The 55,636-nt window shown below is 51.4% G+C and carries 57 protein-coding genes and 5 pseudogenes (1 of these 62 cut by a window edge); 13 read left to right on the forward strand and 49 right to left on the reverse strand.

Going from position 1 to position 55,636, the window contains the following annotated elements; genetic code table 11:
• Window positions 1–114 precede the first annotated feature (114 nt).
• Together AAYN39_RS09095 and AAYN39_RS09100 are read right to left on the reverse strand one after the other, a co-directional pair.
• Window positions 115–315: pseudogene (locus AAYN39_RS09095) on the reverse strand (AraC family transcriptional regulator); the annotation flags it as partial.
• A 25-nt stretch (window positions 316–340) separates the two neighbouring features.
• Window positions 341–888, reverse strand: a pseudogene (locus tag AAYN39_RS09100) (YbhB/YbcL family Raf kinase inhibitor-like protein).
• A gap of 214 nt (window positions 889–1,102) precedes the next feature.
• Here AAYN39_RS09100 and rlmI point away from each other — a divergent pair.
• Both rlmI and hspQ read left to right on the forward strand, forming a co-directional pair.
• Window positions 1,103–2,314, forward strand: coding sequence for a 23S rRNA (cytosine(1962)-C(5))-methyltransferase RlmI (gene rlmI, locus AAYN39_RS09105; RefSeq protein ID WP_000140485.1), 1,212 nt, complete (start codon window positions 1,103–1,105; stop codon window positions 2,312–2,314).
• 57 nt (window positions 2,315–2,371) lie between these two features.
• Entirely contained in the window at window positions 2,372–2,689 is a 318-nt protein-coding gene (gene hspQ / locus AAYN39_RS09110) for a heat shock protein HspQ (RefSeq protein WP_000561983.1), read from the forward strand.
• A gap of 44 nt (window positions 2,690–2,733) precedes the next feature.
• Here the strand turns inward: hspQ and AAYN39_RS09115 are convergent, their stop codons facing one another.
• A complete protein-coding gene (locus tag AAYN39_RS09115; RefSeq protein ID WP_001537782.1) occupies window positions 2,734–3,147 on the reverse strand; it encodes a CoA-binding protein in 414 nt (137 codons plus the stop codon).
• Window positions 3,148–3,320: 173 nt separating this feature from the next.
• Here AAYN39_RS09115 and AAYN39_RS09120 point away from each other — a divergent pair, with 173 nt between their 5' ends.
• Window positions 3,321–3,983: a DUF2057 family protein gene (locus tag AAYN39_RS09120; protein ID WP_000847719.1), complete on the forward strand. Its 663-nt coding sequence runs from the start codon at window positions 3,321–3,323 to the stop codon at window positions 3,981–3,983.
• Window positions 3,984–4,077: 94 nt separating this feature from the next.
• On the forward strand, window positions 4,078–4,536 hold the full coding sequence (mgsA, locus tag AAYN39_RS09125) for a methylglyoxal synthase (RefSeq protein ID WP_000424187.1): 459 nt from the start codon (window positions 4,078–4,080) through the stop codon (window positions 4,534–4,536).
• Window positions 4,537–4,571: 35 nt separating this feature from the next.
• Here the strand turns inward: mgsA and helD are convergent, their stop codons facing one another.
• Window positions 4,572–6,626 carry a DNA helicase IV gene (helD, locus tag AAYN39_RS09130; RefSeq protein WP_000420526.1) on the reverse strand — a complete coding sequence of 685 codons (2,055 nt, stop codon included), beginning with the start codon at window positions 6,624–6,626 and terminating at the stop codon, window positions 4,572–4,574.
• Between the two features lie 123 nt (window positions 6,627–6,749).
• Here helD and AAYN39_RS09135 point away from each other — a divergent pair, with 123 nt between their 5' ends.
• Window positions 6,750–7,196 (forward strand): YccF domain-containing protein, encoded by a 447-nt coding sequence (locus tag AAYN39_RS09135; protein ID WP_001261222.1) that lies wholly within the window; start codon window positions 6,750–6,752, stop codon window positions 7,194–7,196.
• An 18-nt stretch (window positions 7,197–7,214) separates the two neighbouring features.
• Window positions 7,215–9,368, forward strand: coding sequence for a YccS family putative transporter (gene yccS, locus AAYN39_RS09140; RefSeq protein WP_000950867.1), 2,154 nt, complete (start codon window positions 7,215–7,217; stop codon window positions 9,366–9,368).
• On the opposite strand, the gene AAYN39_RS09145 is transcribed toward yccS, so the two are convergent.
• The gene (locus AAYN39_RS09145) at window positions 9,355–9,960 is read right to left on the reverse strand and encodes a TfoX/Sxy family DNA transformation protein (protein WP_001202371.1); all 606 of its coding nucleotides are present in this window, start codon (window positions 9,958–9,960) and stop codon (window positions 9,355–9,357) included. The genes yccS and AAYN39_RS09145 overlap by 14 nt on opposite strands.
• A gap of 216 nt (window positions 9,961–10,176) precedes the next feature.
• Between AAYN39_RS09145 and sulA the strand changes: the two genes are divergently transcribed.
• Together sulA and ompA are read left to right on the forward strand one after the other, a co-directional pair.
• Complete coding sequence (gene sulA / locus AAYN39_RS09150) at window positions 10,177–10,686, forward strand: SOS-induced cell division inhibitor SulA (RefSeq protein WP_000288732.1); 510 nt, start codon at window positions 10,177–10,179, stop codon at window positions 10,684–10,686.
• Between the two features lie 354 nt (window positions 10,687–11,040).
• Complete coding sequence (ompA, locus tag AAYN39_RS09155; RefSeq protein WP_010989142.1) at window positions 11,041–12,093, forward strand: porin OmpA; 1,053 nt, start codon at window positions 11,041–11,043, stop codon at window positions 12,091–12,093.
• Window positions 12,094–12,164: 71 nt separating this feature from the next.
• Here the strand turns inward: ompA and matP are convergent, their stop codons facing one another.
• Window positions 12,165–12,617: a macrodomain Ter protein MatP gene (matP, locus tag AAYN39_RS09160; protein WP_000877174.1), complete on the reverse strand. Its 453-nt coding sequence runs from the start codon at window positions 12,615–12,617 to the stop codon at window positions 12,165–12,167.
• A gap of 185 nt (window positions 12,618–12,802) precedes the next feature.
• Between matP and AAYN39_RS09165 the strand changes: the two genes are divergently transcribed.
• A complete protein-coding gene (locus AAYN39_RS09165) occupies window positions 12,803–14,563 on the forward strand; it encodes a Lon protease family protein (protein ID WP_000156455.1) in 1,761 nt (586 codons plus the stop codon).
• Between the two features lie 68 nt (window positions 14,564–14,631).
• Window positions 14,632–15,150 (forward strand): bifunctional 3-hydroxydecanoyl-ACP dehydratase/trans-2-decenoyl-ACP isomerase, encoded by a 519-nt coding sequence (fabA, locus tag AAYN39_RS09170; protein ID WP_000227928.1) that lies wholly within the window; start codon window positions 14,632–14,634, stop codon window positions 15,148–15,150.
• A 99-nt stretch (window positions 15,151–15,249) separates the two neighbouring features.
• On the opposite strand, the gene rmf is transcribed toward fabA, so the two are convergent.
• The 6 genes from rmf to rlmKL form a co-directional block, all read right to left on the reverse strand.
• Complete coding sequence (gene rmf / locus AAYN39_RS09175) at window positions 15,250–15,417, reverse strand: ribosome modulation factor (RefSeq protein ID WP_001764860.1); 168 nt, start codon at window positions 15,415–15,417, stop codon at window positions 15,250–15,252.
• Between the two features lie 253 nt (window positions 15,418–15,670).
• The gene (gene pqiC, locus AAYN39_RS09180; protein ID WP_000759136.1) at window positions 15,671–16,234 is read right to left on the reverse strand and encodes a membrane integrity-associated transporter subunit PqiC; all 564 of its coding nucleotides are present in this window, start codon (window positions 16,232–16,234) and stop codon (window positions 15,671–15,673) included.
• Window positions 16,231–17,871 carry an intermembrane transport protein PqiB gene (gene pqiB, locus AAYN39_RS09185; RefSeq protein WP_000433416.1) on the reverse strand — a complete coding sequence of 547 codons (1,641 nt, stop codon included), beginning with the start codon at window positions 17,869–17,871 and terminating at the stop codon, window positions 16,231–16,233. The genes pqiC and pqiB overlap by 4 nt, the downstream gene beginning before the upstream one ends.
• Before the next feature lie 4 nt (window positions 17,872–17,875).
• Window positions 17,876–19,129: a membrane integrity-associated transporter subunit PqiA gene (pqiA, locus tag AAYN39_RS09190; RefSeq protein WP_000333152.1), complete on the reverse strand. Its 1,254-nt coding sequence runs from the start codon at window positions 19,127–19,129 to the stop codon at window positions 17,876–17,878.
• A gap of 14 nt (window positions 19,130–19,143) precedes the next feature.
• Entirely contained in the window at window positions 19,144–21,051 is a 1,908-nt protein-coding gene (locus AAYN39_RS09195; protein ID WP_000053045.1) for an ABC transporter ATP-binding protein, read from the reverse strand.
• 12 nt (window positions 21,052–21,063) lie between these two features.
• Window positions 21,064–23,172, reverse strand: coding sequence for a bifunctional 23S rRNA (guanine(2069)-N(7))-methyltransferase RlmK/23S rRNA (guanine(2445)-N(2))-methyltransferase RlmL (rlmKL, locus tag AAYN39_RS09200; protein ID WP_001086472.1), 2,109 nt, complete (start codon window positions 23,170–23,172; stop codon window positions 21,064–21,066).
• A 98-nt stretch (window positions 23,173–23,270) separates the two neighbouring features.
• On the opposite strand from rlmKL, the gene AAYN39_RS09205 reads away from it, so the two are divergent.
• Window positions 23,271–24,380, forward strand: coding sequence for a YcbX family protein (locus AAYN39_RS09205; protein WP_000224084.1), 1,110 nt, complete (start codon window positions 23,271–23,273; stop codon window positions 24,378–24,380).
• Here AAYN39_RS09205 and zapC read toward each other — a convergent pair.
• From zapC to pepN, 3 genes are all read right to left on the reverse strand, one after another.
• On the reverse strand, window positions 24,377–24,919 hold the full coding sequence (gene zapC / locus AAYN39_RS09210) for a cell division protein ZapC (protein WP_001220671.1): 543 nt from the start codon (window positions 24,917–24,919) through the stop codon (window positions 24,377–24,379). The two genes, AAYN39_RS09205 and zapC, sit on opposite strands and share 4 nt — an antisense overlap.
• A 165-nt stretch (window positions 24,920–25,084) precedes the next feature.
• Window positions 25,085–26,095, reverse strand: a complete 1,011-nt coding sequence (gene pyrD, locus AAYN39_RS09215) for a quinone-dependent dihydroorotate dehydrogenase (protein WP_000291724.1) — start codon at window positions 26,093–26,095, stop codon at window positions 25,085–25,087.
• A 207-nt stretch (window positions 26,096–26,302) separates the two neighbouring features.
• Window positions 26,303–28,915: an aminopeptidase N gene (pepN, locus tag AAYN39_RS09220; protein ID WP_000193884.1), complete on the reverse strand. Its 2,613-nt coding sequence runs from the start codon at window positions 28,913–28,915 to the stop codon at window positions 26,303–26,305.
• Between the two features lie 425 nt (window positions 28,916–29,340).
• Here pepN and AAYN39_RS09225 point away from each other — a divergent pair.
• A pseudogene (locus AAYN39_RS09225) lies at window positions 29,341–29,529 on the forward strand (DinI-like family protein); the annotation flags it as partial.
• A gap of 402 nt (window positions 29,530–29,931) precedes the next feature.
• A complete protein-coding gene (locus AAYN39_RS09230; protein ID WP_000480169.1) occupies window positions 29,932–30,633 on the forward strand; it encodes a DUF1076 domain-containing protein in 702 nt (233 codons plus the stop codon).
• 131 nt (window positions 30,634–30,764) lie between these two features.
• Here AAYN39_RS09230 and AAYN39_RS09235 read toward each other — a convergent pair.
• The 34 genes and pseudogenes from AAYN39_RS09235 to AAYN39_RS09400 form a co-directional block, all read right to left on the reverse strand.
• Window positions 30,765–30,970, reverse strand: a pseudogene (locus tag AAYN39_RS09235) (helix-turn-helix domain-containing protein); the annotation flags it as partial.
• Window positions 30,971–31,554: 584 nt separating this feature from the next.
• Window positions 31,555–32,073 carry a tail fiber assembly protein gene (locus tag AAYN39_RS09240; protein ID WP_000421106.1) on the reverse strand — a complete coding sequence of 173 codons (519 nt, stop codon included), beginning with the start codon at window positions 32,071–32,073 and terminating at the stop codon, window positions 31,555–31,557.
• Between the two features lie 14 nt (window positions 32,074–32,087).
• Window positions 32,088–33,599 (reverse strand): hypothetical protein, encoded by a 1,512-nt coding sequence (locus AAYN39_RS09245; RefSeq protein WP_001681975.1) that lies wholly within the window; start codon window positions 33,597–33,599, stop codon window positions 32,088–32,090.
• Entirely contained in the window at window positions 33,599–34,279 is a 681-nt protein-coding gene (locus tag AAYN39_RS09250; protein ID WP_000049938.1) for a DUF2612 domain-containing protein, read from the reverse strand. Before AAYN39_RS09250 ends, AAYN39_RS09245 begins: the two co-directional genes overlap by 1 nt.
• Window positions 34,276–35,475: a baseplate J/gp47 family protein gene (locus AAYN39_RS09255; RefSeq protein WP_001197092.1), complete on the reverse strand. Its 1,200-nt coding sequence runs from the start codon at window positions 35,473–35,475 to the stop codon at window positions 34,276–34,278. The genes AAYN39_RS09250 and AAYN39_RS09255 overlap by 4 nt, the downstream gene beginning before the upstream one ends.
• Window positions 35,476–35,829, reverse strand: coding sequence for a hypothetical protein (locus tag AAYN39_RS09260; protein ID WP_001270647.1), 354 nt, complete (start codon window positions 35,827–35,829; stop codon window positions 35,476–35,478).
• A gap of 240 nt (window positions 35,830–36,069) precedes the next feature.
• Window positions 36,070–36,825 carry a Gp138 family membrane-puncturing spike protein gene (locus tag AAYN39_RS09265; RefSeq protein WP_001685627.1) on the reverse strand — a complete coding sequence of 252 codons (756 nt, stop codon included), beginning with the start codon at window positions 36,823–36,825 and terminating at the stop codon, window positions 36,070–36,072.
• A 58-nt stretch (window positions 36,826–36,883) separates the two neighbouring features.
• Window positions 36,884–37,312 carry a hypothetical protein gene (locus AAYN39_RS09270; protein ID WP_001144794.1) on the reverse strand — a complete coding sequence of 143 codons (429 nt, stop codon included), beginning with the start codon at window positions 37,310–37,312 and terminating at the stop codon, window positions 36,884–36,886.
• Complete coding sequence (locus tag AAYN39_RS09275) at window positions 37,312–38,043, reverse strand: hypothetical protein (protein WP_000050472.1); 732 nt, start codon at window positions 38,041–38,043, stop codon at window positions 37,312–37,314. The genes AAYN39_RS09270 and AAYN39_RS09275 overlap by 1 nt, the downstream gene beginning before the upstream one ends.
• A gap of 194 nt (window positions 38,044–38,237) precedes the next feature.
• On the reverse strand, window positions 38,238–38,573 hold the full coding sequence (locus tag AAYN39_RS09280) for a hypothetical protein (protein WP_000826019.1): 336 nt from the start codon (window positions 38,571–38,573) through the stop codon (window positions 38,238–38,240).
• Entirely contained in the window at window positions 38,570–39,601 is a 1,032-nt protein-coding gene (locus tag AAYN39_RS09285; protein WP_000042301.1) for a hypothetical protein, read from the reverse strand. Before AAYN39_RS09285 ends, AAYN39_RS09280 begins: the two co-directional genes overlap by 4 nt.
• A 2-nt stretch (window positions 39,602–39,603) precedes the next feature.
• Window positions 39,604–39,906, reverse strand: a complete 303-nt coding sequence (locus AAYN39_RS09290; RefSeq protein WP_000388505.1) for a hypothetical protein — start codon at window positions 39,904–39,906, stop codon at window positions 39,604–39,606.
• Between the two features lie 3 nt (window positions 39,907–39,909).
• Window positions 39,910–40,560 (reverse strand): phage baseplate protein, encoded by a 651-nt coding sequence (locus AAYN39_RS09295; RefSeq protein WP_000346974.1) that lies wholly within the window; start codon window positions 40,558–40,560, stop codon window positions 39,910–39,912.
• The gene (locus tag AAYN39_RS09300; RefSeq protein ID WP_000990867.1) at window positions 40,560–42,512 is read right to left on the reverse strand and encodes a hypothetical protein; all 1,953 of its coding nucleotides are present in this window, start codon (window positions 42,510–42,512) and stop codon (window positions 40,560–40,562) included. Before AAYN39_RS09300 ends, AAYN39_RS09295 begins: the two co-directional genes overlap by 1 nt.
• On the reverse strand, window positions 42,502–42,678 hold the full coding sequence (locus AAYN39_RS09305) for a hypothetical protein (RefSeq protein WP_024131185.1): 177 nt from the start codon (window positions 42,676–42,678) through the stop codon (window positions 42,502–42,504). The genes AAYN39_RS09300 and AAYN39_RS09305 overlap by 11 nt, the downstream gene beginning before the upstream one ends.
• Before the next feature lie 11 nt (window positions 42,679–42,689).
• The gene (locus tag AAYN39_RS09310) at window positions 42,690–43,142 is read right to left on the reverse strand and encodes a phage tail assembly chaperone (protein ID WP_000389047.1); all 453 of its coding nucleotides are present in this window, start codon (window positions 43,140–43,142) and stop codon (window positions 42,690–42,692) included.
• Window positions 43,143–43,145: 3 nt separating this feature from the next.
• Window positions 43,146–43,586, reverse strand: a complete 441-nt coding sequence (locus AAYN39_RS09315) for a DUF3277 family protein (protein ID WP_000257259.1) — start codon at window positions 43,584–43,586, stop codon at window positions 43,146–43,148.
• A gap of 11 nt (window positions 43,587–43,597) precedes the next feature.
• Window positions 43,598–44,743 (reverse strand): DUF3383 family protein, encoded by a 1,146-nt coding sequence (locus tag AAYN39_RS09320; RefSeq protein WP_001135544.1) that lies wholly within the window; start codon window positions 44,741–44,743, stop codon window positions 43,598–43,600.
• A 3-nt stretch (window positions 44,744–44,746) separates the two neighbouring features.
• A complete protein-coding gene (locus AAYN39_RS09325) occupies window positions 44,747–45,310 on the reverse strand; it encodes a hypothetical protein (RefSeq protein ID WP_000389379.1) in 564 nt (187 codons plus the stop codon).
• A complete protein-coding gene (locus tag AAYN39_RS09330; RefSeq protein WP_001142488.1) occupies window positions 45,285–45,674 on the reverse strand; it encodes a hypothetical protein in 390 nt (129 codons plus the stop codon). The genes AAYN39_RS09325 and AAYN39_RS09330 overlap by 26 nt, the downstream gene beginning before the upstream one ends.
• Window positions 45,661–46,215, reverse strand: coding sequence for a hypothetical protein (locus tag AAYN39_RS09335; RefSeq protein ID WP_000008737.1), 555 nt, complete (start codon window positions 46,213–46,215; stop codon window positions 45,661–45,663). The genes AAYN39_RS09330 and AAYN39_RS09335 overlap by 14 nt, the downstream gene beginning before the upstream one ends.
• Window positions 46,212–46,619: a DUF4054 domain-containing protein gene (locus tag AAYN39_RS09340; RefSeq protein ID WP_001125675.1), complete on the reverse strand. Its 408-nt coding sequence runs from the start codon at window positions 46,617–46,619 to the stop codon at window positions 46,212–46,214. The genes AAYN39_RS09335 and AAYN39_RS09340 overlap by 4 nt, the downstream gene beginning before the upstream one ends.
• Complete coding sequence (locus AAYN39_RS09345) at window positions 46,585–46,953, reverse strand: hypothetical protein (protein ID WP_001040702.1); 369 nt, start codon at window positions 46,951–46,953, stop codon at window positions 46,585–46,587. The genes AAYN39_RS09340 and AAYN39_RS09345 overlap by 35 nt, the downstream gene beginning before the upstream one ends.
• 41 nt (window positions 46,954–46,994) lie before the next feature.
• A complete protein-coding gene (locus AAYN39_RS09350) occupies window positions 46,995–47,936 on the reverse strand; it encodes a DUF2184 domain-containing protein (RefSeq protein WP_000627464.1) in 942 nt (313 codons plus the stop codon).
• An 11-nt stretch (window positions 47,937–47,947) separates the two neighbouring features.
• Window positions 47,948–48,445, reverse strand: a complete 498-nt coding sequence (locus AAYN39_RS09355) for a hypothetical protein (protein ID WP_000128060.1) — start codon at window positions 48,443–48,445, stop codon at window positions 47,948–47,950.
• 4 nt (window positions 48,446–48,449) lie between these two features.
• Window positions 48,450–49,682 carry a DUF2213 domain-containing protein gene (locus AAYN39_RS09360; RefSeq protein WP_000873182.1) on the reverse strand — a complete coding sequence of 411 codons (1,233 nt, stop codon included), beginning with the start codon at window positions 49,680–49,682 and terminating at the stop codon, window positions 48,450–48,452.
• A gap of 14 nt (window positions 49,683–49,696) precedes the next feature.
• Window positions 49,697–50,305, reverse strand: coding sequence for a phage head morphogenesis protein (locus AAYN39_RS09365; RefSeq protein ID WP_000387695.1), 609 nt, complete (start codon window positions 50,303–50,305; stop codon window positions 49,697–49,699).
• 13 nt (window positions 50,306–50,318) lie between these two features.
• Window positions 50,319–51,788, reverse strand: a complete 1,470-nt coding sequence (locus AAYN39_RS09370; protein ID WP_000113511.1) for a DUF1073 domain-containing protein — start codon at window positions 51,786–51,788, stop codon at window positions 50,319–50,321.
• A complete protein-coding gene (locus AAYN39_RS09375) occupies window positions 51,788–53,191 on the reverse strand; it encodes a PBSX family phage terminase large subunit (RefSeq protein WP_000204794.1) in 1,404 nt (467 codons plus the stop codon). The genes AAYN39_RS09370 and AAYN39_RS09375 overlap by 1 nt, the downstream gene beginning before the upstream one ends.
• Window positions 53,157–53,909 (reverse strand): hypothetical protein, encoded by a 753-nt coding sequence (locus tag AAYN39_RS09380; protein ID WP_001118118.1) that lies wholly within the window; start codon window positions 53,907–53,909, stop codon window positions 53,157–53,159. Before AAYN39_RS09380 ends, AAYN39_RS09375 begins: the two co-directional genes overlap by 35 nt.
• 89 nt (window positions 53,910–53,998) lie before the next feature.
• Complete coding sequence (locus AAYN39_RS09385) at window positions 53,999–54,226, reverse strand: hypothetical protein (protein WP_001070544.1); 228 nt, start codon at window positions 54,224–54,226, stop codon at window positions 53,999–54,001.
• Window positions 54,227–54,322: 96 nt separating this feature from the next.
• The gene (locus tag AAYN39_RS09390; RefSeq protein ID WP_000495544.1) at window positions 54,323–54,700 is read right to left on the reverse strand and encodes a hypothetical protein; all 378 of its coding nucleotides are present in this window, start codon (window positions 54,698–54,700) and stop codon (window positions 54,323–54,325) included.
• 42 nt (window positions 54,701–54,742) lie between these two features.
• A pseudogene (locus tag AAYN39_RS09395) lies at window positions 54,743–55,281 on the reverse strand (DUF2514 domain-containing protein).
• Window positions 55,278–55,636 carry the 3' portion of a glycoside hydrolase family 19 protein gene (locus AAYN39_RS09400; protein WP_001075998.1) on the reverse strand. 256 nt of this gene lie beyond the right edge of the window, so only the last 359 of its 615 coding nucleotides appear in the window; the start codon falls outside the window, past its right edge; the stop codon is at window positions 55,278–55,280. The pseudogene AAYN39_RS09395 and the gene AAYN39_RS09400 overlap by 4 nt, the downstream one beginning before the upstream one ends.

Below are 55,636 nucleotides of genomic sequence, written 5' to 3' on the forward strand. Positions count from 1 at the left end.
TTTTGCAGTTGCCAGACCGCAAGATGTTTTAACAAATCAAAAGGGGTTTTAATAACTGGCTTAAAGCTGAAAGCTTTCCGGAACCCCCAGCCTAGCTGGGGGTTTTCCATAGACAATAATCTCCAGCGGCGTGTTCGCCGGAATAATAATTAACTCGCCAGGCCCGGCGACAAGGCGGCTATCATCCTGAATGATGACTTTACTGCCCTGCGTAATATGGCAGATCGCGGCGGAAAAAAGCGTAACACGATGCAAACGGTGCAGATGACTGGAACGCACCTCTGCCGTCGTAAGATCCTGATGTCGAATATGCATCTCCTGCACCGTGCCGTCCTCTGTTTTACCTTCCGTATGTGGCCGTGAATTGTGCTTTCGCAATCACATGCGCGTTAAGCATAAACCCTACCAACGCGCCACTCGACTCACTGTCGAGCGGCAGTGTTGCCGTATTCAGCGCCCACACAGTAAACTGATAGCGATGAGGCTCATCGCCCGGCGGCGGACAGGCGCCGCCAAAGCCAGCATAACCGAAATCATTCCGTCCCTGCACCACTCCAGCGGGTAACGTTTTTTATCAGCCCCCGTCGGCAGGTCGTGAATCTGCGCAGGAATATTCACCATCGTCCAGTGCCACCAGCCGCTTCCGGTGGGAGCATCAGGATCGAAGACGGTAATAGCGTAGCTTTTGGTTCCGGCAGGCGGATTGCGCCAGCTCAGCTGCGGCGAAATATTTTCTCCGCTACAACCAAATCCTTTAAAGACGTGCTGTTGCGTTAAACGAAAATCTGCCGGAATATCCGCGCTACTGAGGCTAAACGCCGACGCGGCAGATACGCCGCCACTCAATGCCATCATTGCGGCTGCGGTCAAAGAGAAGACTGTTTTCATTGTATTTCCTTCTTCATGTAAAGAAATAACACTATAAAAAGCGTCCGCTGAAGAAACTGTGCCTTTACGATTCTATTTTGTGCAGAAACGCTCACCGCCATACGCTGGTGATTGCCCCTCTCATCTGTGCTACCCTACGCGCCATTTCGTTTTCACGGTCCCTGGCTGGAACTATCATCCGGCTCGCGTCACTGTTTGTGAGAGGTTACTCCGCATGACTGAATCTACATTTCCGCAATATCCCCGTTTAGTCCTCAGCAAAGGGCGAGAAAAATCTTTACTCCGCCGCCACCCATGGGTCTTTTCCGGCGCCGTATCCCGTCTGGAAGGCAAAGCCAACCTCGGTGAAACTATCGATATCGTCGACCATCAGGGAAAGTGGTTAGCACGCGGCGCCTGGTCGCCAGCCTCCCAGATCCGCGCGCGCGTCTGGACATTTGATAAAACAGAATCCATTGATATTGCGTTTTTCACCCGCCGCCTGCGCCAGGCGCAGCAGTGGCGCGACTGGCTGGCGAAAAAAGACGGTCTGGATAGCTATCGTCTGATCGCCGGTGAATCCGATGGCCTGCCTGGCGTCACTATCGATCGTTTTGGTCATTTTTTGGTGCTGCAACTGCTCAGCGCCGGGGCCGAATATCAACGCGCCGCATTAATTAGCGCTCTGCAAACATGCTATCCGGATTGCGCTATTTACGATCGCAGCGACGTCGCCGTGCGGAAAAAAGAAGGGATGGCGCTGACGCAAGGCCCGGTCACTGGCGAACTGCCGCCTGCGCTTTTGCCAATTGAAGAACACGGTATGAAATTGCTGGTCGATATACAGGGCGGCCACAAAACCGGTTATTATCTTGATCAGCGCGACAGTCGTCTGGTGACGCGCCGCTACGTAGAAAATCAGCGGGTACTGAACTGCTTCTCTTATACCGGCGGTTTTGCCGTGTCGGCGTTAATGGGTGGTTGTCGCCAGGTTGTCAGCGTGGATACCTCACAGGATGCGCTGGATATCGCCAGGCAAAACGTTGAACTGAACCAACTGGACTTGAGCAAAGCCGAATTCGTGCGCGACGACGTGTTTAAGTTGCTGCGCGCTTACCGTGAACACGGCGAAAAATTCGACGTCATCATCATGGACCCGCCCAAATTCGTCGAAAATAAAAGCCAGTTAATGGGCGCCTGCCGGGGCTATAAAGACATTAACATGTTAGCGATTCAACTGCTCAATCCGGGCGGCATACTGCTGACATTCTCTTGCTCCGGACTGATGACCAGCGATTTATTTCAGAAAATCATTGCCGATGCCGCAATAGATGCCGGTCGTGATGTACAATTTATAGAGCAGTTCCGTCAGGCCGCCGATCACCCGGTGATCGCCACCTACCCGGAAGGGCTGTATCTGAAAGGGTTTGCCTGTCGCGTCATGTAACTTGAAAAGTGGAATAGTATCCTCATATAAAGGGTATCTATTTCCCGGGAGGTGACTATGATAGCCAGCAAATTCGGTATCGGCCAACAGGTCCGCCATTCCCTGTTAGGTTACCTCGGAGTGGTCGTCGATATCGACCCGGAATATTCGCTTGATGAGCCGTCGCCTGATGAACTGGCGGTTAACGACGAACTTCGCGCCGCTCCGTGGTACCACGTGGTAATGGAAGATGATGATGGTCAGCCAGTGCATACTTATCTGGCCGAGGCCCAGTTGCGAAGCGAAATGCGGGACGAGCATCCAGAACAGCCATCGATGGATGAACTGGCGCGTACCATTCGCAAGCAGCTTCAGGCGCCGCGACTACGTAACTGATTGTATGTAAAAGGCCGGAGAGCGATATCCGGCCATTTAAACTTTTATTTCGCCAGCCCCAGGCGAGGGATCTCAATCGCCGGGCAGCGATCCATCACCACAGTCATGCCTGCATCCCGCGCCAGTACCGCCGCCTGTTCGTTGATCACGCCAAGCTGTAGCCACAGCGTTTTTGCGCCGATGGCGATAGCTTCCTGCGCGACGCCCCATGCAGCTTCAGAGTTGCGAAAAACATCCACCATATCGACTTTTTCGGGAATATCCGCCAGCGTGGCATACCCCTGTTGCCCCAGCAATGTCTTACCCGCGACTTTTGGCGCAACCGGAATCACATGGTAGCCCTGTTCAAGCAGGTATTTCATTACCCGATAGCTTGGACGATCGGGTTTATCGCTCGCACCTACCAGCGCGATAGTGCGAGTGGACGTCAAAACATCAGCAATATCGGTCTCTTTCATCATCTTTCTCCTGGCTGTTTTGCAAAGTGTACGACAAACCTGACATAGCAACCATTCATCCCATACCGATGTATGAGAGCAAAACGCCAAAATATGTCTATATGTTAGTAAACATGATCTAAGAAAAATTTCGATACATTATTAGCCAGACGGCCTTTGGACAGGAGAACCTTATGAAAACCGGCGCGCTAGCCACCTTCCTTGCTCTCTGTTTGCCGGTGACTGTTTTTGCCACAACGCTCCGTTTGTCTAATGAGGTTGATCTGCTGGTGCTGGACGGCAAAAAGGTGTCCAGCTCTTTATTACGCGGCGCAGAGAGCATCGAACTGGAAAACGGGCCGCATCAACTCGTTTTCCGGGTGGAAAAAACCATCCGCCTGCCCGGTAATGAAGAGCGGCTTTATATTTCTCCGCCGCTGGTGATAAGCTTCGATACCCAGCTGATAAGTCAGGTCAATTTTCAGCTCCCGCGGCTGGAAAACGAGCGCGAAGCCTCGCATTTTAACGCGGCGCCGCGTCTGGCGCTTTTGGACGGCGACGCCATGCCCATTCCGGTAAAACTCGATATTCTGGCCATTACTTCTACGGCTAAAGTGGTCGATTACGAAATAGAGACCGAGCGTTATAATAAATCGGCGAAACGCGCCTCGCTTCCTCAGTTCGCCACGATGATGGCAGACGACAGCACATTACTTTCCGACGTCTCAGAGCTTGATACCGTACCGCCGCAATCACAAACTCTGACAGAACAGCGGCTGAAATATTGGTTCCGACTGGCCGACCCGCAGACACGCCATCATTTTCTGCAATGGGCGGAAAAACAGCCGCCCTCTTGATATGAGTTGTCCCAGCGCGCAATTTTTTTGTCTTTCTCTTGCAGCATCAAGCGCTTCCAGTAATCTGTAGACAGGTTAACTACGGAATCGAATTATGGAACTGACGACTCGCACCTTGCCGACGCGCAAACATATCGCGTTGGTTGCTCACGACCACTGCAAACAGATGTTAATGAACTGGGTGGAACGCCATCAGCCGTTGCTGGAAAAACACGTTCTTTATGCAACCGGCACCACGGGGAATCTGATCCAGCGCGCAACCGGTATGGACGTTAATGCGATGCTGAGCGGCCCGATGGGCGGCGACCAGCAGGTTGGCGCGCTCATTTCAGAAGGGAAAATCGACGTGTTGATTTTCTTCTGGGACCCGCTTAACGCGGTACCGCACGACCCCGATGTCAAAGCGCTACTGCGTCTGGCCACTGTATGGAATATCCCTGTCGCCACTAATGTCTCAACGGCGGACTTTATCATCCAGTCCCCGCATTTTAATGACGCTGTAGATATTCTTATTCCGGATTATGCGCGTTATCTGGCCGAGCGCCTGAAATAACCGCTACGCGGGCGGGATGCTATACCGCCCGCGCTTTAGGGCTTCCTCGCCACCGGCACATCCAGCTGTTTAAGCGCCTCCACAAAGCGCGAGGGATTATCTTTATTGAAAAGCAGCCAGACCCGCGCACGCGCGCGCGTCAACGCCACATATAACAAACGCCGCTCTTCAGCGTCCGGAAAATCCTCAACCTGAGGAAAAAGCGCACTTTCCATAATGGATTCTCGCGCCGGGGCGGGGAAACCGTCGTTACCCTCCTGCAATCCGACAAGAATCACGTAATCGGCCTGTTGGCCTTTGCTGGCATGGATAGTCATGAAATCTATCTGTAACTTCGGCCAGCGAGTCGCCGCTTTTTGTAGACTCGCGGGTTTCAGATGGTGATAGCGCGCCAGCACCAGGATACGTTCATCCTCCTTCGCATAGCCGGATAATTTATCCAGTAACGCGTCCAACTGGCTTTCATCCAATAACGTAACCGCTTTTTTATCGCCTGGGGTCAGACTATTTAACGGTTTTTTAAGTTGGTGCGGATTCTGCTGTACAAAGCGATTGGCAATATCGCCAATCCGACTGTTAAAACGGTACGTGGTGTCCAGGTGACAATGCTCGCCCTCGCCGAACGTCTGATGAAACGCCGTCGTTAAGGAGAGCTGCGCCCCGCTAAAACGGTAAATCGCCTGCCAGTCATCGCCAACGGCAAACAGCGTAGTCTGGCTATTCTGCTTGCGTAGCGCCTCTAACAGCGCCGCCCGTTGCGGGGAAATATCCTGAAATTCATCGACCAGAATATGCTTCCACGGGCTAATAAAACGCCCTTTTTCGAGGATCACCATTGCCTGATGGATCAGCCCGGAGAAATCAACGGCATTTTCCGCTTTCAATGCGCTTTTCCAGGCCTTCAGCAGCGGCGCCATCAACTTAATGCGTTTGCCAAACAGCTCGCGGCACTCCTCTGGCGCGCCAGCGATCATTTCTGCCTGCGCGCCGCCGTGCATACGCATCAAACTGACCCAACGATCCAGGCGAGGGGCCAGACGCCGCTGCAATGTCTCATCGTCCCAGAAATTACCTTCCGGCACTACCCACTGCATCTCCTCTTCCAGCCACTGACGCCAGCCTTTGGCCTGCGCTTTTTTCTCGCTACACTGCTGACGCCAGGTGTGCAGAAATAGCTGATGCCGCGCGGTGGCGTCACTTTCCAGCTTACTGACAACCGGCGCTTTTTTACTGCCTTGCTGAATAATATACAGCGCCAGCGAATGGAACGTACGGGCAGTAATCTCTTCCGTATGTAAGCGCTCGCGGATACGCTCATCCATCTCTTCTGCCGCCTTGCGACCAAACGCCAGTAAAAGAATTTGCCCCGCATCGGCTTGCCCGCGCGCCAACAGCCAACCCGCGCGCGCCACCAGCACCGAGGTCTTACCGCTTCCCGCGCCCGCCAGTACCAGTAACGATGATTCGCCGTTAACCACCGCCCTGGCCTGGGAAGGATTAAGCGGAGAAGATTCTATCTGCGTAAAAAAGTCGGCATGCGCTTCCAGCATGGCATCAGCATACGCCTGATTATGCTGCTGCCGACTTCCCTCGCTATCCTGTAACCATGCCAGACACTTACGCCATATCTCGCGACAGTGAGCAAACTCCTCCAGACGTGAGACCGGCAGCGGTAAGGCGGCAAACGTCTGGCGAATTTCGTGTTCCAGCCCACGAACGTGTTCACGGGTAAGCCATTGGTTTCCGCCCGTTCGCTCACTAATACGCGCCCATTGCTCCTGTAATGCCTGCGCGGCGACATCACTCATCTCCTGGCTCCAGCGACGCCAGTGCGCGTCCAGATAGCGATGGAATTGCTGGGTTTCCGACCACTCGGTACCGTGCAAACGCACGACTTTATCCTCCGGGAGGACAAACTCCAGCTCGCCCCATACCAGCCCACGCTTACAGTGAATCGCCAATAACTGATTGAATGGAATAAGATATTCATGCCTGTCGCCAGACACTTTCACCCCAGCATTGAGGATCACGGCACGATCATACGGGTGTTGCGCCAGACGTTTTCCAAGAGAAGTTGCTTTCAGTTCCATGACTCAGCGAATCCAGACGTAAAGATGTGCTTATCAGTGTAACCGCCAGAGAAAACGTGCTCCAGTCTAAAAAAACGTTACAATTGCCCGCAGTAATAGAAAACCGGAATGAACTGAGGGTTTATGCGTACCGTTCTGAATATTTTAAACTTTGTACTGGGCGGCTTTGCCACTACGCTGGCCTGGCTGCTGGCGACGCTGGTCAGTATTGTGCTTATTTTTACCCTGCCGTTGACCCGCTCCTGCTGGGAGATAACCAAACTGTCCCTGTTCCCTTACGGTAATGAAGCCATTCACGTTGACGAACTTAATCCGGCGGCAAAAAGCGTATTAATGAATACTGGCGGTACCTTGCTGAATATTTTCTGGTTACTTTTTTTCGGCTGGTGGCTATGCCTGATGCACATTGCCTCCGGTATCGCGCAGTGTGTCACTATCATCGGGATACCTGTCGGTATTGCGAACTTTAAAATTGCCGCGATTGCGCTTTGGCCTGTCGGTCGCCGCGTCGTCTCTGTAGAAACCGCTCGCGCCGCGCGAGAAGCTAACGCGCGCCGCCGTTTTGAATGATCGGGACAAATAGCCTTTATGTTAAGTCCGTTGATTCGCCGTTATACCTGGAACAGTACCTGGCTGTATTACATCCGCATTTTTATCGCTCTGTGCGGCACCACCGCCCTGCCCTGGTGGCTGGGCGACGTCAAACTGACCATCCCGCTCACGCTCGGTATGGTTGCCGCGGCGCTAACCGATCTCGACGACCGCCTTGCCGGACGCTTGCGTAATTTAATCATTACCTTAATTTGCTTTTTTATCGCGTCGGCTTCTGTGGAGCTGCTCTTTCCCTGGCCGTGGCTATTTGCGTTGGGCTTAACGTTATCCACCAGCGGATTTATTCTGTTGGGAGGACTAGGGCAACGCTATGCCACCATCGCGTTCGGCGCGTTACTCATTGCGATTTATACGATGCTGGGCGCTTCTTTATACGATCACTGGTATCAGCAACCACTGCTCCTGCTGGCAGGCGCAGTATGGTATAACCTACTGACGCTAACCGGGCATCTGCTATTTCCGATCCGTCCGTTGCAGGATAATCTGGCACGCAGTTACGAACAGTTGGCGCACTATCTGGAACTGAAATCACGTCTGTTTGATCCTGATATTGAAGATGAAAGCCAGGCGCCGCTCTATGATTTAGCGTTAGCGAACGGGCAGTTAATGGCGACGCTGAACCAAACGAAAGTGTCGTTGTTGACTCGCCTGCGCGGCGATCGCGGTCAACGCGGTACGCGCCGCACTCTCCATTACTATTTTGTGGCGCAGGATATTCATGAACGCGCCAGTTCTTCGCATATTCAATACCAGACGCTGCGCGATTATTTTCGCCATAGCGACGTCATGTTCCGCTTTCAACGTCTGATGTCGATGCAGGCGCAGGCCTGTACGCAGCTGGCGCGCTGTATCTTACTGCGTACGCCGTACCAGCATGATCCGCGCTTTGAACGCGTCTTTACCCACATTGACGCCGCGCTTGAACGTATGCGCGCCAGCGGCGCTTCTTTAGAGCTGCTGAATACGCTTGGATTCTTATTAACCAACCTACGCGCTATTGATGCGCAACTGGCGACGATCGAGTCGGAGCAGGCCCAGGCAATGCCGCGCAATGAGTCAGAAAACCAGTTGGCTGACGATAGCCTGCACGGGTTTAGCGACATCTGGCTGCGTCTGAGCCGTAATTTTACCCCGGAGTCCGCTCTCTTTCGCCATGCGGTACGCATGTCGCTGGTATTGTGCATCGGTTATGCTCTCATCCAAATTACCGGGATGCGCCACGGGTACTGGATATTGCTCACCAGCCTGTTCGTTTGTCAGCCTAACTATAACGCGACCCGCCATCGCCTTGCGCTCAGGATTATCGGTACGTTGGTAGGCGTTGCGATCGGCCTGCCGATTTTATGGTTTGTCCCTTCGCTTGAAGGACAGTTAGTTCTGCTGGTGATTACCGGCGTGCTTTTCTTCGCATTCCGTAATGTGCAGTATGCCCATGCGACGATGTTCATCACCCTGCTGGTATTACTCTGCTTTAACCTCCTGGGCGAAGGCTTCGAGGTAGCGTTACCGCGCGTCATCGACACGTTAATTGGCTGCGCTATCGCCTGGGCTGCGGTCAGCTTTATTTGGCCGGACTGGCGCTTTCGCAACCTTCCCCGGGTACTCCAGCGCGCCACCGATGCTAATTGCCGCTACCTTGATGCGATCCTTGAGCAATATCATCAGGGACGGGATAACCGCCTGGCCTATCGCATTGCCAGACGCGACGCGCACAACCGCGATGCAGAACTGGCATCCGTGGTTTCTAATATGTCGAGCGAACCCGACGTCACGGCTGAAACCCGGGAGGCGGCGTTCAGGCTGCTTTGCCTCAATCACACTTTTACCAGCTATATCTCCGCCCTCGGCGCGCACCGCGAAAAGCTCAGCAATCCGGACGTGTTGGGGCTTCTGGATGACGCGGTCTGCTACGTTGATGATGCGCTTCATCATCAGCCAGAAGACGAACAGCGCGTACACCAGGCGCTGGAGGGTTTAAAGCAGCGAGTTCAGTCGCTGGAAACACGTCCGGACAGCAAAGAACCTCTGGTTGTTCAACAAATTGGTTTGCTCATTGCCTTACTGCCCGAGATTGGACGCTTGCAACGGCAAATTTCACCGCCGACTTCTACATTAATTACCCAGCCGTAAGCGAATGAGCCCAGTCGGCAAGCTCCTGGCGACGACTCGCCGGGAGCGCCGCTTCATGTACGCCGACAATTGCGCCTTCCAGGGCATACAAAACTTTCACCGTCAGCAAGGGATTGCTTTGTCGCAACCTTAACCAGCACATTTTCGCGCCCAGTATGCGTAACATATTTTCGTCCTTTATCCCTGACTCATTGAGCAATGTTTCCAGATGGAAGGTCATATTGGGGAGATCTTTGAGTCTGTGCTGTAAAATACGGCTGTGTTTTTCCTTCATTGCCGCGTCAAGAGAATACTTCGATAAACGTACCAGCTGCTGCTGATCGCGCCACAGGCTTTCATCCACCCGGTAATAGTTGAGCATAACGGGACGTCCACATTTCATAAACATGAGCCAGGCGGGGGGATGCTTCACACAGTAGGGTACGCTTTCTTCACAGGCGCGGAGATAAAGCTCGCCATTAGCCACCATCGCAAAGACGGTATCCTCCACAGTCAGACTATAGCTACCGAATAAAGATCGATACTGGATCGTCCCCAAAGAGGCCAAATATTCTTGCGATTCATAGATCCTGTCATAAGAGAGTGCTCTCATAAAATTCCTTTTAAATCATAAAGTAAAAGAATGATTTGCAGTAACGGATCCGTTAATGACGAAAATAGGCAACTTATACTCCGCGAGCAAGATGATTTTTATTTTTGACGCCACTAAGAATAAAAATTGCGAGACAGTTTCCGAAAATAGAGTTGATCTTTCATCGCCACAGGAGTACTGTATGAATATACAGTAACTCACAGGGCTGGATTGATTATGTACACTTCAGGTTATGCAAATCGTTCTTCGTCATTTCCTACCACTACCCACAACGCTGCGCGCACCGCTACGGAAAATGCCGCGGCAGGACTGGTCAGTGAAGTTGTCTACCACGAAGACCAGCCCATGATGGCGCAACTCCTGCTTTTGCCTTTACTCCGTCAGTTAGGCCAACAATCACGCTGGCAGCTCTGGCTCACGCCGCAGCAAAAGCTCAGCCGTGAATGGGTACAGTCTTCAGGTTTGCCATTAACGAAAGTGATGCAAATTAGCCAGCTTGCGCCTCGTCATACGCTGGAGTCGATGATCCGCGCTTTGCGTACAGGAAATTACAGCGTGGTAATTGGTTGGATGACTGAAGAACTGACAGAAGAAGAACATGCCAGCCTGGTTGAAGCAGCGAAGGTAGGTAATGCGGTAGGGTTTATCATGCGCCCTGTACGTGCGCACGCTTTACCCAGGAGACAGCATTCCGGGCTAAAAATTCACTCTAATTTGTATCATTAAGTAAAATTAGGATTTATCCTGGACTTTTTTTTACGCGAACGTATCTCCTTTGAGTGCTAACGTTTTTTTGCGAGAACGCTTGCCAGAAGCGGTTTCCGCAATCTTTGCTGTACGATTTATCATCCGAAACTGTTAAATGATGTGTATACCCGTCATGTTTTTTCACATGTCTGACGGAGTTCACACTTGTAAGTTTCCAACTACGTTGTAGACTTTACATCGCCAGGGGTGCTCAGCATAAGCCGTAGATATCGGTAGAGTAACTATTGAGCAGATCCCCCGGTGAAGGATTTAACCGTGTTATCTCGTTGGAGATATTCATGGCGTATTTTGGATGATAACGAGGCGCAAAAAATGAAAAAGACAGCTATCGCGATTGCAGTGGCACTGGCTGGTTTCGCTACCGTAGCGCAGGCCGCTCCGAAAGATAACACCTGGTACGCTGGTGCTAAACTGGGCTGGTCTCAGTACCATGACACCGGCTTCATTCACAATGATGGCCCGACTCATGAAAACCAACTGGGCGCAGGTGCTTTTGGTGGTTACCAGGTTAACCCGTACGTTGGCTTTGAAATGGGCTACGACTGGTTAGGCCGTATGCCGTACAAAGGCGACAACACCAATGGCGCTTATAAAGCTCAGGGCGTTCAGTTGACCGCTAAACTGGGTTATCCAATCACTGACGATCTGGACGTTTATACCCGTCTGGGTGGTATGGTATGGCGTGCAGACACCAAGTCTAACGTCCCTGGCGGCGCGTCTACTAAAGACCACGACACCGGCGTTTCCCCGGTATTCGCGGGCGGTATCGAGTATGCCATCACCCCTGAAATCGCAACCCGTCTGGAATACCAGTGGACTAACAACATCGGTGATGCCAACACCATCGGCACCCGTCCGGACAACGGCCTGCTGAGCGTAGGTGTTTCCTACCGTTTCGGCCAGCAAGAAGCTGCTCCGGTAGTAGCTCCGGCACCGGCTCCGGCTCCGGAAGTACAGACCAAGCACTTCACTCTGAAGTCTGACGTACTGTTCAACTTCAACAAATCGACCCTGAAGCCGGAAGGCCAGCAGGCTCTGGATCAGCTGTACAGCCAGCTGAGCAACCTGGATCCGAAAGACGGTTCCGTTGTCGTTCTGGGCTTCACTGACCGTATCGGTTCTGACGCTTACAACCAGGGTCTGTCCGAAAAACGTGCTCAGTCTGTTGTTGATTACCTGATCTCCAAAGGTATTCCGTCTGACAAAATCTCCGCACGTGGTATGGGCGAATCTAACCCGGTTACCGGCAACACCTGTGACAACGTGAAACCTCGCGCTGCCCTGATCGATTGCCTGGCTCCGGATCGTCGTGTAGAGATCGAAGTTAAAGGCGTTAAAGACGTGGTAACTCAGCCGCAGGCTTAAGTTTCCGTCTGATAAAAAACCCCGCTTCGCGGGGTTTTTTGCTCTGGTCTGGGTGGCAACGCCTTTCAGCGTTACTTCTTGCCTAATAACGCCTGTAAATCCTGCTTTAACGTGGTCATTTGCGTGGCATATTTCTCTTTATGCTCCGCGTCTTCTATCAGTTGCACAATCGTTTCGGATAATGTTTTACCGCGTCGCTGCGCAAGGCCCGCCAGACGCTGCCAGACCATAAACTCTAAATCGATAGATTTTTTGCGCGTATGCTGATGCTCCGCATTGAAGTGTCGTTTGCGTCTTGCCCGAATGGTTTGTCTCATCCGATTAAGCAAGGCAGGATTCATATGCCTGTCTATCCAGACATTTACCCGCACCGGTTCATTTTCGAGGGCCAACAACAAATTGACGGCTTCCTGGGCAGCACTGGCTTCCACGTAGCGGGTGATCAACTCCCCTTCGCGGTGCTTTTTCACCAGATATTTCCATTTCCAACCGCTTTCAAGATTTTCAAGTTGTTGATATTTCATTGTGATCCCAATGTTACCGTGTAACTGTTATCAGAATATCAGTTTTTTAGCCATCTGAAGAAAAGAATCTCGAACCTGTGAATGGTTACACGTCTTCATATTACTTTGCATTCGCTTTCCGCGTGTGCAGCGTGACGGGTTAGGCTATAATCCCCCCTTTTACAACAGACTAAAAAACCTCAACTTTGACCATTACGAAACTTGCATGGCGTGATCTGGTTCCGGATAGCGAAAGCTATCAGGAGATATTTGCACAGCCACACGCGACTGACGAAAACGACACCTTACTCAGTGATACTCAGCCACGACTGCAATTTGCGCTTGAGCAACTTATACAGCCGTGGGCATCATCCTCTTTTATGCTGACTAAAGCGCCTGAAGAGCAAGAGTATCTCACTTTACTTTCAGATGCCGTCCGCGCTCTGCAAACCGATGCCGGACAATTAACCGGCGGACATTATGACGTTTCCGGGCATACTGTTCATTACCGCGCCGCGCAGAATGCGCAAGACAACTTTGCCACCGTCACACAAGTCGTCAGCGCTGACTGGGTCGAAGCCGAACAGCTCTTTGGTTGCCTGCGGCAGTATAACGGCGACATTACCCTGCAACCGGGACTGGTTCATCAGGCGAACGGCGGCGTGCTGATTATTTCCTTACGAACCCTTCTGGCGCAGCCGTTACTATGGATGCGTCTGAAAGCCATCGTTAGCCGCGAGCGTTTTGACTGGGTGGCCTTTGACGAGTCGCGTCCATTACCGGTCTCCGTGCCATCAATGCCGCTCAAACTGAAGGTGATTCTGGTTGGCGAACGTGAATCACTGGCTGATTTTCAGGAGATGGAACCGGAGCTCGCGGAACAGGCTATCTACAGTGAATTTGAAGACAATTTACAGATAGCGGACGCAGAAGCTATGACCCTGTGGTGTCAATGGGTGACGCGTATCGCTTTACGCGATAATTTGCCCCCTCCGGCACCGGACGCCTGGCCCGTCCTGATACGCGAGGCTGTGCGCTATACCGGCGAACAGGATACGCTGCCTCTTTGCCCACTGTGGATAGCCCGCCAGTTTAAGGAGGCGTCGCCTTTATGCGAAGGCGATACCTGCGGCGCAGAAGCGCTCAGTCTGATGCTTGCCCGACGCGAATGGCGAGAAGGCTTTCTGGCGGAGCGGATGCAAGGCGAGATTCTGCAAGAGCAGATCCTGATTGAAACCGAAGGCGAACGCGTTGGACAAATCAATGCGCTTTCCGTCATTGAGTTTCCCGGACATCCGCGCGCCTTTGGCGAACCGTCGCGAATTAGCTGTGTTGTGCATATCGGCGATGGCGAATTTAACGATATTGAGCGCAAGGCCGAACTTGGCGGAAATATCCACGCTAAGGGAATGATGATTATGCAGGCCTTCCTGATGTCGGAGTTGCAGCTGGAGCAACAAATTCCCTTCTCTGCCTCGTTAACCTTTGAGCAGTCCTACAGCGAAGTGGATGGCGATAGCGCCTCAATGGCGGAATTATGTGCGCTCATCAGCGCGCTGGCCAATGTGCCAGTGAATCAAAATATTGCGATTACCGGCTCGGTCGATCAGTTTGGTCGCGCGCAACCAGTGGGCGGGCTAAACGAAAAAATTGAAGGTTTCTTCGCCATCTGCGAGCAGCGGGAATTAAACGGTAAACAGGGCGTGATTATCCCTGCCGCCAATGTCCGCCATCTCAGTCTTAAATCTGAACTGCTGCAAGCGGTTAAAGAAGAGAAGTTCACTATCTGGGCGGTAGACGACGTGACCGACGCCTTACCGCTACTGTTAAATCTGGTGTGGGATGGCGAAGGTCAAACGACGTTGATGCAGACTATCCAGGAGCGTATCGCGCAGGCGACGCAACAGGAAGGCCGTCATCGTTTCCCGTGGCCATTACGTTGGCTGAACGCTTTTATTCCGAACTGATCGGACTTGTTCAGCGTACACGTGTTAGCTATCCTGCGTGCTTCAATAAAATAAGGTTTACATAAAACATGGTAGATAAACGCGAATCCTATACAAAAGAAGACCTTCTTGCCTCTGGTCGTGGTGAACTGTTTGGCGCTAAAGGGCCGCAACTCCCTGCGCCGAACATGCTGATGATGGACCGCGTCGTTAAGATGACCGAAACGGGCGGCAATTTCGACAAAGGCTATGTCGAAGCCGAGCTGGATATCAATCCGGATCTATGGTTCTTCGGATGCCACTTTATCGGCGATCCGGTGATGCCCGGTTGTCTGGGTCTGGATGCTATGTGGCAATTGGTGGGATTCTACCTGGGCTGGTTGGGCGGCGAAGGCAAAGGCCGCGCTCTGGGCGTGGGCGAAGTGAAATTTACCGGTCAGGTTCTGCCGACAGCCAGGAAAGTCACCTATCGCATTCATTTTAAACGTATCGTAAACCGTCGCCTGATCATGGGCCTGGCGGACGGTGAGGTTCTGGTGGATGGTCGTCTGATCTATACCGCACACGATTTGAAAGTCGGTTTGTTCCAGGATACTTCCGCGTTCTAAGTGTTGAATTGATATTCCGCGCTATCGGTATCATGCTTGCAAAGCCCATAAAGGCGAAACCTCCGCACTGCGGAGGTTTCTTTTTCTAAAGAGACAGAATCAGGCCATTACCGCCCTGTCCTCCATGGCTTGTCGCCAACCTCCCAACCAGTATGACCGTTGATTCAGCGTCTGATAGGGACACATTTCTTTTGATCGTCCGGCGATGCCGGCCTGATATCCACGTTGATGTGCCCGTTCCAGGCGATCTCGTTTTTGTCTCCTCATGCCTCGTTTCCCTCATATTTGTATCTGGTGGAAAAGAAAACAGTGATTACAAAATGTGCAATCACACTACACGAATACCTCTAAATGGATCGCCCGTCAATGCGCAAAATTCACACCAATGTCATATTTGTGAGCTATACGGTAAATCATTTGTACAAAAAATGTGAGCCATAACAACTATTTTTCCGGCGTCAAAAATAAAAACCGCCTCAGGCGCACGACCTGAAGCGGTTAAATTTACATTATTTTTATCTCAGGGAAGGCGCTTTATCTCATCTGCGATAGCGGCCGCTTCCTGACTCCATGCGCTTGCCAGTACTTTGACCATCTCATCATAGCCATCTTTCTGCTGGCTGGCTTCGATATGGAAAGGCCGCTTAATCAGTTGTCCGTTGTGGTTTAATAACCACTCCCCGCTGACGATAACCTTACCATCGTAACGTCCATGGAATCCGGTTACGGTAACGTTCAACGTATCCTGGGTGGTTCCCAACGGCTGGGAAGCGACGACCCAGCCAGGAAGCCGGGCGCTAAGATTCGCCACCAGCGTGTTACGTAATTGCTGATCCAGCGGGCTGGCCCACAGATTGTTATTGGCAATCACATACTGGACATCACTGGTTTGATACACCACACCGTTACCTGCCAGATAGTCAGGTACGGAAACCTGCTCTACCCATAAGAGACGGTTGCCCTGACTTGCGGTGCTTTGCACACCGCTTTGCGCTATCGGGAGCTGATAATAGCTTTTATTTTCTCCGCCGGAACTACATGACGCCAGCCAGAACGCCATTATCACGACTAGCCATTTTTTCATTGTTTCGCCCTCTTAGGCTCAGGATCTTTTTTATCCTTCGCTTCAAATACCAGCGCGTTGCTCTTCTCGTTCAGAGTTTTCAACACCGGTTGTAACTCACGAAGCACCTGATCGAGACGCTGCATATCCGCCACCATTTTGTTATACGCCGCCGATCCAGGCTGGAAGCCCTGCATACTGCGGTTAAGTTCGCGTAACGTCGTTTGCATATCCGCCGGAAGCTGCTGCATCGACTGACTGGAGGTAATCTTGTTCATATTATCCAGCGTGGTTTGCAACCGACGCATAGTACGCTGGCTTTCAGACAGCGTATTGGTCGCTTGTTCAATCATCGGATTCAGCGGCAGGTTGTTGATCTTATCCAACGTTTCCACCAGTCGCTGTTGAATTTGCGCCAGGCCGCTGCTGACGGTGGGAATAATTTCATAACCATCAAATTCGCGTAGTCCGGTAATCGGCGGCTCCTTAGGATAAAAGTCCAGATCGACATACAGCGCCCCGGTCACCAGGTTACCGGTTTTAAGCGAAGCGCGTAAACCGCGCTTAAGCAGTTCCGTCAAATGCGCGCCAACATCCGCATTTTCTCCCAGTTGCGCTTTCAGACGCTCCGGTTCAATGCGCACCAGCACAGGAATACGGTAATCGTCGTTAAACACCTGACGCATATTAGACGCAAAGAAAGGCACTTTGCTTACCGTCCCCAGACGAATACCGCGGAACTCCAGCGGCGCGCCGGGTTGTAATCCGCGCACCGAATCTTTAAAGAACATCAGGTAATCGATATGATCGGTGTACAGCGAATCCTGAATACTTTTTTGATCGTCGTAGAGATTAAACGCCGTTTTTTCGGCGACGGGTTGCCCCTGCTCAAGTCCTTCCGGCACATCAAAACTCACGCCGCCGCCAAATAACGTCGTCAACGATCCCATTTCCACGCGCATTCCCGCCGATGTCAGATCCACAGCGATACCGCTATCTTTCCAGAATCGGACATTACTGGTGACCAATCGATCGTTTGGCGCCTTAATGAACAACTGATAACTCATTGTCCGTTTTTGCGGATCGAAAGAGCTGGTTTCAACGGACCCTACCCGATAGCCCCGGAACAGAACGGGATCGCCAGGACTGAGCTGACCGGCCTTTTTGCTGTCCAGAATCACACGAATACCTTTGGCATCGGGCGGCGCCAACGGCGGTGAGTCAAGAAGCTGATAGCTTTCCGGCTGACTGCCCTTACTTCCTGGTTGTAGTTCAATATACGCGCCTGATAACAACGTCCCAAGCCCGCTTATGCCTTCACGCCCCACCTGCGGTTTTACGACCCAAAATACCGAGTCTTTATGCAGCAACTTTTCCATACCGGAATGAAGCCGCGCTTTGATTTGTACGTGGGTCAGATCGTCAGTCAGCGTCGCGCTTTCAACCACGCCGACATCCACGCTGCGACTTTTGATCGTCGTTTTTCCGCCTTCAATGCCTTCCGCATTGGTGGTAATTAAGGTAACTTCCGGTCCCTGGTGGCTGTAGTGATAAAACAGAATCCAGGCTCCGATAAGCGCAGTAACAATCGGGAATATCCAGACAGGCGACCAATTTTTCACCTTTTGTACTTTGGCTTCCCCTTTTTTAGGTTCCATGCTATCAGGACTCCTCATGGCCTGGTTCGTATTCACGATCCCACGACAGACGCGGATCAAAGGTCATCGCAGAAAACATTGTCATTATGACGACTAAAGCAAACATCAACGCACCCATCGCAGGATAAATATTCATTAACCCTCCCATACGCACCAGCGCAGAGAGTACGGCAATGACAAAGACATCAATCATTGACCAGCGCCCCACAAACTCCACTACTTCATAAATAAAATGCATCCGTTCACTGTCGCGCTTACCGTGGCCTTTCGCATCCCAACAAAGCCAGGCAATGGCGATCATTTTTAGCGTCGGCACCATAATACTGGCAAGAAAGATAACCGCCGCCACTGGATAAGACCCCTCGCTCCACAGCAAAATCACGCCAGCCAGAATGGTCGACGGCATTTTCGAGCCCAGTAAGTCAGTAATCATAATCGGCAATATATTGGCGGGCAGATAAAGCATGATCGAGGTAAATAATAACGCCAGCGTCCACTGCAAACTGTTTTTACGCCGGACATAGCCTTTCGTATGGCAACGCGGACAGACGAGACTCTCCGCAGGCAGGATCGCCGTACAGCAGGCGCAAGAACGCAAAGACTGCCGGATACCGGTAATCCCCGGCGTTAACGGCTGCGCCAGTGCAGGTTGCGGGGCGATATCATCCCACAACCAGCGGCGATCGACACACTGGAACGCCCGCAGTTGAACGAGACAAAATAAGCACCAGGGAATAAAGCTGCTGCCGATGCCGATATCGCCGTAAGCCATCAGCTTAACAAAACTGACCAACACCCCGGCGAGAAATATTTCCGCCATTCCCCACGATTTGAGGAGGAAAAAGATCCTTGCCAGCGTTTTTTTTACCGACAACGGCAGACTGGCGCGGTTGACAAGTAATAGAATGGTCACCAGGCAAAATGCCGGCACCAGTTGGACAAATAATAAAAAGAACGTGCCGAGGCTGGCGTAATCTTCAGAAAACATGACGCCGGGGATTTCCAGAAGCGTGACTTCGCTGGTGACGCCCGCGACATTCATATTCACGAAGGGAAAAAGGTTAGAAAGCAGCAACATAAATAGTGCCGCTAACGCATAGGCGGTAGGACGCTGCCGGGGCGCGTCCCACTCGGTCGTTAACGTTGCGCCGCATCGTGGACATGCTGCTTTTTGCCCATGCGAGAGGCGGGGTAAAGCCACCAGCATGTCGCATTGCGGGCACAATATGTGCTTCGCAGCATGGTGATGTTCACACATAGGCGCTCCTTTCGTTATGCCCCGTTTTTCAGGCCTTCAAGATACTCCCAACGTTCGAAGGCTTGCTCAAGTTCTTGCTCCGCCTGACTTAAATCGGCCAGAACTTTCTGCGTTTGCTCATGGGGTTGGCTAAAAAAGGCCGCATCCGCAACCTGCGCCTGTAGCGCTTCCAGCTTCGCTTCCAGGTCTTCAAGCTGACCGGGTAACTGCTCCAGCTCGCGCTGCAGTTTATAGCTTAGTTTGCTACTGCCACGTTTTACAATTTCTGCTTTAGGGGCAATAACTTCCTCATTTTTTTTCGTCATCGGCTGTTTCGTCGCCAGATGCTGCTCTTGCTGCGCACGCGCATCATGGTAGCCGCCGATATAACGTCCGATTTTGCCGCCGCCCTCGAAAATCCAGCATTCCGTCACGGTATTATCGACAAATTGCCGATCATGGCTGACCAGTAGTACCGTGCCCTGATAGCCATCAATTAATTCTTCTAATAGTTCCAGCGTTTCGACGTCAAGATCGTTCGTTGGTTCATCGAGAATTAAAAGATTGCTCGGCTTGAGGAACAGTCGCGCCAGCAGCAGACGGTTACGTTCGCCGCCGGAAAGCGCGCGGACGGGCGTCATCGCCCGTTTGGGGTGAAACAGGAAGTCCTGCAAATAGCCCAGTACATGGCGCGGCTTACCGTTTACCATCACCTCTTGCTTGCCTTCCGCAAGGTTATCCATCACGGTTTTTTCCGGGTCCAGTTCGGCGCGATGCTGATCGAAGTAGGCGACTTCCAGCTTCGTTCCTACGTGGATGCGCCCGCTGTCAGCCTGAAGCTGTCCCAGCATCAGTTTCAGTAGCGTGGTTTTACCGCAGCCGTTCGGGCCAATTAACGCAATCTTGTCGCCGCGCTGTACCTGAGCGGAGAAATCTTTTACCAGCTGTTTTCCTTCTACCTGGTAATCGACGTTTTCCATCTCAAAAACGATTTTACCGGAGCGCGTCGCCTCTTCGACCTGCATCTTCGCCGTGCCCATCACTTCCCGGCGCTCGCTGCGTTCACGACGCATCGCTTTTAACGCCCGCACGCGCCCTTCATTACGGGTGCGGCGCGCCTTGATCCCCTGGCGAATCCAGACTTCTTCCTGTGCCAGTTTGCGATCAAATTCCGCGTTTTGTAACTCTTCTACGCGCAGCGCTTCTTCTTTCTCCAGCAGGTATTGATCGTAATTTCCCGGATAGGTGACCAGTTTGCCACGATCGAGATCGACAATGCGGGTCGCCATATTGCGAATAAACGAACGATCGTGAGAGATAAAAATAATCGTTCCGTTAAAGGTTTTCAGAAACCCTTCCAGCCAGTCGATAGTTTCGATATCCAGATGGTTAGTCGGTTCATCCAGTAACAATACGCGCGGATTGCTGACCAGCGCCCGACCCAGCGCGGCTTTACGCAGCCAGCCGCCGGAGAGCGACGACAGCGCGGCGTTAGGATCGAGTCCAAGCTGCGCCAGCACTTCATTAATACGGTTTTCCAGCTGCCACAGATTATGATGATCGAGCTGTTCCTGTACGCGCGCCATTTCATTGAGGTTTTTCTCGCTGGGATCGGTCATCACCAGACGGGAAATCTCATGATAGCGCTTGAGATATTCCGCTTGTTCTTCGATACCTTCGGCGACAAAGTCATAGACGCTACCCGCAATATTACGGGGCGGGTCCTGTTGCAGACGCGCGACGATCAGATCCTGTTCATAAATAATACGCCCATCGTCCAGACCCTGTTCGCGGTTGAGGATCTTCATCAAGGTGGATTTCCCGGCGCCGTTACGCCCCACCAGACAGACGCGTTCGTTATCTTCGATATGCAACTCTGCGTTATCGAGAAGCGGCGCGTCGCTGAACGACAGCCATGCGCCATGCATACTGATTAATGACATTTACTTTTCCTTTCAGGCGGCGCGGATCAGCCAGCAATTATGAATCTGACGGTTACGGGCAAAATCCGGGGAAAGCGTTTTTTGCGTAATTTCTTGTGCGGTAAGCCCCAGCTCAGCCAGCCCTTCCAGATCCATACGGAATCCGCGCTTATTATTTGAGAACATGATGGTGCCGCCTTTACGCAGCAGGCGTTTTAAATCTTTCATTAACGCGACATGATCGCGCTGAACATCAAACGACTCTTCCATACGTTTTGAGTTAGAGAACGTCGGCGGATCGATAAAGATCAAATCGAACTGTTCATTCGCCTCGCGCAGCCAGCCCAGGCAGTCGGCCTGAATCAGGCGATGCGCGCGGCCGCTCAGTCCGTTCAGACGCAAATTACGTTCGGCCCACTCCAGATAGGTGCGGGACATATCCACCGTTGTGGTGTTGCGCGCGCCGCCCAGACCCGCATGTACGCTGGCGCTGCCGGTATAAGAAAAGAGATTCAGGAAATCTTTGCCTTTGCTCATTTCTCCCAGCATTCTGCGGGCAATACGGTGATCGAGGAACAGACCAGTGTCGAGATAATCCGTCAGATTTACCCATAAGCGCGCATTATATTCGCTGACCTCAAGGAACTCGCCCTTCTCGCTCATTTTCTGATACTGGTTTTTTCCTTTTTGCCGTTCGCGGGTTTTTAACACCAGTTTATTCGGCGGAATACCGAGCACTGACAAGGTTGCCGCAATAATATCGAACAGACGTTGCCGCGCTTTTTGCGCATCCACCGTTTTCGGCGGCGCATATTCCTGAATCACCGCCCAGTCGCCGTAACGGTCTACCGCCACGTTATATTCCGGCAGGTCGGCATCATACAAGCGATAGCATTCAATCCCTTCCTGGCGCGCCCATTTCTCCAGCTTTTTAAGATTTTTACGCAGGCGATTAGCGTAATCTTCCGCCACCGTCGCCGGTTTACTGTCCGCCGTGGTTTCCGCAATATGATAGTTTTTCTGCACACAGTCCAGCGGGCCATTCTTGGCTTTAAACTGTTTGTCGGCGCGTAATTGCAGGCTGCCCAGCAAATCGGGCGAAGCGCTGAACAGCGACAGGTTCCAGCCGCCAAACTGATTTTTCATGGTACGGCCCAACAGGCTGTGCAACGCAATCAGCGCCGGATCGCTGTCCAGACGTTCGCCGTAAGGCGGGTTACTGATCACCGTACCATACGGGCCTTTCGGCAATGGATTACTCAGTTGCGCCACATCTTTCACTTCAAAAGTGATAAGCTCCCCGATACCGGCGCGACGGGCGTTGCTGCGCGCCCGCTCAATGACGCGCGCATCGCTGTCGGAACCGTAGAAATGAGAGGAATACTCCGCCAGCCCCTTACGCGCCCGGGTCTGCGCTTCGGCTTTCACTTCCTGCCAGATAGCCTCGTCATGCTGCGCCCAGCCGCTAAATCCCCAGTGACCACGATGCAGGCCCGGCGCGCGATCGGTCGCCCACATCGCGGCCTCAATCAACAGTGTCCCCGAACCACACATAGGGTCGAGCAGCGGCGTACCTGGTTGCCAGCCGGAACGCATAACAATCGCTGCCGCCAGCGTCTCTTTAATTGGCGCCAGCCCGGTGCGATCGCGATAACCGCGCAGGTGCAGGCCATCACCACTGAGATCCAGCGCAATGCTGGCCGTTTCTTTATTCAGCCAGACGTTAATACGGAGGTCCGGCGATTCGCGGTCCACATTTGGACGCGGAAGATTTTTCCGCGTAAACGCATCGACAATCGCGTCTTTAACTTTCATCGCGCCATACTGACTATTACGGATGGTGTCGTTCAGGCCGCTGAAATGCACCGCAAACGTCGCGCCAGGATTAAAAATCTCTGTCCAGTTTATCGCCTGAACGCCGAAGTAAAGATCGAGATCGCTGTAGACCTTGCACTCACCCATCGGCAGGATAATACGCGAGGCCAGGCGGCTCCACATCAGGCTCTGGTAAATAAGCCGCGTGTCGCCCTGAAAATGGACCCCACCCTGAACAACCTGACACCCTACGGCGCCCAGTTTTTCCAGTTCAATTTTTAACAGCTCTTCCAGCCCGCGGGCCGTACTGGCAAACAGAGAATTCATATTGTCACTTTTACGCTAAGAAAATTGTTGCGCATTATAGCTAATCTCACGCCCATGTCATAAAGTTGAAGGCTTATTTTCATTTGAGGGACTGTACGGTGGCGACGTTATCACGGCTCTTTATTCATCCGGTCAAATCCATGCGCGGCATTGGCCTGACTCATGCGCTGGCAGATATCAGCGGCCTGGCTTTTGATCGCATCTTCATGGTAACCGAGTCTGACGGCACATTTATTACCGCCCGCCAGTTTCCACAAATGGTACGTTTTACCCCCTCTCCCTTACACGACGGCCTCCATTTGACCGCGCCAGACGGCAGCAGCGCGCTGGTTCGCTTTACGGATTTCACCCCGCAGGATGCGCCGACCGAGGTCTGGGGAAACCATTTTACCGCTCGCGTCGCCCCGACGGCGATTAATCAATGGTTGAGCGGCTTTTTCTCCCGCGATGTCCAGTTGTGCTGGGTTGGGCCGCAGTTGACGCGCCGGGTTAAACGGCATAACGCGGTGCCGCTGGGATTTGCCGATGGCTACCCGTATTTATTGACCAACGAAGCCTCACTGCGCGATCTGCAACAGCGTTGTCCGGCAGGCGTACAAATGGAACAATTTCGCCCAAACTTAGTGGTTTCCGGCGTAGCGGCCTGGGAGGAAGATAGCTGGAAAGTGCTTCGCATTGGCGATGTGATTTTTGACGTCGTGAAGCCCTGTAGTCGCTGTATTTTTACGACCGTCAGCCCTGAAAAGGGGCAAAAACATCCTTCCGGCGAACCGCTGGCGACACTGCAAGCTTTTCGTACCGCCCAGGACAATGGCGATGTGGATTTCGGTCAGAATCTGATTGCCCGCAATAGCGGCGTCATTCGCGTCGGCGATGAGGTGGAGATACTGGCGACAGCGCCGGCAAAAGCTTATGGCGCCACAACGCTCGACGACAGCGTTACGCCAGAGAAACACCCGGACGGGAGTGTAACCATCGACTGGCAGGGGCAAACCTTCTGCGGGAATAATCAACAGGTGCTACTGGAACAGTTGGAGAATCAGGGAATTCGTATTCCGTATTCTTGCCGGGCTGGTATCTGTGGTTGCTGCCGGATACGTTTGCTGGAAGGCGAAGTAAGTCCGCTGAAAAAATCGGCTATGGGTGACGATGGTACGATTCTGAGCTGTAGCTGCGTGCCTAAGACCGCGTTACGACTGGAAAATTAAACCGCTTGTTCAAGGCTGAAACTGTGACAGTGAACCTGCGGTTTCAGCCTGTCGTTCATAATTTTAATCGCATCGCCAAGCTGCATGGTTCGGCCTGCTATCACCACGCCTGGCTGTGCCAGCAGACACAACGCGGCATTTTCTCCCGGCTCAACGACCAGCAAATTAACCTGTTCCGCCGTATCGCTTAACCAGACGCTTGCGGCATCACCCGTGCCCGGGGTCCACATTTCGCCATGCGCCACAAAATGCCAGCTTTTCGGCATCTGCGGTTTGAGATAGCGAATCGCCACCAGCGCATTCAATACCAGCTCCGCGCGTTGCTCTTTGGTTAATTCGAAATCCCGGCATTTTTCTTCAAAGGAAAAATAGAGCGCGGCATCATCCACACAAAAACCGGTCGGGCAAAACGCGTCCGGCGTAAGCATTTTACGAGAGAAGCGCGAGCGAAAAAGCATACCATTGGCGAGATCGAGCATCATACGATCGTGCTCTTCATCATAATACCAGCGCCAGTTATCGTCAGGTTTAATTCGCATCACCTCTCTCCCGCTTTTAAGCAACTCGTAACAGCATTGTCCTTTTGCCGCTTCGTTTATTACCCCAATAATAAAAGCCTAAAATGTCTAAATAAGCAACAGTGGAGAAATATAAAACAACCAGTGCCGGAAATAAAGCCCTGGTTGTCTGATAAAGGGTAAAGTTTAGATGTGCGTTACGATTTCTTTAATCAATGGCGGGCCTTTAAAAATAAAGCCGGAATAAATTTGTACCAGCGTAGCTCCTGCCGCTATCTTCTCGCGCGCGGCGATAACTGAGTCAATGCCGCCGACGCCGATAATAGGCAATTGTCCTTTTAACTCCAGGGATAAACGGCGAATAATTTCTGTGCTTTTTAATTGTAATGGCCGGCCACTTAATCCCCCCGTTTGCTGGCAATTTTTCATTCCTTGTACCAGAGAACGATCGAGGGTGGTATTTGTCGCAATCACCCCATCAATATTATGACGAAGCAGGCTATCGGCAACCTGGATCAATTCTTCTTCACAAAGATCCGGCGCGATCTTTACTGCCACCGGCACATATTTATGGTGGATCACCTGAAGATCGTTTTGCTTATTTTTAATGGCAGTTAACAGATCGTCCAGCGCATCGCCATACTGGAGCGTACGTAACCCTGGCGTATTCGGCGAAGAAATATTAATGGCGATATAACCCGCATAAGCATAGACTTTTTCCATACAAATCAGGTAGTCATCTTTGCCATTTTCGACAGGCGTATCTTTATTTTTACCGATGTTAATTCCCAGAATACCATCAAAATGGGCTTTTTTAACATTCTCGACCAGGTTATCGACGCCCAGATTATTAAAGCCCATCCGATTGATTAGACCTTCAGCATCCACCAGACGAAAAAGACGTGGCTTATCGTTACCCGGCTGTGGGCGCGGCGTCACGGTGCCGATTTCCAGGGAGCCAAACCCCATCGCGCCTAATGCGTCGATGCACTCCCCGTCTTTATCCAGACCGGCAGCCAGCCCCAGTGGATTTTTAAAGGTAAGTCCCATGCAGGTAACCGGCTTTGTCGGTACTTTCTGGCGCACCAGCGCTTCCAGCGGCGTACCTGTAATGCGGCGTAATTGTTGAAATGTAAATTCATGAGCGCGCTCTGGATCGAGCTGGAAAAGGGCTTTACGAACGAAGGGATAGTACATGAACTCTCCTGGATTCCCGGTGTGCAAACCGGGGACGTATTATGGGCGATAACAAAGCAAAAGGGAATTGACCTATGGCAATAAATAGCAATCGTTTTCCTTCATTCTCACTTCACGTTTCGCCAGGAAGCGTCATCATCCGGCAAAAAAATACCCGGCAGCGCTAACGCTTACCGGGCATGTTTTACCTCTTTATAACGGATACTGTCAGGCTAACGCTTTAGTTATCTTCTCGTACAGATCGCCGGAAAGATTCTCCAGTCCTTTTAACTGCTCCAGCGCCGCGCGCATTTTCTCCTGACGCTTATCATCATAACGTTTCAGACGAATCAGCGGTTCAATGAGGCGAGATGCTACCTGCGGGTTACGGCTATTCAGATCGGTCAGCATCTCGACCAGGAACTGGTATCCGCTACCGTCTTGCGCATGGAACGCCGCCGGGTTGCTGCCAGCAAACGCGCCAATTAATGAACGGATGCGGTTCGGGTTGCTCATACTGAAAGAACGGTGTTTGAGCAGGCTGCGTACGGTTTCCAGTACATTTTCCGCCGGGCTTGTGGATTGCAGGATAAACCATTTATCCATTACCAGGCCGTCCTGATGCCACTTATCGTCATACTCCTGCATCAGCGTATCGCGGCACGGCAACTGCGCCGCCACTGCAGCAGACAGGGCCGCCAGCGCATCGGTCATATTATTGGCGTCGCGATACTGTTTGCTGACCAGCGTATTAGCCAGCTCCGTCTCGCCGAACGTCAGGAAGCGCAGGCAAGCATTGCGCAGCGTGCGCTTACCGATATCGCCGTGATCAACACGATACTCATCCAGATGATTGGCGTTATAGATAGCCAGGAACTCATCCGCCAGTTCTGCCGCCAGCGTACGCGTTAGCGCTTCACGAACTTGCGCAATGGCGATCGGGTCAATGACCTCAAACAGCTCCGCAATTTCATTGGCCGAAGGCAGCGTTAAAATTTCTGCGGCCAACGCCGGATCGATTTTCTCATCCAACAGTACTGCACGGAACGCATCAGCGACATGCACCGGAAGCGATAGCGGTTGCCCCTGCTGATGACGCGCCACATTCAGTTTAATGTATGTGGCCAGCAGGCTTTGCGCCGCATCCCAACGGGAGAAATCATTGCGCGCATGGCGCATCAGGAACGTCAACTGCTGATCGCTCCATTTATATTCCAGCTTCACCGGCGCTGAAAACTCGCACAGCAAGGCCGGAACAGGCTGGAAGTAGACATTATCGAAGGTAAATGTCTGCTCCGCCTGCGTGACGTTCAGCACGGCATTGACCGGGTGACCGCCTTTTTGCAACGGAATGACGTTGCCTTCGTTATCGTACAGTTCGATGGCGAATGGAATATGCAGCGGCTGCTTCTCCGCCTGATCCGCCGTCGCCGGAGTGCGCTGGCTGATGGTCAACGTGTACTGCTCGGTTTCCGGATTATAATCATCTTTTACCGTTACAATCGGCGTGCCGGACTGACTGTACCAGCGGCGGAAATGGGACAAATCGACATTAGAAGCATCTTCCATCGCCTGTACGAAGTCATCACACGTCGCGGCGCTGCCGTCATGGCGCTCAAAATAAAGCTGCATCCCCTTCTGGAAATTTTCCTCACCCAGCAACGTGTGGATCATGCGAATGACTTCCGCACCCTTTTCATAAACGGTGAGGGTGTAGAAGTTATTCATTTCGATTACTTTATCCGGGCGGATAGGATGCGCCATCGGGCTGGCGTCTTCCGCGAATTGTAAACCGCGCATGGTACGCACGTTACTGATGCGGTTCACCGCGCGTGACCCCAAATCAGAGCTAAACTCCTGATCGCGGAACACGGTGAGCCCCTCTTTCAGGCTCAACTGGAACCAGTCGCGGCAGGTGACGCGGTTGCCGGTCCAGTTGTGGAAATACTCATGGCCTATCACGCGCTCAATATCGAGATAATCTTTATCCGTCGCGGTATCGGTTCGCGCCAGCACGTATTTGGAGTTAAAGATATTGAGACCTTTATTCTCCATCGCGCCCATATTAAAGAAATCCACCGCGACAATCATATAGATGTCGAGGTCATATTCGAGCCCAAAACGCGTTTCATCCCATTTCATGGAATTTTTCAGCGAGGTCATTGCCCACGGCGCGCGATCCAGATTGCCACGGTCAACGTACAGTTCTAATGCGACTTCACGCCCGGAGCGGGTGGTAAAGGTATCGCGCAGCACGTCAAAATCACCGGCCACCAGCGCAAACAGATAACACGGTTTCGGGAACGGATCTTGCCACTGAACCCAGTGACGGCCATTCTCCAGTTCACCCTGCGCAACACGGTTGCCATTGGAAAGCAGGAACGGATATTTGCTTTTATCGGCAATAATTTTGGTGGTAAATCGCGCCAGTACGTCCGGGCGGTCAAGATACCAGGTAATATGGCGGAAGCCCTCCGCTTCACACTGGGTACAGAGCGCATCGCCGGACTGGTACAATCCTTCCAGCGCCGTATTCGCCGCCGGACTTATCTCGTTGACAATGCGTAACGTAAAACGCTCTGGCAGGTCGCTGATGATAAGCGCGCCCTCTTCTTCCTTATATGCTGTCCACGGCGCATCGTTGACGTGGATAGATACCAGCGTTAAATCTTCCCCATCAAGGCGAAGAGGCGCATCAGGCGCGCCATGACGAACAGCCTGGCTTATTGCGGTGACCACGGTTTTTTCGGCATCGAGGTCAAAGGTCAATTCAATATCAGTAATCTGGTAATCCGGCGCGCGATAGTCATGGCGGTATTTGGCTTGTGGCTGTTGTGTCATAAAAAACCTTTCGCATCTTTGTGTAGAGTGTCGACTCCAGTCTATTCCTGTTGCGCAAATCGCGCTACGCAGAATGTTCATCTTTTCAGGCACAAACGGCCTATTTGCTACATTTTTATAATATGTACTCATAGTTTTTAAAATCGATAAAGATCGTCCAGGAGCGCTTTAAACAAGGGATGAGCGAGATCGAGATAAAGCTTTATTAACGAACTTTAACGAACTTCACAGACCACTTTTGCCCCATCCATGCCCCACACATAATTTTAGTCAACGCCAGACCCCATCAGCCCTGCAGGGCAAATCGATAACAAACACGCCCGCAGTATGTTCCCCAAAATTTAAAAACAAGTGGTTCATGCCTTGACAGACAAAACCGCCAAAGCAAAATACTGTATATAAAAACAGTGGCTGGCGAAGCACGTATGTTCGTAGAACTGGTTTATGACAAGCGTAATGTTGAAGGACTCGAAGGGGCCAGCGAGATCATTCTGGCCGAACTGACGAAGCGGATGCACCAGATTTTCCCTGATGCCGAAGTGAGGGTGAAGCCGATGCAGGCAAACTGCTTGAATAGTGATACCAACAAAAGCGATCGCGAAAAGTTAAACAGGTGGCTTGGCTGGTTTCAGATTACGCGGGTAGGATCAGATCACTCCAAATACCGACGACATAGAATTAGGAATTCAGTGATGAATCAATGATGGCAATACACTGTTCAGAATGCCATCGCGTATATGCGAGCACAGTGCCCGTATTAGAGAACATCGGAGACGGGAAGTAAAGTATCGGGGTCTGGTAGACCAGGCTGATGCAACGAAGCCAGCCTGGCCAGTCATCTGTAATTGGTTGAGAGGGCGGAGTCCTGCGTACCATGAGTAAGATAATCGTCTAAAACCGTAAATTTTTAATGGAATAAGTCTTAATCTGTACAAAGGCATATTGCTTTTGATATATAAACCCCCTCAATATAGACGTGCATTTATATCAATGATTATTTAAAGGAGTAGTGAAGTATGTTCTTAACATTTCCTAATGTAGCAATAACTCGAGATAACAGGATAGACAAATTATCTGAAAATGATTTAGAACTCATTCGTGATACGGCTATACAAAATGGCGGAAGAAAGATACAGGTACAATTACGTGATTTATTATATGAAGTAAGTAATCGTGCTGTTGAAGGTGATAATAATACATTCAAAGTTAGTTTTTCTACTACAGACCGAGCCATGTTTAGGGAACGTCATATTGAATGGCAGGGAAACGCTATAAGGTTAGAACGACAATTAAATACTGGACTGAATGTGTCGCGTGGAAATTTTTTAAATATGTCGACCACATCATTTTCCAATAACAGTCAGGAGTTAGCAGCCCACAGTTCACCAGGAGCACCTGCTATTTTTGATACATCTAATAAACAACAATTAGTGGATAAGATTGATTTATGCAGTTTCTCACCAAATGTTGATGAACTTTCATGTACGGAAGACAACTTAACATGCCCGGTAATGTTAGTTGTTCCTGAAAAAGGCGTTTTTGTAAAAACTGGGCCAGAGTCAAACATATGCCAATTATTTGATGAAACAGCACTTATCCAACTTATTATTGACGGTGCCACACATCCTGTTAGTAGGGCTCCATTATCACTAGATATGATAATAAATAAAAATGAATGTTATTTTGACACTACCAAAGGTAATTTTATAATCCCATAATCCAAATATTACTAATACCTTTATATATAGAGCAACTCTATTAGAGTTAGGCTATTTTCTAATCACTCCGGCAGTCTATGTTTCGATGTTGATTGCTGGAGATTTACCTTCCCTATCATCACCTCCTGGCTTCACTTCATGATGCTTTCCGGAACCTTTCTGTACAGCGTCGACAGTCTCACATCATAAATAATCGCTACCTGCTGTCGCGGTACCCCTGCCCTCGCTGCGCCCATTGCTCCGGGGTGAGCTTTGGACGTCTGCCACCAATACGCCCCTGCTCCCTTGCCGCTGCCAGCCCGGCGCGGGTTCTTTCCACAATCAGTACCCTCTCCATGGTAAACCGGGTGGATACCTCAAATTCTGACTGGCCGGATAAGCCAGCCAGTCAGTAGTCGTTACCGTGACAATTTAATTATCCATATATCACAAAATCACTTGCTTACGCGGTAATTAATCCATTTGGTTAATAAAAAGTTATTTCGTTTACCAGCATATTTTATCCCATGGTAGTTCTGGGATTAATGTATCTGGCGGCCAGATTTTACACCACGGAAACGAAATACCTGGGAATCCTTTATTACCGCTTTCAGTGGCCATTGCAGATGAAGAAAATGTTATGACTGATATGGCAAAAACCAGCGCTAACAATACACTGTTAAGTTTATTCATAATATCACTCACATAATTGATAGCTATGCTTCATCCTTAACTTTTACCGCAATCCTTTTATCAGGATAAAGCAGAAAAGAAAGTTTTCCTTGAATATCTCTTGATTGTTAAGTAAATATTTAGTTTAAAAGTAAATAATAAGTACAGTAGTTTTTTCTTTTCTAAAGAAAATTTACTTATATCTTAGTGACTTCGTACAGATACCTGAACCGAATTAACACCTAAAAACTAGCAAGTCAGTAGTAGTCGTTATTGTGGTAATTCAGGCCACCTGATTTCCGTGAAGGTGGCTGAGTCTTTCACGCCGCTCAAATCCAGCGTTTTAAGCGCCCTGATATACGCCATCCATTTAGTCAGGCTGTCCTTATCGTCGTCACCGATTTCACCCAACGCCAGTTCGGTTCGCCAGTCGGCAATGGTGCTGTTAGCGGCATCCAGTAGTTTCTGTCGGGTGGTTTCGGCCTTAGCCTGATAGTCAACGGGAACAGCCAGAACAGTGCCGTTCGAATATTTCCAGTCGCCATAGATATTAAATCCGGCTGGTAGTTTATTGACCTCAACAACTGAAAAGCCAGCCGGATAGAGTCGCGACACATCTTCTGATACGGAACGGATTATATTTTCAGAATCAATGCACAACTTATATTTTTTCGTGAATTTACTCAGCGACTCATAAAAATCCTGACCATCTTCACTACGAAAATACAGAAAGCTGTTATCATAATCCGGGTCATCAGGAATGTATCTGGTTACGTTTTTTAATTCCATTATATTCACCTAAATTATCCATTAATTGTACGCCAGCCATTACCCACCCACATTTGTAGCGGTCTATACGCAAATGTCACACCGTATGCTGTTGTTGGGTCATGTCTGGCCTGTGTTAAAAAGCAACCAGCAGGCGCTTCTGCTGGTCCATATTCATCTACTTTGCCAGGCCATACAGGAGCACCGCGCTGGATATTTTGGACATAACGATTATCTGATTCGCCTTTTGTATATACGTTTCCTGATGTTAAATAACGGGCGTCGAAATTACCGTAATTATCCGGAATAACTTGTCCATTAACAACAAACTGAATACTGCCATCGGTATTACGCTGGCTGTATAAATGCCATCCCTGGTCGTCATCCAGCTCAATAACCGTTGGTCGATTTCCGTCACCCCACAAATGAAATTGAGCATTCAGCACGGAGTTATTTGAGCTAGTCATGGTCATTCGTTTGGCATCGCCTGCGCGAATGGCTCCCAGAACCTGCATTTCACCGGGAGCGACACGAACGGTGTGCTGGCTATTCGCAAACGTATCCAGTATCCCATCGCCGTTCTGTTTAAAACCAGTGTCATTATCACCAAGAACGATCGAATTGCCGCCCAGCGCATTATCAGTACCAATGCTTAGCGGACCGTTAAGACGCCCTCCGGTAATCGGCAATGCACCCACATCACTGGCTGACGGTTTATTTGCGGTGTTGTAGTCAATAACCCACGGGCGACTGGTATTCGGTACAGTTCCCCAGTCCTGGCGCTTTGCGTTCGCGCCAATATGGGCATAATAATGCTGAAACCAGACGTCTCCGATTTTCTCAACAAACAGATATCCATAGCTGTACAACTTGCTGCCACCCGGATAGGTGGGAAAATCAACGACCGTATCAGAATTCGACACCGCCACCTTCCACCATCCGGGTGCATTAGCTGATGCCATTGTGCCGTTATCGGTAATTTCTCCAACAGCATCGGCGGAAATGGCCCCCACATCTGACGCCCACAAAGTGATATCACCGGTCAGTGGTTTACTGTTAACCCGCCGTGTCGCCGGGACGGCATTTTTTGCCAGATTTATCGTTTCGCCTAAACCGAGGTATGTGAGAATATCCGCAATACTGGCTTTTCCGATGATGTCGCGCCCAACAGAAGTAAGATCTGTCTGTCCGGCTGTATCATTCCCCGTGAAATACGGAAGTTTATCTGCACCAGTAGCCAGACCAGCGAGCGCCGTCAGCGTGGCATCAAGAGTCTGAAAATCCTTACCGAACGCAGCGGACATTTTGGCGATAAAGCCGCTCAGGTCACCATCATCGAGTACATCCTTTCCGCTCTTACTGGCTGTGTACTGTGCCAGTGCTGCAGCGATGAAGCTCGCCTGACGCAGCGCTTTATTTACCTGTGCACTTGATGCCTTGCCCGCAGTAAAACCAGACAGGAGCGCCGGCAGCGCTTCCCAGTCAGGCTGTGATGTAACATTAGCACCCTTACCCGTCGCAAACGGTTTAAAATCATTTTTAGCCATCAGAGTAATGTCCCCCATGAACCGGCATCAAACCCGCTGATATATTCGTTATCCATATCAAACCCAAAAAACCTGTTTCCTTCAGAAGGCGTTTCCACCGAAGGTATTTCAATACTTCCGCCCCATACACCAGCGGCCTTTACCGTCAGATACCCTTGTCGTATCGCAGCAATAAGTTCGAGAGAGACCGATGAAATATCTGTTTCAGGAAAAACCCAGATACCTATGGTCATATCCTGGTTATCGACGATCTGCATCTTCAGACCGGACCCGTCCAGTGCGGCGTCAAGAATGGGAGGCAGGGAGTCGTTTCTTCCGTCCCAGTTGTTAATTGCTATCTTCGTTTTTAGAACGATGCGATAGGTTTCATCGCTCAGCGAGGTATAACCCGAATCCGGATCATATGGCCCCTGCCAGACGCCCTGGTCATATCCAAGTCCGTCAGTGTCCCAACTGAAATAGACACCGCTTATTGGCTGGCTTACAACACGGCTTAACCCTATCCACTGGCCGAGAATATCGAGTTGTATTCCTGTCGCATAATCAATATCAAAAGCGCTTATTAGCCCATTTATTGCGGCTGAGGTTTCAGCTAACGGCCTGGTCACTAAATCGATGTGTTCAACGAATTTAGGTTTTGTCGCATGATAGTTAGTAATTAAGTCCGTATATTTGCTCATGCTGCCACCGTAATAATGATATTTTCCGGCTTACAGGAGGCAGATTCGTCGTAAGCAATATTAATATTCGCCGCATCAACGGTTTCAGGAGATTTGCCGATCAGCAACTCCTGAATATCGTAATAGCGCGCATTACCACCACTGACGACCCCAAGGTTAGCAGGAGAATAAATCCGGCTCAGCAGTACCTGGTCACCAATCATCAGTCTGTTAATGTAATCCGCAACAGCCTGCTGAATCTGCACACCTATCTGAGAGGTGTACCCGGCAAAAACTTTTAAGGTGATTTTTCCGTAAACAGGGACATCAGTTGGTCGCGAAAAACTGATTATGTGAGGATTACCATATTTATCCGGTACGGTTACGGATGTTTTTCCCCAGGTCCGGACCCCCTGCCCTTTATTTCCCCGGATGGTCCTCGCTATTTCGGTTACATCGCCACCATCAACAATGGCCGAGATGGAATGCGGAGGAAGCCCGTTACCGTCAGTCTTTCCTGTATCATTTTCATAGAGCTTGTGGCGCGTCACACCAGCAATATTAGCGATCGCCCCGTCCACGCCTTCAAATGGTGTGATGGATGGTATCGCGACACTCTGCCCCTGCCTGATGCGCAGTTCTGCGTCCGTTTCTGCAGGTGCGCCAACGGTGGCCGCTGCCGGGTTGGTTACTGACGTCCAGCCACGGGTCGGTGTATTGATAGTGGTAATCGTCCCGGCAGGAGCTGCAACCGCTCCGCTTTTGGAACAAATTGCAGTTGCCGTCACGGTGCCATCAACACCAATCACCACTGAATCCGGAAGACGCCAGATCACGTTATTGGTGTCTTTCACGGTGCCGTTCGTAATGGTTGTTCCTGCGGTGCCAGTGAGCAGTAAATCCACGGTAGAGTTCGTTGCACCTTTGCGCGCGATACCGTTAATTTTTACGTTACTGGTCAGCGCTGCGCCGTAACCTGTAGCAGGTGAGAAGCAGTTATAGACGGAAATGGCTGTGTTATTGGCATCGTGAATAGCTAGCGCCACCAGCGCCACCATCTGGCCGTCTTTGCTGTCCGGCTCCAGATAAGCGTCACTACCATAAATCTGCTGGAAATAGCTCGTCAGGGTATCGAGTATCGTCTGGTAATCAGGCGCACTGATCCCCTCAGCGGTTACCGTTGCCGATAAGCCGAGTGTGTCCAAATTGAGGGCCATTTATGCCTCGCTGGTTACTGTCGTTGTTCCGTAGATAGTGTCGATTTCAGCGAAAAACTGGACGCGGCGCGTCGTCGTGTTCACTGTGGTATTGAAAGAGAGGATGGATTTCACGCCCCGCGTTTCGAGGATGCGCTTGCGGATCGCCAGATTGTAGGTTTCCGGCTTTTGCTTACCGAGCACAGACTGAATCCACGGTGTTCCCTCTGTCTTATCGAGGAACCACTGCCCGTACCACAATGCAAATCGTGTTTTTACCGCCTGCGCGACAGCTTCTGGCGAGTTAATCAGCCAGGTATCATCGCCACTACCAAAAGTGTAATCACCTTCGGTATCTTCGCGTCGGTATCGCATGTCTGACCTCCTTATTCACCACCATCGGACGGCACCAATCAGGCTCGAAAGCCCGAAAAGGAAAAATACAATCCATATAAGCAGGAATTTCCAGTTGGGTAATTTTTCGCCCATAACTCGCAACTCCATTATCAGTTTGCTAAAATCAATCACATGTTCTCCCTTGCCATCCTCAAGGTGTAGAAAGTAAAAAGCCCCGAAGTGTTAGCGCACCCGGGGCTTTTGTCTGGTTGGTAGTTTTTAATTCGGCGCGCCAGTATTCCCGCCACCCGTCTGAACGCCGCTATGAGTGTGCGTCATCAGGCTCTTACCGCCCGCCTTCACATCGTTTGTCACCGTGACAGGACCGAGCATCGTTGCGCTACCGCCGCCCTCACCCATCCCCTGCGACAGATTGCCGTTAATGGTTACGTCACCGTTTAGCGTAATGATGGGTGATGTGATCGTGGTTCCGCCTTCTGCAGTAGCCGTCAGCGCGCCGGGGGTTTTAACAGTAACGTTATGGCCTGCGGCCACTTCCACAAAAGCAGCCCCATCATCGGTACGCAATTGTGCGGCGCTGGTGCTGATTCCGCTTATTTTCTGCGCCTGCGACTGCGGCCCGACGATACAGAACGCATCCGATAAATCATGCACCCGATCGTCGACAGGCTCCTGTACCCCGCCGTTCTGCCACCAGAAATCGATGCAGCGATCGGCAAAAATCACCAGACACTCATCACCAGCTTTAACCGGGAACGTTAGCGTGCAGCCACCGCCGCGAGGAAATACCACCGGCACATCCACCAGCAGCGGTAATGTCGTCGACTGGCTAACGCCATTCGAATCCGGCTCATAGCCTTTGATAGCGGGTTGAACAACTGCGGTTACGGTGTCGGGATCAAATGACTGGACGATGCCAGGCATTGAAACTCGCAGTGCAGACATGACAGAACCAACAAGCCTTGTATCAGCCTGTTCTTTACTGCCGAGTTGAGAGGAAAGTGAAACTGGCATATTTTCTCCAGACATAAAAAAACCCGCTCATCGGCGGGCTTGGTATGGTAGTCATAGCTTATGCTGTTAACGAGTCGTCGGGGTTATTCATCATTCGGTCCACTAGAGCATCTATCTCTTCAGCATCTTGTAAGGCACTAATTGCCGTAATTCGATTAATTTTGCGTTCAAGTCTGTAATCAGCATTTACGCGCTGAGCATGTAACATCTTTAACTTAATGCCAATTTTACGGACTTTATCAACATCTACGCCGTTAACTTTAGCAGCCTCACCGTTACAAAAAGCTGTATAGAGTCGCATGTGAGAACCGCCAGGTAATCTCTCACCATCAGTATCATGGGTAGGCGTCAGATTGTTAGTGATTCTGAGGGCTGAATGATACATGCCGTAGTATGACCTGCTGATAGCATTACGTGTCCATTGCTCACCATTGTGCTGCAATGATTCTCTGGCTAATTCGAGAAAACAATTATGCATAACAGGCATTAGAAGTCTCCTGCCTGGAAACAACCAACACACTCTGAATTTTCCAAACCAGCAGCGATGAGTTCATTGGCAAGGTCGTTATTCACTTTTGACAAAAGTGCTGGGTCGTCAGTTTTAATTTCTACGAAAAATGTGTTCAGCTCATTCATGACATAAAAAGCATGCGCACCAGCCAGACGTAAACGATACTTTTCAGCAATAGTCATCATCAATTGGCCGATCGCCTTAAGGTCATGAGAATGATTCTCATGATCGATAAGATAATCAAGCGACTCATTACACTTGAGCAAATCGTCTGCCTTAGCAACTTCCATCGCATTAAGCATAGGCATTACCTTTTTCAGCAAATCTAAATCCACCCAATACGCAGCATTTATAGCCACTTCAGAAAGAATTCGAGGATTACGCGAGTTGATCGCTCTCTTAATAATCTCGTATTGCTTAACGTGATACCCCTTGTTTCTCAACGCAATCGTATAGTTACAAAACGAAACAGAATCGTCCGGGGCTATCGCCAATGACTTTTCACAAAGGGCACATCCCTCTTCAACTTCGCCTAAAACAAGCTTAGCTAATCCCTCGATAGAAAGCCCTTGATAATATTCAGGAACATTCCTGGCGTCACGAATGACGGCATGAATTTCAAACTCACTGAGTAGGTTTTCTCCCTGAGTGAGTGAGGGACCAAGGATCTCTAAAAGCTCTCCGGATTTAGGCTGCGCTAAACTCATTTAGTTGTAATTCCTGACTGGGTGACATCAAAGTTGATGGCAAAACGCCTTCAAAAGTATCTGCAGTGTAATGGGTAAAGTTGGAAAACGACAGCACGATGCGCACATTTTGCTGATTTTCAGAAAGTTTGGTTAGCTAGAAATGTCAATCGATTTAGTTTCACCGAGGCACCTTCTTACAAGGAAAAGCGCGTTCACTTCACCTTCCGGCAGTCATACGTCCAGAACTCTCGCGGCTCGTCCATATTTTTGCGGATAACTTCAACATTGAGGATCGGCTTGCCATTTCTGGCCACAAAGTCCATCCCTAACCAACGTCCATTACCCGGAACCATCCATTGGATGTTCACATTGTCATAATCCCCTTTTTGTTTGAGAAAGGTGATTTTCTGTGTCTCCGGTTTCTGTCCATTAATCCTTGCAAGTCCGTCTTGCGCTTTCCAGTTGATCGTGAATGGTCCGCACCCGGTATCAGCAAAGGAAGTGAAGGAGATACAGACAAGTAAAGCTGCCAACAATAGTCTTTTCATGTGTATTTCGCCGCATCAATCCCTTTCGAGTTAAGCAATTCTTTGCCATCTTTAGCCAGGCAAAGCAGGTCCATATACCACGCCTGCCCGCGAGTGTCGCCAGTATAATCGATGCTGCCCACAATGTAATCACCGTCAGTATTAATGCTGGCAGGCTGTGACATGCCGGGCAGGCCGTTAACGTAGAGATTACCGTCGCTTTCCGATTCATCCAGCCGTGCTGGAGATTGCGCTATCTGGTCATTACTCAAAGAGGTCCGGTAGACAGATGCCTGATCCAGACGAATAAGCCCACCCAGCTTAATGTTTGGATTAATCAGGCACCTGACGTTTACGCCTGCACCCATTGTTTGCTGAGGCCTACCGATTAGCCCTGTATTGGCATTCAGCACCGTAGCGACACCGATATAGTTATCTTCCGGCACAATGTTGACCTGATTGTTCTCATACCACCAGTAAGCGTTACACTGTCCGGCGATATGATTCATCAGCCTGGCTGTGCTCTGATAGACAACCCGCCCACGGGGGAAGACCGTCTCAGGCATGTCAGGAACTGCACCTGACTCGATACCATAAGGCCCGAATGATTTCATGCCCAGGCTGAAAAGATCACTGTACTTCCAGCCGGCAGCCACTGTGGTTTTCACACTGGCGTTCAGGTGGCCTTCCCAACTGTCGATACACTGCAACATGATCCAACTGTCTGTCGCATTATCTTTCCCGGTGACAGTAAAACGGATATCTCCGTTGAATATCATACCAACGTTTTCATCGGGATAATTACCCGTTGCATCCGGTTGTCCCTTATATCCGGCTATAACCTGTATACGCGAGAATTCCTTCTGCATAATCCGGTTCTGAGTGGTAGGGGACAGGTTATAAACCTTAAAATTTCCAACGAATCCATTAAATATGGTCGCAGGCATTTTCTGAATATTGAAAGTGACTTTAAGCTCAGAAATTTTTATCCCGTCGCCCTTATCGTCAACCAGCAATAATTCAAAGTGACGCATCCAGTTTTTTGACATTGTTACTCCGTGAAGACATAGAGGTGTGAGAACGTTCCGAGATCGAATTGCGTCGGGTTTTCCTGTCCTGCCACGTCGCAGAGTACCACCAGCGAAAACCCGAGATTCATATATCGATACTGCGCCAGCAGGTCAGCCCCCGTAATCATCGGCATACCTGAGATAATGGCGGAACCATTGCTGTCAGCAAGATCCAGAACCCAGTACTCTCCGCGCCAGATGACAGACAGGTGATAAACCGTACCGTTAATTGTGGTGGCAAAAGTCTGATTATCAGCGACCAGTGGGATTTCTACGGCCTCCATGAATCACCTTCCCAGAAATAAATTGCTCAGATACCCATCGACAGTGGTGACACCTTTTTGCGCCATCTGTGGCAGCGATTTCAGAATGGAATTATTCGGCGGTACCGTTGTTTTGGTACCTGTATTCTGTACAGCAGACGTCCCTACTCCCTCGGTCATATTGTTTTTCGAGGCAACCCTGATTGACTGCGTGGAGGTAATAATCACCTCCCTGAGGGTAAGGGTCGCCAGAAGCACATTCTCACTGCTCTTGTCAGTCGTCACCTCCAGCGTTTTTATCAACATATTGTTGTAAATACGCTTGCCGGTTGTCACATCGAAAGGAATACGATCCCGCTGCAGGTTAAGCAGCTCCTGATACAGTTCTTTCGGGCTCAGCCCCAGTGAAAGACCAATAGCGGAAGTATCAGCAAAATCAAGCAGCGATCCGCCTCCGGAAAATCCGGTTTCCATCACAACTTCTGAAGGGCGCCTGAATGCGTGTTCTGATATGTAACCAGCGCCCTCACCACTGGCACCAGCATTCGTGGGTTGTTCAACCGGATGTTCCGTAATTTCCAGAGCGTCAGTATGCTTTTCGGTAATAACCACATCAGGAATAATTATTCCTATCGAGCGGGTTCGCTGCTGCAGCAAAACAGATAAAAAATCCATTACGCAGGTCCTTTCAATTGCTGTACCGCCCTGGCATTGACAGCACCCTGCTTGTCAGCGATCAGATTAGCCGCTTCCTGAGGATTGTTCACGCCGTGGACATTTATAACAGTCTGCTGGTTAAGGCTACCACCAGCGGCCTGATACGCCAGCGGGCTGTTCCAGTTTGAATACCCTTCTTTGCGCGCCATCGACTGCATCAGCGCGGCCATAGTTTCCGGGTTGGCGAGGTTCAACACAGTGTTCGGTGAAACGCCCATCCATTTTGCAACATCCTGCGCATACTTTTTCGGGTCGTTGTTGTCACCAGCCGGCGCCCAGGTACTGACAATATCCTGAATGGTCTGTAATGCCCGCCCGGTTGTTTTCCCTGTAAAGTAGCGCATAAGCTGGTTTTTCATCGCCTCCCAGCCCTGAAGGGCGGACTCGAAGAACCGGAAGCCGTTACCGCCCACCGGGCGAATGTTACCCGGATTGTTGTTCCTGTCGGCTAAAGTGCGCTTTGCGGATTGTGCATGTTGTACAGGTTCTGCTCCAGGAATATCCGGCTGAATATTAGCGCCTTTGACGGTGTGGGGATTGCGGCCAAAATCGGTATCAATCCCCAGTGCACGCATTCCATCGCCAATGTTTTGTTTGGCATAATCGATAGACGACTGCGCACTGGCGACGATATTCTCCCGATCGTCATACAGGTAAGCCGCGTAGGCCATCCAGCCTTTTAACCACGGCGGCATCGGTATACCTGCCAGTCTGGCAAATGCGCCCGTTACCTTGCTAATCCACGCACCGGCGATAAAGGTCGCCAGCAGCTCCAGTGACGTTTTCCAGCCGCCAATAGAGTCCTTAAGTTCGAGCAGGTGATCACGGAGCCAGACCATCGCATCCTTCGCTTTGTCTATCGCTGGCTGCCATTTTTCCCAGTCAATAAGACTGTTACCGCCTTCTTTCCATGTTTTGTAGTCTTCCCACAAGAGACCGAACGCCACGATCAGACCAGTAATCAGCCCTACAGGCGACATCCAGAAAGTAGAGTTAAGTATCCGCATGGCGACAACCAGACCACCGATAACCTCTATCAGGGTTTTCGTTTCTTTATCCAGTTTTCCCCACCAGTCGATAATATCCCCTACACCTTCAACAATTCGAAACGCCACGCGACCGATGATATCCCCGAGCGTCAGAATACCTTTTATGGCTTTCGTCAGGGTCTGCTCGATGCGCGGGAAGTTATCCAGGATGTGGCGGCGCAGCGTGTCCAGCGAACCCGCCAGACCACCAGCAAGATTAGAGCCGATCTTGTCACGGGCCAAGCCTGCCATCGCGCCGAACTCGCGCAGGGAGGTCATGAACCTGTTGGAGCTTTTGGCCGCCTCGTCAGCATTGAAACCGATGGCCTTTGCCATCGCGCTGTACTGGCCGGAGAATCCCCCTAAACCCCGGCGCATCGCCATAAGGGTATTTTCATCAATGCCCAGCATCTGCGCATACTGGTTAGCCCGGTAATACGGCATGCTGCTGAGCTCCTGGCCGACGCCCGTAAAAATGGCGGCCATATCGCGCATATTCCCGCTGGCGTCCCGGGTCTGTACGCCCAGGCGGTTCAGAAAGCCTTCCGCGCCGGGATTATTACGCACAAACCGGGAGAGGCTTTCCAGCGAAGTCCGCGCCGCGTCCACACTACCGCCCACCTGCGAAACTGCGTAGCCAATCGACTGAATCCCCTGAACCGTCGCGCCGGTGCGTTGAGATGCCCAGTAGAGATTATCCAGACCGGAGGCAATTTTCGCCGTAAACGCAACAACGGACAGCGCCGCACCTTCCACCGCCAGCCCTGTTTTTATGGCATTTGCGGTGACGCCAGCAAGAACAGATTCAAATTTCTCGTATCCGGCTTCATCAATGCCAAATCCAAGGGAGACGAGAAAATCTTTAATAGTCTCAGCGTTCATTAACCTCTCTCCATTTATCTACCCGAGCATCGTTATCCTCGCGCATGTCGAGGTAGTCATTGAGAAGCGCGATGCGGCAGAGATCTACCGCGCCGCTGTTAAGGTCTTTCTGGTCAATATGGAAGGCGAGAACCGGGCGAAGAATAAAATCTTCACCGCCCGGCAGGCTGTTGAAGGTTATTCCGCTGGCGGGGTGGGCGTCCCGTTGGTAGGGAGTCCTTGCAAAAAATTTCCCAGAGAATCGGCGACCACCCGCGCCACCAGCTGCAGCATGGTCAGCAGGTCGATATCGTCAAACATCAACTGACCGCTGTTAAACACCGGGGCCCATCCCCCCATATGTTTGCGTGATACCACAGCCAGGCAAGGATGAATAATCGCGTTGGTATCTTCTTCGGTCAGGGAAGACAGTTCCTCAGCGATACGCGGCAGCAGGGTTTCAAACACCGGCTTAAGCGCATCAAACTTAGCGCTGTCGATTTTGCCATCCGCAGGCAGAAGGGAGCGAATGCCCCCGAAATCTGACATCATGCCCGCCAGCACCGGCAGCAATTTACGGGTGACTTTCAGCTGGTCAAAAACGCTGAGTTTCGCCACGCGATAATCGTGGCCTTTGACTGAACATTCCATCTGTTAAAACTCTCCGAGTACCTGGTCGATTTTGCCGCAGTCAAATACCCAGGGCATCGTATTACCGGCTTTCGCGTTGGCGTTATCCGGCTGTTTCTGGAAGGCCACACTGCGCGCCGTGATGATGTCTCCGCTCACCTTATTTCGGATCACAATGACGTTGTTTCCCCAGGTTCCTGAGGACTGACTCTGTGCGTTATACGCCAGCGACAGTTTTTTGTTTGTCGGCGAGGTCTTCAGCAGATTGACAGTTACCGTACCGCTTTTATCCGCGTGCAGGCTGTGCATCACTTCGCCGTCAGCACCGATGGTCATGGTGTTTTTGGGGCCGCCCATTGCAACGGTGATCCCCTCCTCTGAACTGGCGGAACCGTAGCCCAGGTCAATCTCGCCAGTCGGGCCAGAAATGGACGCGGTGACATCCATAAAAGAATAAGTAGCCATTCATTTTCCCCTTAGCGAACGACGTTGATCTGTACGTCAGCGAAATGCACTGCGCCAGCCAGCTTACAGGAAACCTGAATAACCGGTGCCTTACGTGCTTCACGGTCTGCCTGCGCCTGCTCGGAAATCGGCTGCGCGTAGACGTAATACCCTTTTGTCAGCGCGTCTCCGGAATCCAGCTGCCCGATTGGGCCACCGTTCCATACGCCAGCAGCCACCAGCCCGTTCGTCACGGACTGATCCATAGACTGCTCAACATTGGACAGAAGACGTGTAACACCCGCATCGGTCTGAGGCACTTTGGTTGTACTGGTGTACAGCAGGTTATACAGGTTGGTCTGAACGTAGTTCTGCAGCCAGTCGAGCCCGTGGCGCTCATCAAAGAAATCACCGCTGGACATGACGCCCTGCTGCAGGATTGCCGTATCGTTCTGGTAGTACACAAACACGTTGCAGTTCTTGGCATCCAGCGCCGCCGCCTGATCAGTCGTCAGGGTTTCGTAAGTGATCCCCGGCTCCTGTTTAAATTTCAGGGTAATGGTGGTATTGCTGCCGTTGAAATTCACCGTAAACGCGCGGCCAAACGCGGACAGCGCAGCGTACTTGCTGCTGGAAGAATACTGTACGAACGTGCGCCCGTATTTTGCCGCCTTCAGCTTGTAGGACAGATCCCCGGTTGAAGTGGCGTCAAAGGTGGCGGGATCGCTGGTGGTAATTGCCAGAATGCGGCTGACGCCCGAAGCTTCTACGGCTGCAGCAACCTTCAGCCAGTCGTCATCTGCAATATCCTCTTTGTCTGCAATACCGAGACCATACCAGTTGGTGTAGCCCATTACGGCGTTAACCGCATCCATCAGCTTTTCAGCAGCACCCGCCTCACCCGTTGCCAGTGTTTTAGCCCAGCGACCTACATACACCTCTTTAGGTCGTGGTGACTGGGAGAAATAGACTGTTGCTGCTTCATATTCGGGGCTGTCCACGCCGAAATCAGATCCGATGTCCTCCTTTGAGGAGTAGAGGCGAAGACGCTCTTTCACCGGAATGACCGTGGATGTCCCGAGAATAAGCAGTGAACCAAAATTTCGACCAGTAGCCGCGCGCGGCCCAATGATCACGTCGACATTAACGACGTTTGATACAGGTAATCCCTGCGGCATAATTTAATCTCCGAAGAATGAAACTGGTGCATCCACCAGCGATTTAATGCCGTACTCGCGCACCACCTTGCGACGAAGGCGCACAGTAATGTCGTAACGGCGAACCCACTGCTGGTTGATAAGTTCCGGGAAAGGGGTCAGACCGGTGTAGTCCCCCATGGACAGGCCAAGCGCGTTCAGTTCGGCGTTGTTTTGCGCAACAGAAATACCATCGCGAAAACGTGACGCAAACGTCATGCCCGCCGGGCCATAAAATGACGCCATGCACTCAAAGGTTTCATGTCGCCAGAGCTGAGCGCCCTCTTCAGTCTGGTTAGTGAATGCGGGACTGTTATCTATGGGCCATCCGGTAACGCCGAACGCGCACCAGTTCGTTTCAGCTGGCAGCAGTGGCGGCTGATCTTTCTGCCATCGGGGGCGAACCATTCCAGTCGGCAAACCGGAAACGTTGCGTACCCACTGGCTTAACAGCCTGTCGAGCGCCTCGTCATAATCCGGATCGCCGCTGACAGGTGTAAGCCATCCCGGCTCCGTACTGGAATTATTGCTCAACGGGAAATCCTCCATCGAACGGCAGCAGCTCGCAATGCGCCTGTACAAAGCCGGCGCCATATGCGGTGTACGGGTCGACGAATGTCACACGATAATCACGGTTCTGATACGTCACGATATCGGCATCACGGCCAGTCTGCCCCTGCGTGAGTCGCTCAGTCGTCACGATAAGGATTGCTCCACTGATAACCTGCCCGGACTGCATGCGGCGGTTTTCCAGTGAACGGTCAACGGTAACAACCCCGGCAAACTGCGTTTTAACTTCGCTGTCGCTACCAATCCCGTCTTCGTCCACTGTCTGTACCCGACGCGTTACCCAAAGGTTGAAGTCACAAAAATCCGGGTCGAAAAGAACATCGGTTACATCAAGAGTCGGCATCTTTATCCCTCACTACATGGGTTATTGAGGCGAGATATTTGCCAGTATCGTAAAGAGGCTTAGCCAAAGTGGTGCCCGGAGATTCACCAGCAGCACGCCGCGCAAGTTCCGCTTTCGCACCTTTACGCCCACGGCGCGCACGCGCTTCAACGGTGCTATCTGCAAGCGGAGTAAAATTGGCAGCTTTGATGTGATTTTTCACCCCTCTTGCAGCCACTGTACCTGCGCGGTTGAGTGCTCTTTCCGCTCCCGCCGCATTACCATCAAGCGCAGCCTGTGCCGCAGCTTTAAGCTGTGGCATCGTCTGGTCTTCAACTGATTTAACGCCGGGTACAAGATGCGGACGTGGTGGGATGTTTTGTGCAGGTGAACCGTATTCGTTGATATACCCAATCCCGGCATTACCGAACGACACATCATCCCGATCGCTGTCTTCCGCAGGTATACCGACCAGCACATCCTTTTTGGTTAGCGACTTTAGCGCATCCAGTATTGCCTGAGCGTTATCAACCCTCGTTGTTACACCGCTTTTGAAACTCATAGCTGGCGTCCCCCTGCACCGAACATCGTGATCAGCTGATAAAATTCAGCGCCATACCGGGTGTTATTCCAGAAGCCTGCGTCAGGGTTTAGCGTCGCGCTGGTGTCATAGCTGACGCTTACCTTGTCAACGGACTTGGAGGACTGAACACCATTGGTTGAACCGCCCGGACCGCCAACCAGCATCGCCCGGCTATCTGCCGCCCAGAGCGTCATATAGTGCGCAACGAACAACTCGGCAAAGTACGGAAACAACTTTTTGCCGGTGACGTTTTCGCTCAGTAGTTCATCGGCCAGATTCAGACGGAACTCGATTTGTGCTTCGGGATATCTGGCAGGGTCAGCAAACTGCGGGAAGTCGCGGCGAAAATCACTTACTGTTGGCAGGCTTTGATTCTTTGGCATCTTTCGCCCCATTACCGCCAGTCCGGGCGGAAGTAATCTGCGCCTGCAGGCTGTCGTTCTGCTCCTGCAGCTTGAGCAGAGCGTCTTTCAGATCGGCAATCAGTTTATCTTTATCGGCAATCTGCGCCTGAAGGCTGTCAATAACGGGTTGCTGGTCATCAGTTTCATTCGATCCGCTTTCGGAAAGCTCAGCGTGCGCCCGGGTAAACCAGTGCGACGCGACCTCTTCTGGTACGTTATGCCGTCCCCGGCCAAACTCCTGTTTTGACTGATCACCGAGCGTCAGCGTAAACGGGGTGTGAACATGGATGGTAACCAGCTTTTCTTTCGCCATTTTTAGTTTCCTTCTGGCCCCTTTCGGGGCCATTCTGGTTATCAGATACCGTCCACGTAGGACAGGGTTTCTTTGTACACTGGCTCAACCGCACCGAGCTTGCCGTAGTAGGTCGCAATCTGGTACAGACCACGATACTGAACAGGAACGCTTTGCAGCGGAACCAGTGGATAGCGGACGTATTTCTTATCGTTGGTGTAGGCGACCATACGGTCTTTACCGCCAACCCCGCGCCCTTTCAGCCATTTGACCGCTTTGATTTCCAGCGGAACGCCATTCTGGTGGAAAGCGATAGTGTTCACAGCCAGATAAGTCAGCAGTGACTGGTTACCCGCTTCGGAAACCTTACGGCTCGCCAGCAATGAATACTGCTCTGGCGGAATGCGCAGATCAGAAGGCACGACGGAATAACCGGATGCTGCCCAGGCATTCGACAGAATGCTGTTTACGCTGTCGAGGATCTCATCGTTGGTGGAGTTAGCCCAGGTCTTCGTTGCGTTGTTCAGCGTCACACCAACGAGATTCGTCAGACCTTTCAAACCAAGCGCTTCGTCTCCGACGTAAACCTGTTCGTCGTTATCCATCTGCCATTTAAGCTGCATCCCGTCGTACTTCTGAGTGTCGATCGGACGGCCTACCTGCTGTGCCGCAGCCAGCTCAACAACAGTCCATCCCAGCTCCATCCCCCAAAGGTTCAGCGGATTGCCGTCTTTACTGATATCAACATTAACGCCAGCAATGGCAGTTGAATCTTTGCCTACCCAGTTTTTACCATTCGGATTAGCGCCAGAACCCGCCACGCCAAAACTGGTATTCGTCCAGCTGGAAATGTCATCTGCGATAGAGACGTCTTCGCGCAACTGGATATCACGTGTCCAGGTATAACCCACCAGTGGCAGATTCAGCCCCTGGTCGAGTCGCTCCAGCTCCCCGATGAGAAAGGCACCGGAGCTATCAACGGTTGCCTGATCAAAAGTAATCATTCGTCTGTTCCTTAAATCTTCCAGGAGATTTCTGCGTTGCCGTTAGCGTCACCGGCCCCCGTAAAAAAAGCATCAGGTAACGCGGCTGTTTTGCCTGTCACCTCTGCCGCCGTGATCCCACCAAGCGGAACCGGGATGGAAGCATCGGCTGATACCACGATGTACACCACGCCTCCTTTTTTAACGGACGAAGCATCAGTACCCACGTTTACCGTCATGTACCCACGCTTCATGGCGTCGCCCGGGAAATTCTTATCAGTACCCACCTGGCGAACCATGTCTGGCTGCGATGTGGTCGGATACGGACGAACGTAGATACCCTTCACCTTGTCGACGGTGTCACCCTCCGCCAGCGGCACGAAAAAGCCGTCAGCGTCGTATTTGCCAGCCAGACCATACGCTGCGAAGGCGTTATCGGATTTAAGGATCACCGGTTCGACGGTTAAGTCCTGCGGGCGAGAGATAGCCCCGGCAATGCCAACAGGCATCCGGTACAGATATGCAGTCATTGGATTATCCTTTGCGGTTAGACCAGAAGTCGGCGTTTTGTTTGTTCAGGGAAGCGATGCTGGTCATGCCCATGCCTGGACGTTGTGCATCGCCCGTGGTGCTGCGGGTGTTTCTCCCTTTTGCAATCTCAGATACGGCGTTAAACGCCATATCAACCGATTGTTTAGGTAATTTGCGGATATCAGCGTCACCGACAACCTGGCGAACCAGTGTTTTGTCTGCGGCCGCCAGCACATCACGTTTAAATGCGGTCGGTTTCACCTTACGGCTCAGATCGATACCCGGGATAATGACTTCAGCGCGATAGGCAGAGTCACCCGTAATCGTGGTTTCCTCTTCGTTGTCCTCGCCGTCGCCGGTCGGGTCTTTCTTATCTTTATCATCAGGGGTGTCAGCATTATCGCCTGTTGCCGTTCCTTCCAGCTTAGCCAGCAGGGCCTTGAGCAGGGTTTTGATATCGTCCTCGCCGTCGCCGGTCACATCTCCGCCCATCTCCGGCTTTTTGTCCGGCAATGGTTGTTGTGGTGAAAGGTTAATGTTGAGATTGACGCCGCCCGGCAGATCACCTTCATCCCCCGTTACAGCCGCTGGCGCTGAGTCCAGCAGTTCGTTCATGGTGTCCGAGTCACCTGTTTTGATGGCCGTGCGCATGCGGGTCCACCAGCTTTTCTTTTGATTTGCCATTGTGTCTCTGTCTCCAATTGCACAACGATTTCCGGCTCTGCCTTTGGGGACAAGAGCCACATGGTTTCCGGTAATATCGACCTGCTCAGCCTTACCCGGCTCAGCCTGTTCATATTCCGCGTCATAGCCACACGACACTTCGCGCAGACCATCTTCGATAAGCTGAATGGCGCTTTCGTCTTTGACGATAAGGTCAGCCAGCATCAAATCAGACTGCTCACCAGTCCCGCGCCGGACATTCTGAAGATGACCGACCGCAAGCTCTTTCCAGTTCTCGGGATTGACCAACCGGACGTTCCCGTTTTCATCCTCCGGATGCAGGATCGTGATGCTCATCCCTTCGAAGGAGGCAAGCGTGGCCGGATGGAATACCTGCTCAGGAGAGCGCGTTACGACTATCTCACCGAACTTGTCAGGCTTGAGGTTTGGCAGATCAGCAGCGCCGTAAAGCTGCTTACCCGTTCGACCTATCGGCACGTCTCTACACAGCAGCGAGCCGTCAGCCAGCTGATAGCGGGTTTCCCCCAGCCGGGTATTGAAAAAATATTTCATGTTTTACCTGCGATTCAGGCGAGATAAGAATGAGGGTTGGGGAAGACGATTTCTTTATAACAGCGGCAGTTCGGGAGCTCGCCAGCGTGACCGGTCATGCCGTCAAGCGTTGGGGGTCGTCCCCATTCGACAAACTTCCCTTCCATCTCCCGATGAGAATGCCGGACGTCGCCATCTTCGGCTGTACGCCAGATATAACCATTCGAGCCGATTGACAGCGCTCGCGCCTGATCGAGCGCGCCGGTTGCACGTCCAAGTTCGGTACGGGCGATAAGGTCAGCCCTGGACTTTGCTATATCACCCGATGCTGCAATTTCTTTAGCAAAATGCTCCGCTCTCCCACCGGTCACAACAGCTTCAATCGCCCGATTCTGGATGTCGTATACCCTGTCAGCAGCCTCGAGGGGTAGCGATTTAATGTACTTAACCTGTTCGGCAACGATGGATTTCATCACCTGCCCTGGCGGGGCATTGCTCACCAGATTGCGTAGTTCACGACTGATGGTTTTGCTGTGTTTCCGCCACTGCTCATCATTCTTGCGCACAATGTCAGCGGTAAAGTTCTCAGCAACCTTCGTCGCCCACGGCGTTATAATTTCGCTGTAGCGCTCCAGGGCCTCCATGATTTCGGTGACGCTATCGTTTGAACCATCGTAGTGCCCATTTACGATATCCCCGACCGCCCGCGCTATCTGCCGTAGGCTCGTTCGATATCGGATCTCCGCCTGTCGGCTCTGGCGGTTTGTCGACAAGTTCGCCGATGCCTGGTGGCGCTTCGTCTTCGGCATTCTCGATATCCTCGTCGGTAATGGATGCGCCGATGCCAGTAACATCGGAGTTCTCACGCAGGTCGGTCATAGCGGCTTTGGTTGTCATCAGACCTGCATCCAGCGCATTGACAATCGCCGTTGTGGTATTCACAGCCACCGTTGAGCGGTCCACATCTGACATCTGCCATAGCGGGTTAAACTCAAACGTGAAATCGTCCGGCAGCGGCTTACCGAGCTCCGAACGATGCATAATGTCCAGCACCCGGCGCACTGGCAGGCGTAAGCGACGCTCCTGCAATGAACTGACCCGGTCATAATAGTTGGCAAGGTCTGCGTCACCCGTTGAGAAACCTTTAGGGGACTGCCCGAAGAGGCGCACCAATGGAATGCCAACAGCACCGCTAATCTGCTCGGCGAACTGCGAAAGAATGTCATCCAGACCGCTGAAACTGTACTGGTGGGTTTCGAAGGTATCCTTGGCATCCATTAGCGTCATGCCTTCATTGCTCTGAAACTGGCGGATCAGATCAATGTTTTTCAGCAACGCCTCGAATGCCGGGCCGCCCAGTGCAATAAGCTCACGGAGTTTTTCCACTTTGTAGGTCCGCAGATGCGCTTTGTAGACCAGCTGCGCCGCACCGACAGTGGCGCTGTCGAACGCAGTAAGCCGATCCCAGATACGCTCTACAACCGACATTCCCCATTCGTTCTCGGTCATCTTCTGCTGGAATGGCAGCGTCACCCCATCGAAGCGAATCAGGCGGCTATGGTGAATACGCCAGGCGGGGATGCCCGTTGCGGTGGTCACCACATCATAAAGCTCGGGCTTGCCGAGATTTGGCCCCATCTCTTTAATGCGGCGCGTCAGTACCGGGTTAATCATCCAGCGGTCGAGCGGGAGAATACCCTTAAACTTGCCTTCACCAATGGTTTCGAGCCGTAGCGGGGTCATGGGCGCCTGACCTTCTATCATGATGAAGCCCACCGCGCCGCCGTAGAGACGAGACCATTTCAGTACGTCGTTCAGCGCATCCCAGATTTGCAACTGATCCAGTTGCGCTTCGAGAGTGCCACGGTCTTTTGCGTCAATCTCAGAAGTGATGCGAATGCCTTTGCGGGTCATGTCGTCGGGGATAGCATCTACCGCTTCACCGATGAGCCAGGATGAGCGATAGGACCATTCCACCAGCATACGGTTGCGGCTGGTGAAGTTCGCCCGGTAGGTCGATGCGGAGTGCTGGTTAGGCGTCTGCATCCCCACGCGGGTGACAAAGTTCTCGTAGCCGTCGGCCGTGGCCTGCACCGTTCGTCGCGAGGCTTGTTTGTTTCGTGCCATCAGGCCTGTCTCCCCAACTGTTCCCAGATGTCCAGCGATGTGTCGGTTGGCGCGAAAGCCATAATGAAAGCGTCGGCGACGTTTGGTGACGGTATATCGCGTTTTGCGAGGTCTTTTTTACTTTCGACCATCACCCGTCCGTTACGGTCGAAATCGCGATGAGGCGTTGTCAGTTCCAGTTTCAGCTTTTCAAGCAACGGACAACGAGAATCTATGCTGATCAGCTCATCCACAAGATACTGTTCTCCGTTGTTAATAGCGTTAAACGTATTTCTGAAACGGTCAGCCACCAGCCACCACGCCTGCGCCTTAAGATTTGCGAAAAAGTCTTTGTTGGGGATGCCGTTGTATTCGTCATCTGGCTCATGCACACCTGCACCGGCGTTAAACCGCTGGTAATTCACACGTCGCGCGTATGCGTTCTCACGCTTCCGGTCATCGTTAATTTCCGAGAACTTTGCGCCCGCCGACGCGCCAACACCGATTGAGTCGTAAACGATATCTGCATCGCGCTCCATTGCAGCCTGGTAAGTGCGCTGGCAACTCTTCAGCAACTCGTCCTCTTTGGCCTTCCATTCATCGGCCCAGTAGATAACTGAGCCATAACGGTAGACGTTGGCGCACTTATCCGCGCCACTGTCGGCGACATCGAAACCGATGCGCTTACGTCCTTCAGGACCGAAATCCAGAACCTTATGCGCGTCAACAGCCGCTTCAATCCACGAAAGCTTAATAATTGCCGCATCATCATCAGACTCTGGTACGCCCTCATAAACATGCACAAACCCTTCCGGGTCACGACGCCTTGCCGCATCGATAACCTTCAGCATGGTATCTGAAAGGAATGGATTCTCGTCGTAGTTGATTTTGCGAATCAGCGTATCTTCTGGCGGATCGACCACAAAGTTACGCCACACGAAATCGGTGACCAGTCCAGGGTTAAAAATAAACCAACACTCTGAACCCTCTTTACGGATTGTCGGCTCCAGTATTTTCCATTGATATTCCGTCAGTGCATGGGCTTCTTCCAGCCACAACACATCGATCCCCTCCAGTGACTTAATTTCTTCGATGTTGCGCCATAACCCATAAAAAACAAATTCCGAGCCGGTAACCCGGTTAATGATTTTGTTGTTCAGAATGCGGAAACGATGCCGCAGGCCAAACCGGTCTATCTGAATTTTGAGAAGCGTGTAAACCGATTCTTCAATTTTGTTCTGGATCTGGCGAGCGCAGCAAAAACGCAGGCTGTATTTATTTGCCAAGAATATTGCAAATCCGGCTGCATCCCATGATTTTGACGATGACCGCCCGCCATAGAGCACTTTATTTCGCGCCTGCGTGGTCCAGAAGTTTCTCAGGGCCGGATTAAGCGTCGGTCTGGATATCGGCGTAGAAGTCATTCAGGTCACGTTCTCCGTTACCATCATCAATACCAGCATCACGTCGCAGCCTGTCAGCCTCGAGAGATACCTTATCAGTAGCCGCCAAACGATAATCAGTGTCGGCGTGTATTTTGCTAACGGTCGCCAGCGTTCCAACGATGGATTCAATGCGCACGGTGTTACGCATCATCGCCTTTTCGGCAGCGCTGATGTTATCCATCAGAATTTTGCGCTGCTGCTCTTCCTCCGCATCCTCCAGCAGGGTGAACCAGCGACCAATGTTCTCGGCGGCCATCAGGTTATTCGCCCGCAGCCGAAAGAGCTCATCTTCAAGCGTCAGCGCTCTGGCATCCTCAACAACTTCATCTTTCAGTAGAAGGCGCCGGGCGTAACCGCCATGTTTCAGTGCATACTGATTACCAGGCTGAAAAGGAGGATGATTAGTGACAACCTTTTTGCGTACCGCTTCGGGTTTCGTATCTGCGGGAGGTCCGGATTCTGGCCGCGAATGCTTTTGCACTGCGCCGGAGCTGGCAGGCCTCCTCGTGGTACGCACCGTGTTTTTTTGCGTACCATTTTTGCGTACCTGCGTAATATTTTTGCGTACCCACTCCAGCTTCTTTGCTTTCTTCCTTATCGCCCCTTCCGTTACGCCGTACAGCGCCCCTATGTCGCGAAGGCTCATAATTCCGGCCCGGTATGCCGTCTCGATGGCCTCCCAGTCCGGTTTTGCCATGTTGCTGTCCTATGGTTAAAGCCATTAAAAAAGCCACCCGAAGGTGGCATTTGTGATGGCAATAAAAACCGCCCGGAGGCGGCTTGTTATCAATTACTTAATAGCTGTTCGATATTAGATGGGATCGGGACACCAGGCTCTACTTTTAGTTTGTTTAGCCTTTCGACAATAGACAGTTTCTCCGCCCCACTCGCTGCTTGGTAGTAGGGTCTTACCCCTTCAATGATATCATTAGCTGTAACTGAAGAACCAACGCCAGCGCCTGGCTCGTTTTTATTCAAAGAGCTGTGAATAATTTGCTCAATAGCCTGATTCATAGTTATTACCCAAAATGAGTGGTTACATACCACAACTTGTATATATGTCCACCACAGGCCTTTATCAAGCCCACCCGTAGATAGGCTTTGTAATGGCTACTTCACTGTTTCGATGGTCGAGCCGTGAGAGTTCATCACGTAAACCTGGTCGCCAGGATAGATGAACTGGTAACGGCAGCCATCACCCGCGCCGGGGAAATTTTCACTCGGATATTCCTCAATAATGATGGCAATAGCATCAGTATCCAGCACATCAGTACGGTCACTAATAACCAGTTCTTCCTCCTGCAGCGCTTTGGTCATTTCTGGATCTTCATAGATAGCCGGGAGCCAGTATGCGAAGTCCGGGCAGGCTGAGTTATGAGTAAGTTTTAAAGTATCTGCGAACGTTTCAGAACCGGCCCTGGCTATCGAGATGGATGGCTGCTCACAAATATGCGTAACACCGTTGATGATGGTTTTAACTGTAAACATAGTATTTCCTTCTTCGTCTTCTTGTTACAACAAAAAGCCCCGCTAGTGCGGAGCTATGGGATTGTTGGTTGACTCTCTCACCGAGTTGTAAATGCGCTCACACGTCATTCCTGCGCGGTAGCTTTCGTCAGATCGCTCAGCATAATATTGAGCTTCTTCTGCAAGGCTTCCGAACATGTCGGCGAGCACTGTGGCGTCGGCTCCGGCTGTTTTGCTTCTGACGGCAGCGGCAAGATTTGCGGTGTGCTTTGCGGCGTCCAGGCGGGTGGCAAGTTTTTTTGCTTCGGTACGCAGCTGGCTAACAGTGGCAGACAGGCCAGCAGCAGTGGCAGCAGATTTAGCGGCTTGCGCTTGTGCATCTTTCACAGCCTCATCACGGGCAATAATGCGGCCCTGTTCAATAATACGGGCGGCGGTCTGGGCGTTGACTTCCTGAGAGGATTCAGCGCTGTCGCGATCTGCCCATTTTTTTGCCAGCCCCTGTCACTCCAGACATTACCGGCGATAAACGCACCAGCCATCAGCAAAATAAACGCCAGCTGCAACCAGTATCTTTTCAGAAGAGCAGATAACAGATTCATACCAGCACCGATTTTGCTTTCTCAAAGCGCTCTCGCCGATCGCCGAAGCCGTTCTGCCCTCCGTTGATGATCTGCGTAACACGTACCAGGTCGCCGGAATATTTCAGACACCCTTTAGTCACAAAAAACCACGCTGCGGATCGGGCGGCATGACGTTCCAGTTCAAGCTGTCCCGGATTCGCCACCAGATCCAGTTTCAGGGCAACGCCACATCTGGTGTAATTCTCCAGCCCGGTAATCTGGATAAGCCCACGCCCGCGATACTTCCAGCCATCTCCGGCGTCTTTGTTACCCATGCGGCCACCGTAAACCAGATTGGCTATTTGTGGCTGGTGGGCAACCTGGCGACCATCAA

The organism is Salmonella sp. K21076 (assembly GCF_039650795.1).
In the GTDB taxonomy this organism is placed as follows: Bacteria; Pseudomonadota; Gammaproteobacteria; order Enterobacterales; family Enterobacteriaceae; genus Salmonella; species Salmonella enterica.

Excerpts from the sequence above, each read along its gene's own strand:
- AAYN39_RS09145 (WP_001202371.1), bottom strand. The coding sequence starts at position 9,960 with ATGAGAGCACTCTCTTATGACAGGATCTATGAATCGCAAGAATATTTG.
- AAYN39_RS09285 (WP_000042301.1), bottom strand. The coding sequence starts at position 39,601 with ATGTCAAAAAACTGGATGCGTCACTTTGAATTATTGCTGGTTGACGAT.
- helD (WP_000420526.1), bottom strand. The coding sequence starts at position 6,626 with ATGGAACTGAAAGCAACTTCTCTTGGAAAACGTCTGGCGCAACACCCG.
- AAYN39_RS09300 (WP_000990867.1), bottom strand. The coding sequence starts at position 42,512 with ATGAACGCTGAGACTATTAAAGATTTTCTCGTCTCCCTTGGATTTGGC.
- AAYN39_RS09345 (WP_001040702.1), bottom strand. The coding sequence starts at position 46,953 with ATGGCGAAAGAAAAGCTGGTTACCATCCATGTTCACACCCCGTTTACG.
- AAYN39_RS09265 (WP_001685627.1), bottom strand. The coding sequence starts at position 36,825 with ATGCCAGTTTCACTTTCCTCTCAACTCGGCAGTAAAGAACAGGCTGAT.
- AAYN39_RS09390 (WP_000495544.1), bottom strand. The coding sequence starts at position 54,700 with ATGTTTACAGTTAAAACCATCATCAACGGTGTTACGCATATTTGTGAG.
- AAYN39_RS09330 (WP_001142488.1), bottom strand. The coding sequence starts at position 45,674 with ATGCCGACTCTTGATGTAACCGATGTTCTTTTCGACCCGGATTTTTGT.
- AAYN39_RS09270 (WP_001144794.1), bottom strand. The coding sequence starts at position 37,312 with ATGCCTGTTATGCATAATTGTTTTCTCGAATTAGCCAGAGAATCATTG.
- pqiA (WP_000333152.1), bottom strand. The coding sequence starts at position 19,129 with ATGTGTGAACATCACCATGCTGCGAAGCACATATTGTGCCCGCAATGC.
- AAYN39_RS09380 (WP_001118118.1), bottom strand. The coding sequence starts at position 53,909 with ATGGCAAAACCGGACTGGGAGGCCATCGAGACGGCATACCGGGCCGGA.
- pepN (WP_000193884.1), bottom strand. The coding sequence starts at position 28,915 with ATGACACAACAGCCACAAGCCAAATACCGCCATGACTATCGCGCGCCG.
- AAYN39_RS09315 (WP_000257259.1), bottom strand. The coding sequence starts at position 43,586 with ATGGCTACTTATTCTTTTATGGATGTCACCGCGTCCATTTCTGGCCCG.
- mgsA (WP_000424187.1), top strand. The coding sequence starts at position 4,078 with ATGGAACTGACGACTCGCACCTTGCCGACGCGCAAACATATCGCGTTG.
- rlmI (WP_000140485.1), top strand. The coding sequence starts at position 1,103 with ATGACTGAATCTACATTTCCGCAATATCCCCGTTTAGTCCTCAGCAAA.
- AAYN39_RS09280 (WP_000826019.1), bottom strand. The coding sequence starts at position 38,573 with ATGAAAAGACTATTGTTGGCAGCTTTACTTGTCTGTATCTCCTTCACT.
- AAYN39_RS09120 (WP_000847719.1), top strand. The coding sequence starts at position 3,321 with ATGAAAACCGGCGCGCTAGCCACCTTCCTTGCTCTCTGTTTGCCGGTG.
- pyrD (WP_000291724.1), bottom strand. The coding sequence starts at position 26,095 with ATGTACTATCCCTTCGTTCGTAAAGCCCTTTTCCAGCTCGATCCAGAG.
- hspQ (WP_000561983.1), top strand. The coding sequence starts at position 2,372 with ATGATAGCCAGCAAATTCGGTATCGGCCAACAGGTCCGCCATTCCCTG.
- zapC (WP_001220671.1), bottom strand. The coding sequence starts at position 24,919 with ATGCGAATTAAACCTGACGATAACTGGCGCTGGTATTATGATGAAGAG.
- AAYN39_RS09360 (WP_000873182.1), bottom strand. The coding sequence starts at position 49,682 with ATGAAATATTTTTTCAATACCCGGCTGGGGGAAACCCGCTATCAGCTG.
- ompA (WP_010989142.1), top strand. The coding sequence starts at position 11,041 with ATGAAAAAGACAGCTATCGCGATTGCAGTGGCACTGGCTGGTTTCGCT.
- AAYN39_RS09290 (WP_000388505.1), bottom strand. The coding sequence starts at position 39,906 with ATGGAGGCCGTAGAAATCCCACTGGTCGCTGATAATCAGACTTTTGCC.
- AAYN39_RS09325 (WP_000389379.1), bottom strand. The coding sequence starts at position 45,310 with ATGGAGGATTTCCCGTTGAGCAATAATTCCAGTACGGAGCCGGGATGG.
- AAYN39_RS09340 (WP_001125675.1), bottom strand. The coding sequence starts at position 46,619 with ATGCCAAAGAATCAAAGCCTGCCAACAGTAAGTGATTTTCGCCGCGAC.
- AAYN39_RS09245 (WP_001681975.1), bottom strand. The coding sequence starts at position 33,599 with ATGGCTAAAAATGATTTTAAACCGTTTGCGACGGGTAAGGGTGCTAAT.
- fabA (WP_000227928.1), top strand. The coding sequence starts at position 14,632 with ATGGTAGATAAACGCGAATCCTATACAAAAGAAGACCTTCTTGCCTCT.
- AAYN39_RS09230 (WP_000480169.1), top strand. The coding sequence starts at position 29,932 with ATGTTCTTAACATTTCCTAATGTAGCAATAACTCGAGATAACAGGATA.
- AAYN39_RS09250 (WP_000049938.1), bottom strand. The coding sequence starts at position 34,279 with ATGAGCAAATATACGGACTTAATTACTAACTATCATGCGACAAAACCT.
- rmf (WP_001764860.1), bottom strand. The coding sequence starts at position 15,417 with ATGAGGAGACAAAAACGAGATCGCCTGGAACGGGCACATCAACGTGGA.
- AAYN39_RS09135 (WP_001261222.1), top strand. The coding sequence starts at position 6,750 with ATGCGTACCGTTCTGAATATTTTAAACTTTGTACTGGGCGGCTTTGCC.
- AAYN39_RS09295 (WP_000346974.1), bottom strand. The coding sequence starts at position 40,560 with ATGGATTTTTTATCTGTTTTGCTGCAGCAGCGAACCCGCTCGATAGGA.
- AAYN39_RS09240 (WP_000421106.1), bottom strand. The coding sequence starts at position 32,073 with ATGGAATTAAAAAACGTAACCAGATACATTCCTGATGACCCGGATTAT.
- sulA (WP_000288732.1), top strand. The coding sequence starts at position 10,177 with ATGTACACTTCAGGTTATGCAAATCGTTCTTCGTCATTTCCTACCACT.
- AAYN39_RS09255 (WP_001197092.1), bottom strand. The coding sequence starts at position 35,475 with ATGGCCCTCAATTTGGACACACTCGGCTTATCGGCAACGGTAACCGCT.
- AAYN39_RS09370 (WP_000113511.1), bottom strand. The coding sequence starts at position 51,788 with ATGGCACGAAACAAACAAGCCTCGCGACGAACGGTGCAGGCCACGGCC.
- AAYN39_RS09375 (WP_000204794.1), bottom strand. The coding sequence starts at position 53,191 with ATGACTTCTACGCCGATATCCAGACCGACGCTTAATCCGGCCCTGAGA.
- AAYN39_RS09275 (WP_000050472.1), bottom strand. The coding sequence starts at position 38,043 with ATGAGTTTAGCGCAGCCTAAATCCGGAGAGCTTTTAGAGATCCTTGGT.
- AAYN39_RS09355 (WP_000128060.1), bottom strand. The coding sequence starts at position 48,445 with ATGACTGCATATCTGTACCGGATGCCTGTTGGCATTGCCGGGGCTATC.
- pqiC (WP_000759136.1), bottom strand. The coding sequence starts at position 16,234 with ATGAAAAAATGGCTAGTCGTGATAATGGCGTTCTGGCTGGCGTCATGT.
- AAYN39_RS09115 (WP_001537782.1), bottom strand. The coding sequence starts at position 3,147 with ATGAAAGAGACCGATATTGCTGATGTTTTGACGTCCACTCGCACTATC.
- rlmKL (WP_001086472.1), bottom strand. The coding sequence starts at position 23,172 with ATGAATTCTCTGTTTGCCAGTACGGCCCGCGGGCTGGAAGAGCTGTTA.
- AAYN39_RS09335 (WP_000008737.1), bottom strand. The coding sequence starts at position 46,215 with ATGAGTTTCAAAAGCGGTGTAACAACGAGGGTTGATAACGCTCAGGCA.
- AAYN39_RS09310 (WP_000389047.1), bottom strand. The coding sequence starts at position 43,142 with ATGGAATGTTCAGTCAAAGGCCACGATTATCGCGTGGCGAAACTCAGC.
- matP (WP_000877174.1), bottom strand. The coding sequence starts at position 12,617 with ATGAAATATCAACAACTTGAAAATCTTGAAAGCGGTTGGAAATGGAAA.
- AAYN39_RS09320 (WP_001135544.1), bottom strand. The coding sequence starts at position 44,743 with ATGCCGCAGGGATTACCTGTATCAAACGTCGTTAATGTCGACGTGATC.
- AAYN39_RS09260 (WP_001270647.1), bottom strand. The coding sequence starts at position 35,829 with ATGCGATACCGACGCGAAGATACCGAAGGTGATTACACTTTTGGTAGT.
- yccS (WP_000950867.1), top strand. The coding sequence starts at position 7,215 with ATGTTAAGTCCGTTGATTCGCCGTTATACCTGGAACAGTACCTGGCTG.
- AAYN39_RS09195 (WP_000053045.1), bottom strand. The coding sequence starts at position 21,051 with ATGTCATTAATCAGTATGCATGGCGCATGGCTGTCGTTCAGCGACGCG.
- AAYN39_RS09385 (WP_001070544.1), bottom strand. The coding sequence starts at position 54,226 with ATGAATCAGGCTATTGAGCAAATTATTCACAGCTCTTTGAATAAAAAC.
- AAYN39_RS09365 (WP_000387695.1), bottom strand. The coding sequence starts at position 50,305 with ATGGAGGCCCTGGAGCGCTACAGCGAAATTATAACGCCGTGGGCGACG.
- AAYN39_RS09350 (WP_000627464.1), bottom strand. The coding sequence starts at position 47,936 with ATGATTACTTTTGATCAGGCAACCGTTGATAGCTCCGGTGCCTTTCTC.
- pqiB (WP_000433416.1), bottom strand. The coding sequence starts at position 17,871 with ATGGAACCTAAAAAAGGGGAAGCCAAAGTACAAAAGGTGAAAAATTGG.